Annotated in this window: 48 protein-coding genes and 7 tRNA genes (2 of these 55 only partly in view); 43 read left to right on the top strand and 12 right to left on the bottom strand. The window is 49.3% G+C overall.

All coding sequences use genetic code 11. The features are described from left to right. From SOJ49_RS10770 to SOJ49_RS10755, 4 genes are all read left to right on the top strand, one after another. Positions 1–438: the 3' portion of a TRAP transporter small permease gene (locus SOJ49_RS10770; RefSeq protein WP_369854508.1), read on the top strand. The gene continues 96 nt to the left of window position 1, outside the view; the window shows 438 of its 534 coding nt (coding positions 97–534); its start codon lies beyond the left edge, outside the window; its stop codon occupies positions 436–438. Continuing rightward, positions 438–1,826, top strand: a complete 1,389-nt coding sequence (locus tag SOJ49_RS10765; RefSeq protein WP_369854507.1) for a TRAP transporter large permease — start codon at positions 438–440, stop codon at positions 1,824–1,826. The genes SOJ49_RS10770 and SOJ49_RS10765 overlap by 1 nt, the downstream gene beginning before the upstream one ends. Positions 1,827–2,190: 364 nt before the next feature. After that, positions 2,191–2,685, top strand: a complete 495-nt coding sequence (locus SOJ49_RS10760) for a TIGR00645 family protein (protein WP_369858059.1) — start codon at positions 2,191–2,193, stop codon at positions 2,683–2,685. Positions 2,686–2,770: 85 nt separating this feature from the next. Then, positions 2,771–3,397, top strand: coding sequence for a MarC family protein (locus SOJ49_RS10755; protein WP_369854506.1), 627 nt, complete (start codon positions 2,771–2,773; stop codon positions 3,395–3,397). 21 nt (positions 3,398–3,418) lie between these two features. On the opposite strand, the gene SOJ49_RS10750 is transcribed toward SOJ49_RS10755, so the two are convergent. Beyond that, positions 3,419–3,628: a hypothetical protein gene (locus tag SOJ49_RS10750; protein WP_369854505.1), complete on the bottom strand. Its 210-nt coding sequence runs from the start codon at positions 3,626–3,628 to the stop codon at positions 3,419–3,421. 18 nt (positions 3,629–3,646) lie between these two features. Next, on the bottom strand, positions 3,647–4,846 hold the full coding sequence (locus SOJ49_RS10745; protein WP_369854504.1) for a GNAT family N-acetyltransferase: 1,200 nt from the start codon (positions 4,844–4,846) through the stop codon (positions 3,647–3,649). A gap of 612 nt (positions 4,847–5,458) precedes the next feature. Between SOJ49_RS10745 and SOJ49_RS10740 the strand changes: the two genes are divergently transcribed. Together SOJ49_RS10740 and SOJ49_RS10735 are read left to right on the top strand one after the other, a co-directional pair. Next, positions 5,459–5,917 carry an HIT domain-containing protein gene (locus SOJ49_RS10740; RefSeq protein ID WP_369854503.1) on the top strand — a complete coding sequence of 153 codons (459 nt, stop codon included), beginning with the start codon at positions 5,459–5,461 and terminating at the stop codon, positions 5,915–5,917. Between the two features lie 12 nt (positions 5,918–5,929). Further along, the gene (locus SOJ49_RS10735) at positions 5,930–6,724 is read left to right on the top strand and encodes a hydroxyacylglutathione hydrolase C-terminal domain-containing protein (protein ID WP_369854502.1); all 795 of its coding nucleotides are present in this window, start codon (positions 5,930–5,932) and stop codon (positions 6,722–6,724) included. Between the two features lie 16 nt (positions 6,725–6,740). Here SOJ49_RS10735 and SOJ49_RS10730 read toward each other — a convergent pair whose 3' ends face one another. Continuing rightward, a complete protein-coding gene (locus tag SOJ49_RS10730) occupies positions 6,741–7,433 on the bottom strand; it encodes a uracil-DNA glycosylase family protein (RefSeq protein ID WP_369854501.1) in 693 nt (230 codons plus the stop codon). A 187-nt stretch (positions 7,434–7,620) separates the two neighbouring features. Between SOJ49_RS10730 and aspS the strand changes: the two genes are divergently transcribed. From aspS to SOJ49_RS10705, 5 genes are all read left to right on the top strand, one after another. After that, complete coding sequence (gene aspS / locus SOJ49_RS10725; protein WP_369854500.1) at positions 7,621–9,402, top strand: aspartate--tRNA ligase; 1,782 nt, start codon at positions 7,621–7,623, stop codon at positions 9,400–9,402. 176 nt (positions 9,403–9,578) lie between these two features. Then, positions 9,579–10,961 carry a DUF1566 domain-containing protein gene (locus SOJ49_RS10720; RefSeq protein ID WP_369854499.1) on the top strand — a complete coding sequence of 461 codons (1,383 nt, stop codon included), beginning with the start codon at positions 9,579–9,581 and terminating at the stop codon, positions 10,959–10,961. Beyond that, positions 10,954–11,478: a DUF1566 domain-containing protein gene (locus tag SOJ49_RS10715; protein WP_369854498.1), complete on the top strand. Its 525-nt coding sequence runs from the start codon at positions 10,954–10,956 to the stop codon at positions 11,476–11,478. The genes SOJ49_RS10720 and SOJ49_RS10715 overlap by 8 nt, the downstream gene beginning before the upstream one ends. Positions 11,479–11,515: 37 nt before the next feature. Continuing rightward, complete coding sequence (locus tag SOJ49_RS10710; RefSeq protein WP_369854497.1) at positions 11,516–13,297, top strand: DUF1566 domain-containing protein; 1,782 nt, start codon at positions 11,516–11,518, stop codon at positions 13,295–13,297. Positions 13,298–13,299: 2 nt separating this feature from the next. Next, positions 13,300–13,845, top strand: a complete 546-nt coding sequence (locus SOJ49_RS10705; protein WP_369854496.1) for a DUF1566 domain-containing protein — start codon at positions 13,300–13,302, stop codon at positions 13,843–13,845. A gap of 127 nt (positions 13,846–13,972) precedes the next feature. On the opposite strand, the gene acnB is transcribed toward SOJ49_RS10705, so the two are convergent. After that, positions 13,973–16,576 (bottom strand): bifunctional aconitate hydratase 2/2-methylisocitrate dehydratase, encoded by a 2,604-nt coding sequence (acnB, locus tag SOJ49_RS10700; RefSeq protein WP_369854495.1) that lies wholly within the window; start codon positions 16,574–16,576, stop codon positions 13,973–13,975. A 414-nt stretch (positions 16,577–16,990) separates the two neighbouring features. Between acnB and pdxB the strand changes: the two genes are divergently transcribed. Next, positions 16,991–18,175, top strand: a complete 1,185-nt coding sequence (gene pdxB / locus SOJ49_RS10695; RefSeq protein WP_369854494.1) for a 4-phosphoerythronate dehydrogenase PdxB — start codon at positions 16,991–16,993, stop codon at positions 18,173–18,175. A gap of 35 nt (positions 18,176–18,210) precedes the next feature. Here the strand turns inward: pdxB and SOJ49_RS10690 are convergent, their stop codons facing one another. After that, complete coding sequence (locus SOJ49_RS10690; protein WP_369854493.1) at positions 18,211–18,636, bottom strand: hypothetical protein; 426 nt, start codon at positions 18,634–18,636, stop codon at positions 18,211–18,213. Positions 18,637–18,673: 37 nt separating this feature from the next. After that, a complete protein-coding gene (locus SOJ49_RS10685; RefSeq protein ID WP_369854492.1) occupies positions 18,674–19,891 on the bottom strand; it encodes a pyridoxal phosphate-dependent aminotransferase in 1,218 nt (405 codons plus the stop codon). Positions 19,892–20,134: 243 nt separating this feature from the next. Between SOJ49_RS10685 and msrB the strand changes: the two genes are divergently transcribed. The 14 genes from msrB (at position 20,135) to rfbD (ending at position 38,317) form a co-directional block, all read left to right on the top strand. Next, on the top strand, positions 20,135–20,575 hold the full coding sequence (gene msrB / locus SOJ49_RS10680) for a peptide-methionine (R)-S-oxide reductase MsrB (protein WP_369854491.1): 441 nt from the start codon (positions 20,135–20,137) through the stop codon (positions 20,573–20,575). A gap of 64 nt (positions 20,576–20,639) precedes the next feature. Beyond that, the gene (locus SOJ49_RS10675; protein ID WP_369854490.1) at positions 20,640–20,879 is read left to right on the top strand and encodes a hypothetical protein; all 240 of its coding nucleotides are present in this window, start codon (positions 20,640–20,642) and stop codon (positions 20,877–20,879) included. A 7-nt stretch (positions 20,880–20,886) separates the two neighbouring features. After that, positions 20,887–21,681, top strand: a complete 795-nt coding sequence (locus SOJ49_RS10670; RefSeq protein ID WP_369854489.1) for an ABC transporter permease — start codon at positions 20,887–20,889, stop codon at positions 21,679–21,681. Continuing rightward, a complete protein-coding gene (locus SOJ49_RS10665) occupies positions 21,678–22,337 on the top strand; it encodes an ABC transporter ATP-binding protein (protein ID WP_369854488.1) in 660 nt (219 codons plus the stop codon). The genes SOJ49_RS10670 and SOJ49_RS10665 overlap by 4 nt, the downstream gene beginning before the upstream one ends. 9 nt (positions 22,338–22,346) lie before the next feature. Next, a complete protein-coding gene (locus SOJ49_RS10660) occupies positions 22,347–23,585 on the top strand; it encodes a lipopolysaccharide biosynthesis protein (protein ID WP_369854487.1) in 1,239 nt (412 codons plus the stop codon). Between the two features lie 3 nt (positions 23,586–23,588). Beyond that, positions 23,589–25,199 (top strand): polysaccharide biosynthesis/export family protein, encoded by a 1,611-nt coding sequence (locus SOJ49_RS10655; protein WP_369854486.1) that lies wholly within the window; start codon positions 23,589–23,591, stop codon positions 25,197–25,199. A gap of 11 nt (positions 25,200–25,210) precedes the next feature. Further along, the gene (locus tag SOJ49_RS10650; protein WP_369854485.1) at positions 25,211–27,418 is read left to right on the top strand and encodes a glycosyltransferase; all 2,208 of its coding nucleotides are present in this window, start codon (positions 25,211–25,213) and stop codon (positions 27,416–27,418) included. 3 nt (positions 27,419–27,421) lie between these two features. Further along, positions 27,422–28,573: a glycosyltransferase family 2 protein gene (locus tag SOJ49_RS10645; RefSeq protein ID WP_369854484.1), complete on the top strand. Its 1,152-nt coding sequence runs from the start codon at positions 27,422–27,424 to the stop codon at positions 28,571–28,573. Positions 28,574–28,619: 46 nt separating this feature from the next. Continuing rightward, positions 28,620–33,641 (top strand): glycosyltransferase, encoded by a 5,022-nt coding sequence (locus tag SOJ49_RS10640; RefSeq protein WP_369854483.1) that lies wholly within the window; start codon positions 28,620–28,622, stop codon positions 33,639–33,641. Continuing rightward, complete coding sequence (locus SOJ49_RS10635) at positions 33,638–34,726, top strand: glycoside hydrolase family 99-like domain-containing protein (RefSeq protein ID WP_369854482.1); 1,089 nt, start codon at positions 33,638–33,640, stop codon at positions 34,724–34,726. Before SOJ49_RS10640 ends, SOJ49_RS10635 begins: the two co-directional genes overlap by 4 nt. Positions 34,727–34,940: 214 nt before the next feature. After that, the gene (gene rfbB, locus SOJ49_RS10630; RefSeq protein ID WP_369854481.1) at positions 34,941–35,990 is read left to right on the top strand and encodes a dTDP-glucose 4,6-dehydratase; all 1,050 of its coding nucleotides are present in this window, start codon (positions 34,941–34,943) and stop codon (positions 35,988–35,990) included. A 9-nt stretch (positions 35,991–35,999) separates the two neighbouring features. After that, a complete protein-coding gene (rfbA, locus tag SOJ49_RS10625) occupies positions 36,000–36,878 on the top strand; it encodes a glucose-1-phosphate thymidylyltransferase RfbA (protein WP_369854480.1) in 879 nt (292 codons plus the stop codon). Then, on the top strand, positions 36,879–37,442 hold the full coding sequence (gene rfbC / locus SOJ49_RS10620; RefSeq protein WP_369854479.1) for a dTDP-4-dehydrorhamnose 3,5-epimerase: 564 nt from the start codon (positions 36,879–36,881) through the stop codon (positions 37,440–37,442). Then, positions 37,439–38,317 carry a dTDP-4-dehydrorhamnose reductase gene (rfbD, locus tag SOJ49_RS10615; RefSeq protein WP_369854478.1) on the top strand — a complete coding sequence of 293 codons (879 nt, stop codon included), beginning with the start codon at positions 37,439–37,441 and terminating at the stop codon, positions 38,315–38,317. The genes rfbC and rfbD overlap by 4 nt, the downstream gene beginning before the upstream one ends. 44 nt (positions 38,318–38,361) lie before the next feature. Here the strand turns inward: rfbD and SOJ49_RS10610 are convergent, their stop codons facing one another. Then, the gene (locus SOJ49_RS10610) at positions 38,362–39,564 is read right to left on the bottom strand and encodes a glycosyltransferase (protein WP_369854477.1); all 1,203 of its coding nucleotides are present in this window, start codon (positions 39,562–39,564) and stop codon (positions 38,362–38,364) included. 209 nt (positions 39,565–39,773) lie between these two features. On the opposite strand from SOJ49_RS10610, the gene SOJ49_RS10605 reads away from it, so the two are divergent. The 6 genes from SOJ49_RS10605 to SOJ49_RS10580 all read left to right on the top strand — a co-directional run bounded on the left by SOJ49_RS10605 (position 39,774) and on the right by SOJ49_RS10580 (position 40,449). Further along, positions 39,774–39,849: transfer RNA gene (locus SOJ49_RS10605), tRNA-Glu, on the top strand. 32 nt (positions 39,850–39,881) lie between these two features. Continuing rightward, positions 39,882–39,957: transfer RNA gene (locus SOJ49_RS10600), tRNA-Gly, on the top strand. Between the two features lie 62 nt (positions 39,958–40,019). Next, positions 40,020–40,095 (top strand) — tRNA-Glu (locus tag SOJ49_RS10595). Positions 40,096–40,127: 32 nt separating this feature from the next. Next, a tRNA-Gly gene (locus SOJ49_RS10590) sits at positions 40,128–40,203 on the top strand. 62 nt (positions 40,204–40,265) lie between these two features. Next, positions 40,266–40,341, top strand: a tRNA-Glu gene (locus tag SOJ49_RS10585). A 32-nt stretch (positions 40,342–40,373) separates the two neighbouring features. Next, positions 40,374–40,449, top strand: a tRNA-Gly gene (locus SOJ49_RS10580). A gap of 120 nt (positions 40,450–40,569) precedes the next feature. Here SOJ49_RS10580 and SOJ49_RS10575 read toward each other — a convergent pair. Further along, positions 40,570–40,878 (bottom strand): PA2817 family protein, encoded by a 309-nt coding sequence (locus SOJ49_RS10575; RefSeq protein WP_369854476.1) that lies wholly within the window; start codon positions 40,876–40,878, stop codon positions 40,570–40,572. Between the two features lie 26 nt (positions 40,879–40,904). On the opposite strand from SOJ49_RS10575, the gene SOJ49_RS10570 reads away from it, so the two are divergent. The 3 genes from SOJ49_RS10570 to queF are packed head-to-tail and all read left to right on the top strand — an operon-like array spanning position 40,905 to position 43,431. Then, entirely contained in the window at positions 40,905–41,825 is a 921-nt protein-coding gene (locus tag SOJ49_RS10570; RefSeq protein WP_369854475.1) for an ATP-binding cassette domain-containing protein, read from the top strand. After that, complete coding sequence (locus SOJ49_RS10565) at positions 41,822–42,598, top strand: ABC transporter permease (RefSeq protein ID WP_369854474.1); 777 nt, start codon at positions 41,822–41,824, stop codon at positions 42,596–42,598. Before SOJ49_RS10570 ends, SOJ49_RS10565 begins: the two co-directional genes overlap by 4 nt. A gap of 11 nt (positions 42,599–42,609) precedes the next feature. Continuing rightward, a complete protein-coding gene (gene queF, locus SOJ49_RS10560) occupies positions 42,610–43,431 on the top strand; it encodes an NADPH-dependent 7-cyano-7-deazaguanine reductase QueF (RefSeq protein WP_369854473.1) in 822 nt (273 codons plus the stop codon). A gap of 24 nt (positions 43,432–43,455) precedes the next feature. Here queF and SOJ49_RS10555 read toward each other — a convergent pair whose 3' ends face one another. Next, the gene (locus tag SOJ49_RS10555) at positions 43,456–44,928 is read right to left on the bottom strand and encodes an adenylate/guanylate cyclase domain-containing protein (RefSeq protein ID WP_369854472.1); all 1,473 of its coding nucleotides are present in this window, start codon (positions 44,926–44,928) and stop codon (positions 43,456–43,458) included. 569 nt (positions 44,929–45,497) lie between these two features. Between SOJ49_RS10555 and SOJ49_RS10550 the strand changes: the two genes are divergently transcribed. From SOJ49_RS10550 to SOJ49_RS10540, 3 genes are all read left to right on the top strand, one after another. Further along, positions 45,498–45,585 (top strand) — tRNA-Ser (locus SOJ49_RS10550). A 423-nt stretch (positions 45,586–46,008) separates the two neighbouring features. Beyond that, positions 46,009–47,337 (top strand): DUF2868 domain-containing protein, encoded by a 1,329-nt coding sequence (locus SOJ49_RS10545; protein ID WP_369854471.1) that lies wholly within the window; start codon positions 46,009–46,011, stop codon positions 47,335–47,337. Between the two features lies 1 nt (position 47,338). Further along, positions 47,339–48,739 (top strand): DUF3482 domain-containing protein, encoded by a 1,401-nt coding sequence (locus SOJ49_RS10540; protein ID WP_369854470.1) that lies wholly within the window; start codon positions 47,339–47,341, stop codon positions 48,737–48,739. A gap of 43 nt (positions 48,740–48,782) precedes the next feature. On the opposite strand, the gene yegD is transcribed toward SOJ49_RS10540, so the two are convergent. Beyond that, positions 48,783–50,159, bottom strand: a complete 1,377-nt coding sequence (yegD, locus tag SOJ49_RS10535; RefSeq protein WP_369854469.1) for a molecular chaperone — start codon at positions 50,157–50,159, stop codon at positions 48,783–48,785. Between the two features lie 255 nt (positions 50,160–50,414). On the opposite strand from yegD, the gene SOJ49_RS10530 reads away from it, so the two are divergent. The 3 genes from SOJ49_RS10530 (at position 50,415) to SOJ49_RS10520 (ending at position 54,035) form a co-directional block, all read left to right on the top strand. After that, complete coding sequence (locus SOJ49_RS10530; RefSeq protein ID WP_369854468.1) at positions 50,415–50,903, top strand: SRPBCC family protein; 489 nt, start codon at positions 50,415–50,417, stop codon at positions 50,901–50,903. Between the two features lie 182 nt (positions 50,904–51,085). Further along, entirely contained in the window at positions 51,086–52,354 is a 1,269-nt protein-coding gene (locus SOJ49_RS10525; RefSeq protein ID WP_369854467.1) for an MFS transporter, read from the top strand. A 226-nt stretch (positions 52,355–52,580) separates the two neighbouring features. Beyond that, positions 52,581–54,035, top strand: coding sequence for a TrkH family potassium uptake protein (locus SOJ49_RS10520; protein WP_369854466.1), 1,455 nt, complete (start codon positions 52,581–52,583; stop codon positions 54,033–54,035). Positions 54,036–54,077: 42 nt separating this feature from the next. Here SOJ49_RS10520 and rlmF read toward each other — a convergent pair whose 3' ends face one another. Then, positions 54,078–55,112: a 23S rRNA (adenine(1618)-N(6))-methyltransferase RlmF gene (gene rlmF / locus SOJ49_RS10515; protein ID WP_369854465.1), complete on the bottom strand. Its 1,035-nt coding sequence runs from the start codon at positions 55,110–55,112 to the stop codon at positions 54,078–54,080. Positions 55,113–55,548: 436 nt separating this feature from the next. Between rlmF and SOJ49_RS10510 the strand changes: the two genes are divergently transcribed. After that, positions 55,549–56,019 (top strand): bacteriohemerythrin, encoded by a 471-nt coding sequence (locus SOJ49_RS10510; protein WP_369854464.1) that lies wholly within the window; start codon positions 55,549–55,551, stop codon positions 56,017–56,019. Positions 56,020–56,186: 167 nt separating this feature from the next. On the opposite strand, the gene SOJ49_RS10505 is transcribed toward SOJ49_RS10510, so the two are convergent. Further along, complete coding sequence (locus SOJ49_RS10505) at positions 56,187–56,816, bottom strand: glutathione S-transferase family protein (protein WP_369854463.1); 630 nt, start codon at positions 56,814–56,816, stop codon at positions 56,187–56,189. Between the two features lie 315 nt (positions 56,817–57,131). Between SOJ49_RS10505 and SOJ49_RS10500 the strand changes: the two genes are divergently transcribed. After that, positions 57,132–57,671, top strand: the start of a protein-coding gene (locus SOJ49_RS10500; protein WP_369854462.1) for a (Fe-S)-binding protein. Its footprint extends 945 nt past the window's final position; only the first 540 of its 1,485 coding nucleotides appear in the window; its start codon is at positions 57,132–57,134; its stop codon lies off the right edge, out of view.

Below are 57,671 nucleotides of genomic sequence, written 5' to 3'. Positions count from 1 at the left end.
GGTTTTAATACCGGTATTCACTGGGCACAAGAAGCGACGTTGCTAATGTCGGCCTGGATGGTGCTGCTGGGTGCTGCCTGGGCAGTACGGGAACGTTCCCATATTTGTGTTGATGCGCTGTTGGAACAATTGTCTGCCAATACCCGTAAATGGGTAGTGCTGTTCGCCATTGCGGTGGCGCTGGTTTACTGCGGTCTGTTTATCAAGAGCTCCTGGGTGTACGTCGCCAAATTACACATGATTGATATTGAGCTGGAAGATATTCCTATTCCCAAGTGGACGGTGGTATCCGGCTTGTTGGTCGGTTTCGGCTCACTGACCCTGCGGCTGATTGAACTGGCGGTGGCGGTCTGGAAAGGCGAGGCCAACGGTTTTCATGAACATCGGGAATCGCTGCTGCACGATGATGGCTGCGATGAAGCCGGGGAGAAAGTGTAATGGTGGCGTTAACGCTGTTCCTGTTGCTATTTGTCTGTATGGCGCTGGGGTTACCGATTGCGGTGGCGCTGGGTTTCTCATCCATGACTGCGATTCTGTTTTTCACCAATGACTCCATGGCGTCGATTGCGCTGAAGCTGTTTGAGTCGGTGTCAGAACATTACACCCTGCTGGCGATTCCGTTTTTTATCTTGTCGTCATCGTTTTTGTCGTCGGGCGGTGTTGCTCGCCGTTTGATTGATTTTGCGACGGCATCGATTGGCCATGTGCGTGGCGGATTGGCGATGGCCTCGGTTTTGGCTTGTATGCTGTTTGCGGCGGTGTCTGGTTCGTCTCCGGCAACAGTGGCAGCGGTGGGCTCGATTGTGCTGGTCGGTATGGTGCGGGCCGGTTATCCGTTGTCGTTTGCTGCCGGTGCCATTTCCACGGCGGGGACGCTGGGTATTCTGATTCCGCCGTCCATCGTCATGCTGGTGTATTCAGCGGCGACCGAGGTGTCGGCGTCTCGTATGTTTATGGCCGGGTTTGTGCCAGGCATTCTGATTGGTCTGATTCTGATGGTGACTATTTATATTGTTGCCCGGCGCAAGAATTTACCCGCCGAGCCATTCGCCGGATTCCGTACCATTCTGAAATCGGCCTGGAGCGCGTCCGGTGGCCTGATGCTGATTATTCTGGTGTTGGGGTCGATTTATGCGGGTGTGGCGTCACCGACCGAAGCGGCGGCAGTCGCGGCGGTATACGGTTTTCTGGTGGCAATCTGGGGCTATCGTGATATCGGTCCGTTAAAAGATCAGCCCTGGCACCGCGAAGGTGAAAACACCCTGACCATGCTGGCGCGTAATATTGTGCTGTTGCCAGTGGGCATCGTACGGTCGGTATATCACCCGGAAATTGGTGGCATTGTCCGCGATGCGGCACGGGTTTCGATTACCTTGTTGTTTATTATTGCCAACGCGATGTTGTTTGCTCATGTGTTGACGTCTGAGCAGATTCCACATCATTTGGCTGCCACGATTACGGAATGGGGTCTGCCAGCCTGGGGTTTCCTGATTGTGATGAACATCTTGTTGCTGATGGCGGGTAACTTTATGGAGCCGTCTGCCATTCTGTTGATCATGGCACCGATTCTTTTGCCGATTGCGCTGCAACTGGGGATCGATCCCGTTCACCTCGGCATCATCATGGTGGTGAATATGGAGCTGGGGATGCTGACGCCGCCGGTGGGGTTGAATCTGTTTGTTACGGCGGGGATTACGGGTAAGTCGATTGGTTGGGCAATCAAGGCCTGTGCGCCCTGGCTGCTGCTGATGCTGGTTTGTCTGATCGCGATTACCTTTATTCCGGAAATCAGCCTGTGGTTGCCCAACTACCTGGATGGCCGATAACCCTTTATTGGCTGTGATTTTCGCTTTTGCAACAACGACCTTTGCCCGGCTTCGCCGGGCTTTTTTAATGGTGCGACAGGGTCGAAAGTGAGTCAGTGTGACGAAGGCGGCTTGTTGGCCGATAGGTATCGCTGAGGCAGTGGCTGGAAGAATGGCTGGAAGAAATGGTTTGAAGGCGTGATATGGCTGTCTGCGATGACAGACCTGAAAATCTCTCAGGTTGTATGGCAGCCAAGCCGGGTTATGGTAATGTGCGCCCGATTGGAATCTTGCGCCGGGATGCGGTTACATTGTCCGGTGATGAGCTATGGGCCTGAAGATCCGGTATGAATATCTGGAATAAGACAATGGAGTTAACAAGGTGATTGAGCAGATGTTTGAACGGTTGGTGTATGCGTCGCGCTGGATTTTGGCGCCTATTTATCTGGGCCTGAGTCTGGCTCTGGTGGCGCTGGGTATCAAGTTCTTTGGCGAGCTAGTGCACCTGCTGCCGCATATTCTTGACGTCAGTGAAACCGATATGGTGCTGGTTGTTTTGTCGCTGATCGATATGGCGCTGGTGGGTGGGCTGATTGTGATGGTGATGTTTTCCGGCTATGAAAATTTTGTCTCGCGGATGGATTTGGGAGAAAACACCGAAAAGCTCGATTGGCTGGGCAAAATGGATACTGGCTCACTCAAAAACAAGGTGGCGGCATCGATCGTGGCTATTTCGTCAATCCATCTGCTCAAAGTGTTTATGAATGCCGACAATGTCAGTAATGATAAATTGCTCTGGTACGTGGTGATCCACCTGACCTTTGTGTCGTCGGCGGTTGCGATGGGATTGTTGGACAAGGTTACTCGCAAGGCTCATTAACAAACGCCGGAAGCGCCGGTTTTTGCTGTTGCCCTGTTGCGGCTTTCTATGGTCTTGACGCCCCCTATACGTTTTCTGGAATTTTATGAACGAGTGGATCAAGCAGTTCGTATTTTTATGGGCGGTAATCGACCCTATTGGCACCATTCCGGTGTTTCTTGCCGTCACGGCATCACTGAAAGATCCGGTGATGATTCGGCGTATCGCCTATAAAGCAACTGCAATTGCAGCGCTGGTGTTATTGTTTTTTGTGCTGGTCGGTGAGTTGCTGCTGGACGCGATGGGAATTCCGCTGGAGGCGTTCCAGATTTCTGGTGGTTTGGTGTTGTTCCTGTTTGCATTGACGATGATCTTTGGTGAAAGCAAACCGGAAGAAGAAATCGGTATGGTGGCTAGAGGTATGCAAACGGCGGTTTTTCCGTTGGCAATTCCTTCCATTGCGTCGCCGGGGGCGATGATGGCAGCGGTATTGCTAACCGATAATCACCGTTTTTCCATCATTCATCAGGCGGCGACCAGTCTGGTGATTCTGTCTGTGTTAGTGGTGACGCTGGTGTTTATGTTACTTGCCAGCCGGATTCAGAAAGTGATTGGCGAAGGCGGTGCCAGTGTGATCAGTCGGGTAATGGGGCTGATTCTCGCTGCGGTAGCGGTTAACTCTGTACTAACGGGCATTCAGATCTATTTTGGTCTTGGTAATGTCGTGCCCTGATAGAGAGGTTGCTGATACAGATCAGCCCTGATGAATATAGGGTTCAATGGCTGCCGGATCGGCGAGATGATCGAGATCCGGTGTGCGTTCAGCGCGCAGGGCAACCCAGGCGGCTACGTCTTCACGCCATTCCTCCATGGGCCTCAAGCGGGGCGCTGCCAGCAGTTTGGCCTCGGTTCCCTTGTTGGTAAAAACCAGAATGTGCTCAACTTTGTAGGCTTGCAGGCTCATGGCGGGTAGTGCTCGTTGTCAGGGCTGTGGCAGGGGCGCGGAAGTGTGCGGTGTTGCGGGCAGATCGTCAAAGGCATTTTCCCGGAACGGCAGTAACGTTGCCGCTTGCTGCTGGTAGTTCAATATCTGGGGTATTTCCTGTTCGATAAAGTCGGCGACGGCGGCCTGGAAATCCGGGTGTTGCAACTGGTGGATGCTGGAGGTGATGACCGGTTCAAAACCTCGACTGATCTTGTGTTCGCCCTGGGTGCCTGGATCAAAATGATCCAACCCATGCTCGAGGCAAAACTCGATTCCCTGATAGTAGCAGGCCTCAAAGTGGAGGCCGTCTACTTCTTCCTTGCAACCCCAATAACGGCCGTACAGGGTATGGTCATCAAAAAAGTACAGGGCGCTGGCCAGGTGTTGTTCGTTGTGGCTGGCCTCGACCAGCATCATTTGCTGGTTCATCGTCGCCGCCAGCTGCAAGAAGAAGGTGTTGTTCAGATAGCCTTGTTGTCCGCGTTTCAGGTAGGTCAGTTGGTAGCACTGATAAAACCGTTTTATAACGTCGGCTGTCAGCTGTTCTCCTGTCAGGCGGCGAATATGGATGTTCATATCCCGCACGCGCTGCCGTTCTTTGCGCACGCTTTTGCGTTTGCGGCTGGTGAAAAATTCCAGAAAGTGCTCAAAACTGGTGTAGTTGCGATTAAACCAGTGAAATTGGCAGGCATGCCTCAGCAGGTATCCCTGTTGTTCGGTTAATGTTTTCAGCTCGGCAAGATCGTTGCTGTTGGGGAAGTTCAGGTGCCAGCCGGAAGCTTGTTGATCGCGACAGTGTTGCTGCAGGGCTTCGATGGCGTCTTGCCAGGGTGCCGGGTTTGTAGCGTGGTAGAGCAGGCGTGGGCCGGTAGCTGGTGTAAACGGCGCGGCGCACAAGAGTTTGGGATAATAACGGAAACCATGACGTTGGTAGGCGTCGGCCCAGCCCCAGTCAAAGACGTACTCACCATAGCTGTGATGTTTGCGGAACAACGGCAGAATCCAGTCCGGGCGGTTGCTGGCGTCCCGGTGTAGCAGGTATTCAGGATGCCAGCCAGAGTCGCCGCCCATGCAGCCGCTGTCTTCGAGCGCTTGCAGAAACGGGTAGCTCAGAAACGGGTAGCGCTCTGGCAGCAGGGTTTGCCAGTCCTGTTCTGCGATGTCGGCTATCTGCGTTATAACCTGAAATGTCGCCATAAATCAGTGACCTGAATGTGGAGTTTGCCTACTATGAGGGTAAATCGTATGAAGATAAACGTTTGCCCTGTAAGCATGCAAACCGGCAGCACGGGCATATTGTTCGCTAGCAGCCTGTCGGACTTAGGCATTCGTCGCGAGGGAAAGACTGGTTTGAGCGATTTTTGCGCAAATTTGAGGCGAATAGTGGTTCTATTTATTAACCAGAATTTGCTCAAAAAAGAGCCAGATTCAGCTTTTCCGCAGTAGGGCAGCCCTAAGCCCGACAGACTCTTAGGAGGCGTTATCACTGATTAAACCGAGCCTGCTGAGAGCCCGTTGGTTTCAGAACAAGGCATGAGAAACGCGGTTTGGCGAGTTAAACAAGTGACGAATAACGCCGTGCTGGAAGTCACTGGCCTCAGCCCGAAGGGTCAGGGTCAACATCCCGCCATGCGGTGTTATTGGACTTGAAAAGGACTCTCTCTGCGTCCAATGCCTTGCCTGACGGGATTTATCCTCCTGACAGGCCGTGCCAAATAATTGAGAACGCCCGCTGGTGCTGACACATGTCCAGATGGGTGCTGATCGAATAAGAGTAAGATGCATCCGTCTGTGACCAAGGAGAGTATTATGTTTTCCCTCGATAGCCGACTTCAAGCCGACACGGTATTTGTCGGGCGCTTGCCATTGTGTCAGGTGCTGCTGATGAACGACAGCCGTTACCCCTGGGTGATTCTGGTGCCCCTGCGCAAAGATGCCAGAGAGTATTTTCATTTGTCAGTCGCAGATCAGACCCAGATGATGCTGGAATCTGCCTGGGTCGCGGAAAAGCTGGCCGATCATTACTCCGCCAAATCGATGAATGTGGCTGCGTTGGGTAATGTGGTGCCGCAATTACATGTTCATCATGTGGTTCGCAAGGAAGGGGATCCGGCCTGGCCTGGCCCGGTTTGGGGTCATAGCCCGGCGGTTCCTTATGATGTCGATGCGCTGGAGCAACGGGTACACGAATTGAAGGGTTTGTTATCCAGCCATTTTATCGAAGACATGGATGGCGACGATGATATTGAAAACAACATCTACTGGTAAGGGAGCGCTTTTATGATTGTGCTGCGACGTTACATGAATAACAATCTGCGTAATTTCAATTATCTGATTGGGTGCGAAGAGAGTCGTCAGGCGATTGCGGTGGATCCGCTCGGTGCCGATGAGATGCTCGCTCTGGCAGAAGAACAGGGCTATGAGATCAAACTGATCCTCAACACCCATGAACACCATGATCACATCGATGGTAATCCCCGTGTACAGGAAGTGACGGGTGCTGATATCTGGGCGCATAAAAACGCTGCTGAGCGTATTCCGAATGTTGCCCGTGGTTTGGTAGCCGGTGATGTGGTTGAGCTGGGGACTATTCGATTGACGGTGTTGTATACACCGGGTCACACCATGGCGCACTTATGCCTGTTAAGTGAAGACGGTGGCCCGGATGGCCAGCCGGTGCTGTTTTCTGGCGACACCCTGTTTAACGCCTGTGCTGGTAACTGCCGTAACGGTGGTGATCCGGATACCCTGTACGATACTTTTGTAGCGCAATTTCAGCCGCTGCCAGACGATACCCTGATGCACCCTGGCCATGATTATATGAAAAACAACCTCAGCTTTGCGCTCACTCGCGAGCCTGGCAACGACATGATCCAGTACTGGCTGGATCAGGTGTCGGCGTTTGACGCGGATGAGATGCCGGTGATGACGCTGGGGCAAGAGCGTACCTACAACCCGTTCTTGCGCTTGCACCAGCCACTGATTCGAGAGCGCCTGAAAGACGCGTTTCCGGCGTTGGGTGACGGTGATCGTGATGTCTTCAAGGCGCTGCGGACGTTGCGTGATCAGTGGTAGTTTTGAAGCTGGTCGTTTATGTGGCCGTAGTCCGATGCAGTGGCTGGCTGCCATTAGCGGCGTTTATTGCATGCCGTAATGCTGGCATTACTTCTGCTTCAAACCAGGGGTTTTTCTTCAGCCAAAGCTGATTACGGGGTGACGGGTGAGGTAGTACAAAAAACGGTTTTGGTACGTCTCGCCAGTGTCTGACCCGATCAGTCAGGGTCGGGTGCTGTTGCAGAAACTCCTTCGGCAAATAGTAGTTCTGGGCGTATTGACCGATCAGCAATATATGCTGCAGTTGTGGCAGCTGTCCCAGCAGCGCTGGATGCCACAAGGGTGCACACTCTGGCCTTGGCGGCAAATCACCACTTTTCCCCTTGCCGGGGTAGCACAACCCCATCGGAATAATGGCAATCTCGGCTTCGTTGTAGAACTGCTCTGGTGTCAGCTGTAACCACTCACGCAGGCGCTTGCCACTGGCATCATCCCAGGGAATTCCGCTGGCCTGTACTTTGGTGCCCGGTGCCTGACCAATAATCAGCAACCGGGCACTGTGGCTGGCGCGAACAACGGGCCTGGGTGGAAAGGGCAGGTGTGCCGCACAACAAGTACATTGCCTGATGCGCTGCAAGAGCAGATCCAGCGAGTGTGTTTGCGACACGGTGTCGGTGGTTATGGTGGTTGCCGTGTGGAGCGGTTGCTTTGAGTCTGTGGTGTTGGTCATGTCGGTTTCTGTGTCGGCTCCTTACATGGATGATCTCCTTACCATAGCCGTAGTATTTTGCGGTGAGCAAGAGGGTGGGAGTGTCGGCTGGTTTGAATTCCGCTATAATGCCTGCCTTTTAAAATTTGTACGTCGTTGATTCGATACGTCAGCGCCGTGACACTCACATGTTATGCAGGACCATACGATGCGCACTCACTATTGTGGTGATATCAACGAAAGCTTGATCGACCAAACCGTTACTTTCTGTGGCTGGGTTCATCGTCGCCGTGACCACGGTGGCGTTATCTTCCTGGATGTACGTGACCGTGAAGGTCTGGTTCAGGTGGTCTTCGACCCGGATACCGTTGACGCTTTTAATACCGCTGACAGTGTGCGTTCTGAGTACGTGTTGCAAATTACCGGCCGTGTTCGTGGACGCCCGGATGGCACCACTAATGCCAATATGAAAACCGGTATGATTGAAGTATTGGGTAAGGATGTGGTCGTGCTGAACAAGGCTCAGACACCGCCATTCCCGCTCGATGGTTACACCGATGTGGGTGAAGATATTCGCCTGAAATACCGTTACATGGACATGCGTCGGCCGGAAATGCAAGACAAGCTGCGGTTCCGTTCCAAGGTCACTTCCGGTGTGCGCCGTTATCTGGATGATGCCGGTTTCCTGGATATTGAAACGCCGATTCTGACCCGTGCGACCCCGGAAGGTGCGCGTGATTATCTGGTGCCCAGCCGAACGCACGAAGGTGCTTTTTTCGCCTTGCCACAGTCACCACAGCTGTTCAAGCAGTTGCTGATGGTGTCGGGTTTCGACCGTTATTACCAGATCGCCAAGTGCTTCCGTGATGAAGACCTGCGTGCTGATCGTCAGCCGGAATTTACCCAGATCGATATCGAAGCGTCGTTCATCGACGAAGACACCATCATGGGTCTGACTCAGGACATGATCAAAGGCATCTTCCAGAAAGAACTGGGCGTTGACCTGGGTGACTTTCCGCGCATGCCGTATGCTGAAGCGATGAACAAGTACGGCTCCGACAAGCCGGATATGCGTATTCCAATGGCAATCGTTGATGTGGCGGAATTCCTGCAAAACATCGAATTCAAGGTGTTTGCGGCTCCTGCCAAGGATCCACACGGTCGTGTTGCGGCCTTGAAAGTACCTGGTGGTGCCGAGCTGTCTCGCAAGCAGATCGACGAATACACCAAGTTTGTCAGTATCTACGGTGCCAAAGGTCTGGCGTGGATCAAGGTCAACGATATCGAGGAAGGCGTTGAAGGCCTGCAGTCGCCGATCATTAAATTCATCGGCGCTGACAACACCATGAAGATCATGGCGAAACTGGAAGCCAAAAACGGCGATATCATCTTCTTTGGTGCTGATAAAACCAAGGTGGTTAATGAGGCACTGGGTGCACTGCGTTGCAAGCTGGGTGAAGATCTGAATATGTATACCAGCGAGTGGGCGGCATTGTGGGTGGTCGACTTCCCGATGTTTGAAGCCAATGACGACGGCTCGATTTCAGCCTTGCACCATCCGTTTACCGCCCCAAGTTGTTCTGCTGAAGAACTGGAAGCCAAGCCTCTGGAAGCCCTGTCCCGTGCCTATGATATGGTGCTGAACGGCTGTGAGCTGGGCGGTGGTTCCATTCGTATTCATGATCAGTCGATGCAGCATGCGGTATTCCGTGCCCTGGGTATCAGTGAAGAAGAACAGCAAGAAAAGTTTGGCTTCCTGCTCGATGCGCTGAAGTTTGGTGCTCCACCGCACGGTGGTCTGGCATTTGGTCTGGATCGTCTGATTATGTTGATGACTGGTGCAAACTCCATTCGTGAAGTGATTGCCTTCCCGAAAACCCAGTCAGCGGCCTGTGTCATGACCAAGGCACCAGGCGAGGTGAGCAACGCCCAGCTGCGTGATTTGCATATCAAGCTGCGCGAAAAGCCAAAGGCTGAATCCGCGAGTTAAGTGATTGCTGTGCCATGATAAACGGGAGCCGGTAAGCTCCCGTTTTTTTTTGGGATAGATTGAATATCCTTATATTGCGGCCACGGGTATATTTATGTCAGGCATTGCCTGTCTGGTCGAATTCTATGAAATAGTCGTTATAATTCGAACCTTCCTCGCCACTTCAGGTGTGTATTTTGCTGCTGCGTGCTCTCGCTCTGTTTGGTTGCTTCTCTTTGCTTACTGGTTGCGGCGCTTCCAATGGCGATACGAATACGGCTCCCTCGCTCTCGGTGGTTTCCACGATCGCCGTTGCCGGTGGTGCAGAGGTCACCTTGAGGAGCTCTGCCAGTGATGTGGATGGCTCGATTGAGGGGTATCTCTGGGAGCAAGTGTCTGGCGAGGTCGTAGAGGTTGAGGGAGCAGCGACTGATACGCTGACCTTTGAAGCACCTGTTGGACTGGACGGGTATGAGCTGGTGTTTCGTATCACGGCAACGGATAACCAGGGCGGCAGTTCCAGCGCGAAGGTGACGGTGATTGTGGCGGCAGGAATAGCAGCCCCGACCAGTTTCAAGGTCAGATCCCCGGTTAATGCCAGTGGGGTTGTACTCGATTGGGATGCCATCAGTTTACCGGATAGTGCTGATGGAGAGATTACTTACTCTGTGTATTACGCCCGCCAAACGTTTAATGCCATCAGTTCGCTGATTTATTACGAATCACTGGATGGTGCTGGCGTTGAAAGTGGAATCACCACTACCAGCTATCAGATGAATTTTACTAACGGTCAGAAATATTTCTTTTTGCTCGTGGCAACCTACACCAGCGACACCCTGGTTGCGGAAAGTCAGCCCACCGCAGAAGTAGCAAGGGTGATCGGCAAGGCTTTTACTTATACCAGTCCGTTAAATGACACGACGGTCAGCCAGTGTGTGGATCTTGACGGCAACTGGGCTGATTGTCCGGTGACGGGGCTGATCGGGCAGGATGCAGAGTCGGGACGTACCGCAGCGGCAGCGGCGGGCAGTCTCAATAAAACGGGCGTCGGCCTGGGGGGCTTTGACTGGACCTTGCTGGATGCTGACGGTACGGTGTTGTCGCCCGGTAGCGAACAGGCAGATTGTATTCGTGACAATGTCAGCGGATTGGTGGTGGAGCTGAAAAACTCAGCGACTTCCCTGCGTAATCCGGTGCATCAGTTCAGCTGGTATATGGCCGATGAAACGACTAACGGTGGATATTCTGGGCTGGAAGCGGGGCCGGAATGTGTCGCTGGTGTCTGCAATACCGCTGCTTATGCGATGGCTCTTAATCGGCGAACCCTCTGTGGCGAGAGCAGCTGGCGCTTGCCAGTGGTGTCGGAATTACGCTCGATTTCAGATATTGCCGGGGCTTGTCTGCTGGATGGGGGTGGTTGCAAGTTCGCCCTTGATTATTACTACTGGACCTCAGCCACCCGCGCCGATGCTCCGGATCAGGCCTGGATGGTTAATTTGTATGGTAAAACGGATACCTCATATGACAAGCAAGCAACTGCTCGGGTGATCATGGTCAGTGATGGGGATTCTGATGAATAAAGATTGGCTGAAATCACTGGTGACAGCGTGGCTCGGGTACTGGCTATTCAGTAGCTCGGCGGTTGCTGCGCAACAATGTCTGGACACCGTGCCAGATACCACCAATGAGCGTTTTGAAACACAGTTGGATGGCTCTCTCTATGAGCCACAGCTAGGGCTGCTCTGGTTTTCTTGTCTGTATGGCCAGCAGTGGAAAGATGGGGAATGTGCTGGCACGGCCAAGCGCCTGTCGCTGGCGGCGGCCTATGGCTATGCCGATGAGGTTGTGCTAGCGGGTTACTCGGGCTGGCGCTTGCCCAATATCAATGAGCTGCAGAGCCTGGTGGAGTGGCAATGTGTCAACCCGGCTGTTAATACTGATTATTTTCCTGAAATAACCAGCGGATATTTTTGGAGTGCATCCGCCAGAAATAATCACAATGGTCAGCCAACGATCCTGATGGTGGATTTTTATAATGGTCGGGTACGAGACGCGTTGTATCTCAAGGGATATCTGTTGTTAGTGAGGGATATGTGATGACTTGTACTTCGCTTTTAATTCATGGAAAGCTGAAATGAAGAACGTTAAAACCGAAGTTGGCATGCTGAGACGGGTTCTGGTGTTTATGCTATTAACGGCGTTGGCTGGTTGTGGGGCACAAAGCGGCCCTGATGCGACTGGCTCCTCAGCAACGGATGGCTCTGGCTCTGGCTCTGGCACTGATACTGACAGTGGGGATACCGATACGGTTGATCCTGACAATGTTGCTCCGGTCGCAAGTGCCGGACTTGACCAGTCCGTGTACGAAGGGGCAACGGTTCTGTTACCAGGATCGGGTATCGACGAAGACGGTACGGTGGTGCTGTATGAATGGGCCCAGTTGAGCGGCACTGAAGCAGCGATTGTTAACCCGAATTCAGCCAATACGTCGGTGATTATCCCCGGTCTGACCGTGGCAGAAAACATGGTGTTCAGCCTGACGGTGACGGACAACGCTGGCGCCAGTGATACCGATACGGTGACCCTGTATGTGTATGTTGAGTACGACGAGAGCGGAAATCTGAAACCTGTTGTTGATGCTGGCAGTGATCAGGAGGTTCATATCGGGCAAACGGTTTACCTGAATGGGTCAGCCTCCGATCTGGATGGCAATGTTGTGTCTTTTCAATGGGTTCGGCAACAAGGCCCAGCGATTGATCTGTCTGACGCGACTGAGGCAAAGGCTACCTTTACCGCGCCGGATGTGGCAGAAGACACGGATATTGTTCTGGTACTGTTGGCAACGGATGAACAAGGCGCAACCGGTTCTGATGAAATGGTTATTACCCTGTTTGCCGATCTCGCAGTCCCTGACAATCTAGCGGTGAGTGTTGACAGTTCCGAAGTGACGCTAACTTGGGATGAGGTGGCGTCAGCGGCATCCTATAACGTTTATTATGCGCGCGAGACGATCCCGGTATCGGATGTGGCCAATTACAACAGTTATCTGGGGGGCATGCTGGAAACTGACGTGATCACAAACCGTTTTGTTCTGAGTTCCACCGATGATGCCATCCGAACCTACTACTTCAGGGTGTCTGCGGTGCGTGGTGAGTACGAAAGTGATCCGAGTGACGAGGCGGTTGCGACCAGTACGATTGCTGTAACCATTGGTGCGACAGGCAAAAGTAATGATACGGGTCTGACTGCCTGTTATTCGGCTACTGCCGAAACGGTTTGCCCAAATACGAACTTTGGTGGTCAAGATGCGGATTATGGCAGGGATGCTGATGCCAGCCTGGTTAAAGAAGGGTCGGGTAAGGCTGGATTTGATTTTATCAAACTCGACTCGGAGGGCATCGCGCTGGCGGCAGCTGCCGAGGAATGGTCGTGTGTTCTGGATGTGAATACTGGGCTGTTATGGGAAGTAAAAGACGCTTCGGGCTCTGGCACAGAAAGGGATAGTAATTCGTATTTTACCTGGTACAGCACCGATACTTCGATAAACGGCGGCACTGATGGTGTGGGTACAGAAAGTGGTGGAGGGGTGTGTAACCTGGACGATGAGTGCAATACCGCTGCTTATGTAGACTATATGAATTCTATCGCTTTGTGTGGTTATAGCGCCTGGCGTTTACCCTCGGTTGATGAGTTGTCTTCGATCATCGATCATTCAGTCACAGCGCCTTCGATTGATGAGGATTATTTTCCCAATACGCTGTATGCCCGTGTTTATTGGACATCTGATGTGTATGGCGGGGAGGATTGGGCGGCCTGGGCGGTTGATTTTAATGAAGGGGTGGTGAGCGGTACGGATACCAGTGGCTCGCAGCTGGCTAAAAGCAAATCCTTTTTTGTTCGTCTTGTAGGGGGGTGAATATGGTCATAAAACCGATTCTGTGGTCGCTGGTGCTTGGTGTTGGTGTTATATCCGGGATCTGTCATGCCGCGAGCCAGGCTTGTGTGCCAGGAGCTGTCTTGTATACGCCATCGAGTGATTTTGTACAGCATGGCGACACGGTGACGCATACACCCACTGGGTTGATGTGGCGGCGATGTCCAATCGATTATGACTGGAATGCAACGGCTAAATCATGCGACCTTGATGAATCAACGGATCGTAAAAGCTATTACACTTGGTCTCTGGCATTGGCAGCGGCTGAAAACCTGATTCTGGCTGGATACAATGACTGGCGCTTACCTAATATCACAGAACTGAGAACGATTGTGGAGCGGCGTTGTACTGCATTTGCGATTAATGTTGATATATTCCCGACCAGTTATAATAACTCTACCTACTGGAGCTCGACGACCAGCAGTTTTCAGGTTGATACCACCCGAATTATAACGTTTGATAAAGGGTCGGAAGAGACGAAATCCAAATCGGAGAGTCTGCAGTTTATGGTTGTGCGGGATGCAGACTAAGAGACGTTGTTTGTTATCAGGTATTTGAGGTGCTAATAAAAAACCCGACGTTTAAACGTCGGGTTTTTTATTGCTGTCGATTTTTATCTCGCTAGCAGCACCGGCAAGGCCAGTACTGCTGACGGGGTTACTTGTCGGAAGCGATAACGGCGGTAGCCGCTTTCTTGGTGTACTCGTCCATCTTGTCGAAGTTCAGGTACTTGTAGATTTCACCAGACATACTATCCAGCTTGTTGGCGTATTCCATGTATTCTGCGGTGGTTGGCAGTTTACCCAGAATAGCCCCAACGGATGCCAGTTCGGCAGAGGTCAGGTAGACGTTGGCACCATCGCCAAGACGGTTCGGGAAGTTACGGGTAGATGTCGACAATACGGTAACACCGGATGCTACACGCGCCTGGTTACCCATACACAAAGAACAACCTGGCATTTCAGTACGGACACCAGAAGTACCGAAGATATTGAAGTAACCTTCTTCCATCAGCTGGGCTTCGTCCATTTTGGTTGGTGGAGACATCCAGAAACGGGTGCTCAGACCACCTTTGTGGTTAGCCAACAGTTTACCGGCTGCGCGGAAGTGACCAATGTTGGTCATGCAGGAACCAACGAAGACTTCGTCTACTTTTACGCCAGCAACGTCAGACAGTGTCTTGGCATCGTCCGGGTCGTTCGGGCAGCAGACGATAGGCTCTTTGATATCAGCCAGATCGATTTCGATGATATGGGCATATTCAGCATCTTTGTCGGCACGCATCAGCTTGGGATCGGCCAGCCATGCTTCCATTGCCTGAGCACGACGCTCCAGAGTACGTGGATCACCGTAGCCTTCAGAGATCATCCAGCGCAGCATGACGATGTTAGAACGCAGATATTCAGCGATGGATTCTTCTGACAGAGTGACCGTACAACCGGCGGCAGAACGTTCAGCAGAAGCATCTGATAATTCAAATGCTTGCTCAGCCGTCAGGTGTTCGAGACCTTCGATTTCCAGAATACGACCGGAGAATTCGTTGATCTTGCCTTTTTTCTCAACCGTCAGGATGCCTTGCTTGATACCGTACAACGGAATGGCGTGAACCAGGTCGCGCAGGGTAATACCAGGCTGCATATTACCTTTGAAGCGCACCAGTACAGACTCAGGCATATCCAGTGGCATAACACCCGTCGCAGCGGCGAAGGCAACCAGGCCAGAACCGGCAGGGAAGGAGATGCCCATTGGGAAACGGGTGTGAGAATCACCACCAGTACCCACGGTGTCAGGCAGCAACATACGGTTCAGCCAAGAGTGGATGATACCGTCGCCCGGACGCAGAGCCACACCACCACGGGTCTGGATAAAATCAGGCATGGTATGCTGCATTTCCACGTCAATTGGCTTGGGGTAAGCCGCTGTGTGACAGAAAGACTGCATCACCAGATCTGCCTGGAAGCCCAGACAGGCCAGATCTTTCAGCTCATCACGGGTCATCGGGCCTGTGGTGTCTTGAGAACCGACCGTGGTCATCTTGGGTTCGCAGTAAGTGCCTGGGCGAACGCCCTGGCCTTCATCCAGACCGCAAGCCTTGCCGACCATTTTCTGTGCCAGTGTGAAGCCTTTGGTGCCAGCTTCCGGATCTACCGGCAGGCGGAACAGGTCGGTGGCGCCGAGGCTAAGAGCAGCACGGGCTTTAGTGGTCAGACCACGGCCAATGATCAGCGGAATACGGCCGCCAGCCTGAACTTCGTCCAGGATAACTTCAGATTTGAAACCGAATTCGGAAATGACGTCGCCGGCTTCGTTCAGAATCTTGCCGTCATATGGACGAATTTCAATCACGTCACCCATGTTCATGTTGTCAACAGGTGCTTCGAATACCAGTGCACCGGCATCTTCCATGGTGTTGAAGAAGATAGGGGCAACCTTGGAACCGATACAGATACCACCACCACGTTTGTTCGGTACGCCGGGGAGGTCGTCACCGAAGAACCACAGAACAGAGTTGGTAGCAGACTTGCGGGAAGAACCGGTACCCACCACGTCACCAACGAAAGCAACCGGCAGGCCTTTGGCTTTGATCGCGTCGATCTGAGACATCGGGCCAGTGACACCGTGCTCTTCAGGCTCTAAGCCGTCGCGGGTCATCTTGTACGCAGCACGGGCATGCAGTGGGATATCAGGACGCGACCAGGCATCCGGGGCCGGTGACAGGTCGTCGGTGTTGGTTTCGCCAGTCACCTTGAATACGGTCATTTTGATGGATTCAGCAACCTTGTTGCGGTTGGTAAACCATTCAGCATTGGCCCAGGACTCCATCACTTCTTTGGCGATAGCATTGCCAGCGTTCATTTTGTCCTGAACGTCGTTGAAGGCGTCAAACATCAGCAGGGTGTGCTTTAGTTCTTTCGCGGCCAGAGGTGCCAGTTCAGCGTTATCCAGCTGTTCAACCAATGTCGCGATGTTGTAGCCACCCTGCATCATACCCAGCAGTTGAATTGCTTTTTCTTTGGATATCAGTGGAGAAGTCGCTTCATCTTTCAGAATGGCAGTCAGGAACGCTGCTTTTACGTAGGCCGCTTCATCGACACCCGGAGGGATACGGTTTTCCAGCAGGTCAACCAGAGTGGTTTCTTCGCCAGCGGGTGGAGTTTTCAGCAACTCGACCAGAGCAGCTGTCTGTTCAGCATTCAGAGGCTTGGGTGGAATTCCCAGCTCTGCTCGCTCGGCAACGTGAGCACGATAAGCTTCTAACACGGTGTTTTCCTCATCTCTATGAATCTTCAGATTCACCCGGGTTCCCCTTTTGAGGGTGCCGGCAACCTTCAGATTGTGTTGTTCCATTGGGAATGCAGGGGCGCAAGTATACTTGATTACTGCCTTTCGGTTAAGGAAGCCAATGGTCGTAATTGCCTTTGATCTAAGGGTTTTTACCAATGTCGGCCATTCATCCAGAAAATGAACCGGGTGGAATTCGACATGGCCATCCCTTTTGCCGGTATTTTGTGCAGAGGCGCTTCTATGCCTACTTTTGTCGATAATGCAGTGTTTAGTCTGTGTCCTGATACCAGGCAATTATCCTGAAAGGCAATCACCCGGAGTATCCGTGTTTGGCTGATCGTCGGCTTTTTTTGACAGAATCTTGCTGGTCATTGTAAAGATGGGTGTGGCTTGACAAAATGTCGCCCTGTATTCCAACTGGACAACACCCTCGTGCGAATAGCCGCTGACGAAAACATTCCTCTGGTAGATTCTTTCTTTTCTGAGTTTGGTGAAATTCGGCGCTTTAATGGCCGTAGCCTGACTGCTGATCAGCTGGCGGACACCGATATATTACTGGTGCGTTCTGTAACAGCCGTTGATGAGGCCTTGCTCAAGGGAACCCCGGTCAAGTTTGTTGGAACCGCAACGATTGGCACAGACCATATTGATCTCGACTATCTGCAGCGTGCAAATGTTGGCTTTGCCAGTGCCCCTGGTTGTAATGCGCAAGCCGTTGTGGATTACGTATTAAGTTCGCTCAGTGTACTGATTGATGTGCGAGGCGTGTCTTTTGCTGATCTTTCCGTGGGTATTGTCGGGGTTGGCAACGTCGGGCTGTGTTTGCGTCGGCGGCTTGAAGAAATGGGTGTTGACGTAGTGGCGACGGATCCGTTCAAGGATCCAGCTGTTGTGGGGCCACTGACGTCACTTGAGGAAGTGCTGAAGGCGGATGTGGTGAGTTTGCATACTCCGCTGGTGAATGATGGGGAATTTCCCACCCGGCATTTGATGGGTGCCGAGCAGCTGCTGCAAATGAAACAGAATGCCTGTTTGATCAACAGCAGTCGGGGAGCGGTGGTGAATAATGCTGAATTGTTGGCTCACCTGAGGTCGCACAACGATTTTGAGGCAATTCTGGATGTGTGGGAGAAAGAACCTCATCTGGATCTTGCCTTGATGCATCGCTGTATGCTGGCGACACCGCATATCGCTGGTTATTCTCTGGACGGTAAGATGCGTGGTACGGAAATGATTTATCAGGCCGTGTGTGAGTATTTTGGTCTGCCGATGCGGCGCAAGTTGGGTCAGTTTTTGCCAGAACCTGGTATTCGGCGGGTGAATTTTTCTGATCAGGTACCGTTAAATCAGGCGTTGCGTACGGCGATTCGAGCCGCTTATGAAGTGCGTGTTGATGACGGTAAAATGCGTTCAGCCATGTCACGAGCGGAGGACGTTAAACAGACCTTTGATCAGTTACGTCGGGATTATCCACTGCGTCGGGATATTCCTACGATGAAGGTGGGTGTTCCCGCCAAGTGCGTCGACTTGCAGCAATTATTGGCCTCTGCCGGGTTTGCTGTCAGAACCAAATAGGGTTGGGTAATTTCACCGTGATGACAGAGAAGGTGTCAGGGTGAAGTGATCAAATTGGTTTGAACGATCTGGCTGATCCAGGTGGTATCACTTTGCAACCGGGCAAATTCCAACACCTGAATAACAGGTGTTGGTGTCTCTGGCAGGTCGTGCCCTCGATCCGGATTGTTACTCTTTGCCGGTGCCAGCAGCCGCATCAGTGCCTTGCTGGTCAACACAAAATCATCGACTGACTCTTGGCGATCCTGGCCACTAAAACGTATATACCCTTCCTCTTTGAGCCATCCTAACGTACCCAGTGCAGCCAGGTGGCGATTGCTGTGCAGGCCAAATTCATCCATCTGATCCGGTCCCGAGATGTCCTCAATAAACAGGGTTTGAGGACGAGGAAAATGCCTGAAGCCTATCAGCAGGATGGTAGCGCAGTCCTTGAAAAAATCGTCGATATGAACATCAAGCATAGTGGGGCCGTTTCCATTGGGTCTGATGGTGAAAATTTCAGGCTTGCACGTAGCCACGGAAAAACTGATCAATCCGGCTCATCGCCAAAGTCAGGTCTTCAGGGCGGGGTAAAAATACAACGCGGAAATGATCGGGCGATTTCCAGTTAAACGCAGTGCCGTGCACGATCAGAATCTTTTGTTGTTCCAGCAGATCCAGCACCATGCGTTCGTCATCCAAAATGTTGAATTTGTCCTTGTCCATTTTCGGGAAGCAATACAGCGCGCCTTTGGGTTTGACACAACTGACACCCGGGATGCTGTTGAGTGCTTCCCAGGCGATATCCCGCTGCTGGCGAATGCGCCCGCCTTCTGCGACCAGGTCGTCGATACTCTGATAGCCTCCCAGTGCGGTCTGAATTGCGTACATGGCGGGTACGTTGGCGCAGAGTCTCATGGAGGCCAGCATTTCCAGCCCTTCTATGTAATCTCGGGCTTTGTGTCTGGCGCCACTGATGATCATCCAGCCGGAGCGAAAACCCGCCAAACGGTAGTTTTTGGACAGGCCGTTAAACGTAATGATCAGCAGGTCGTCAGCCAGTGAAGCTGTGGATGTGTGTGTTATGCCATCAAAAATAATCTTGTCGTAGATTTCATCCGAGAACACGATCAGGTTGAATTCTCGGGCAATTTCCAGCATGCCCAGCAGCAACTCGGTAGGGTAAACCGCACCGGTAGGGTTGTTGGGATTGATCAAGACCATGGCGCGGGTACGGTTGGTAATTTTGGCGCGCATATCGTCCAGGTCGGGATACCATTCTGATTGCTCATCACAAACGTAGTGAACCGCTCGTCCGCCTGCGAGCACGACAGCGCCGGTCCATAGCGGGTAGTCGGGTGCCGGAACCAGTACTTCATCACCGTTATTCAGCAACCCTTGCATGGAAGCAACAATCAGCTCGCTGACGCCATTGCCGATGATAATGTCCTCAATGCCGACATTGGCGATGTGTTTCTGCTGGGCGTACTGCATGATGGCTTTTCGCGCAGAAAACAGGCCTTTGGAGTCTGAATAGCCCTCGGAATCGGGCAGATTGTGGATCACGTCCTGAATGATTTCTTCAGGGGCATCCAGGCCGAAGGGTTTTGGATTGCCAATGTTCAGTTTCAGTATCCGGTGACCTTCCTCCTCCATGCGCTTGGCGGCCTGAAGAACCGGGCCGCGAAGATCGTAAAAAACATTAGCCAGCTTGTCGGATTTGCGAATTTCCTGCATCGAAGAGGGAGCCTTGTACTGGTCGGATGCCGCAGCAACATGGGATGCACGGTACTGCCGAACGAAAAATAGGAAACGGGGTCGATGTCATTTGACGCATGATCGACAGGGGCGAGATGATACCCTTGGGAATTTAAAGCTTAAAGTCCCCAATGGCGTCTAGTCGTGGGTACAAGCAAAAATATCGCCCAAGAAAATCTGGCATGATGTGCGTGAGTGTATGTAGCAAGGGGAAATAAGCGAATGAGTGACAAGAAGAGTGAAGAGACTATAGCCACTGGGGAGCGTGTTGCTCGACGAGTGAAACGCTCTCCTGAAGAGTGGCAAGCATTGCTGGATCCTCATACCTACTTCGTTACCCGAGAGGCTGGAACTGAAAGGCCATTTACCGGTAAGTACTACCAGACAGTGGAGCTTGGTGTTTATAGCTGTGCTTGTTGTGGTGAGCCGCTGTTTGTATCGGATACCAAATTTGACGCCGGCTGTGGCTGGCCCAGCTTCTATCAGGAGATGGCTGGCGCGGTTGAAAAACGTATTGATACGTCGCACGGCATGGTTCGGACGGAAGTCATTTGTGCAGCCTGCGATGCCCATTTGGGGCATGTGTTCGAAGATGGGCCTGCTCCAACGGGCTTGAGATTTTGTATCAATTCGGCTTCGCTGGTGTTTGAAGAGCGAGGTTGATGCAGAATTGAACAAAAATCGCCATTCTTCGCAGGCGCAGAGCTCGCCATTGCGGTGTTGGTTAATGAGAAAAAGACTTTTCATTATCGCGATAATCATCGCCTTGCATCCTAGTTCTGTTTTGCCAGTGCAGCTGTGTGAAGTCATTCAGAGCATTCCTAACATCTGGTTAGCGGGTGTTTGGTGGTTGCCGCTGCAATCTTGTGTATACTCGCACAGCTTTGGTGAGGGGCTTTCTGGAGAAGCCTCCTCATTTGGTTTCGTGCATATTTTTCAAACTCCAGCCGAAATTTTTCAGGGATAGTAGTATTGTGGATCGCCAGATCAAACAGCGAACGCCGCTGGGGATAATGAAGGATACGGTTTTTGCGTTATTTATTCGTGAGCTTCGTACCCGATTTGGGGGAAGTCGCCTCGGTTACTTTTGGGCGATTGCCGAGCCAGCAGGCCAGGCCGCTTTGCTAACGGCTGTATTTTCTCTAATGGGGCGTACCAGTCTGTCAGGGATAGATATCCCGGTCTTCATGGTTGTGGGCCTGGTTCCCTTTAAATTATTTACCAAGCTTATTTCTCAATTAAGTCACTCGGTTCTATCCAATAAGGGTCTCATGGCATATCGGCAAGTTGAACCTATTGATCCGGTCATTACACGTTTGCTCATCGAGCTGGCGACGACAGCAATTGTTTTTGTTATGCTGATGATTTCAATGTACTGGTTCTTGGGCTATCAAGCTGCACCCGTGTCTCTTTTGGGTGTTTTGGTGGCACTGGGTTTGTTAATGGCCTTTTCAATCGGAATTGCACTGATCCTGTGTGTTCTTTTTGAGTACTTTCCAGACCTCTCTAAACTTGTAAACGTTATCATGACTCCGATGATGATTGTCTCTGGTGTGTTTTATAGCGCTTCTATGGTGCCGACGCAGTATTGGGGGTTACTCGACTGGAATCCTGTCTTTCATTGTTTGGAGTTGATACGGGAATCCTATTACTACGGTTATAACCCTGGGTTCGCTTCTTTGAGCTTTGTTGCACAAGTTACGGTTTTTACCGATTTCATTGGGTTGCTTCTGTTTGTTTCTTATAGAACCAAGTTGGTTTCACCATGATAAGGCTTGAAAAAGTTTCGAAGTGGTATCCAACAAAAGTCGGGCGACATTATATTTTTAAAGATATTGATTTTGACATACCATTGGATAATAACATTGGCGTTCTTGGCAGAAATGGCGCTGGTAAATCCACATTTATCCGAATGCTGGGGGGAGCCGAGCATCCCAATGCTGGAAAAATCACCTCTGATTTGAAAATTTCGTGGCCACTTGGTCTTCAGGGGGGAATTCAGGGAAGCATGACTGGCAGAGAAAATGCCCGCTTTGTTGCTCGTATCCACGGGATTAAAAACACTCGCCAGATGGAAAATAAAGTCGAAGAGTTCGCCGAGATTGGGTCGTATTTCGATGAACCAATGAAAAGTTATTCATCTGGTATGCGATCTCGGGTCATGCTAGGTATGACTATGGCTCTGGAATTTGATTTTGATGTGCTGCTGATCGACGAAATAACCGCAGTTGGGGATGCAAAATTTAAAGATAAGGCAGCGACTCTGCTTAAAAAGCGTTTTGCTTCAACTCGTATTATTATGGTTAATCACTCTATTGGTCAGCTCAAGAATTTTTGTAGTGCCGGGTTGGTTATACATAGCGGTGGGCTGAAATATTTTGAAAACATTGATGATGCGGTCAGGTTTTATGATAGAAATGGGTAAGTTGCTCTCATGACGTACAATAGCACAGAGAAGCAAAATCAGCATGAACGTGCCAAGCTGATTCGAGAATGCTTCGTACAACCGGAATTTGCTCTTTTTGAGAGTTCTTATCTCGATGTTAAAGAGACTGACGTTGAAGCAATCAAAGAAACGACGAGCTACCGGGTTAGTGGATTCCTTAAGAAGAATATGGTAATTGTTGCATTCTTGATATTGTACTTTTTGATTGCGCTGTATTATTTGATTATTTCTTCTCCACGCTTTGTGTCAGAAACGCAGTTTGTTGTTAAAGAATCAGGTTCCCAATCTAATATAAACAGTCTGTCACTTCTTACCGGGTTTGGTACGGGTACCAATGATGCGTTGCTAGTGAAAGCATATATAGGTTCGAGAAAATTGGCTCTGGAGCTTGATTCAGAAATAGGCTTAAAGACGCATTATCAGAGTGATGATATAGATATTTTCAGCAAGCTATCGGTCGATGCTACGACTGAGAAATATTATGAATACTATAAAAAACACGTTCTTATTTACCATGATGAGGTGTCAGGGATACTGAAAGTTGAAGTTCAGGCTTTTGATCCGAAATACGCGAAATTAGTCGCCGATAAAATAATTAATCTTAGTGAAGTTTTTATTAATAATATTGGCGATAAAATGTTTAAAGAACAGGTTGAGTATGCTAAGGAAGAAGTTATTCGTGCCCATGGATTATTATCTGAGTGGCAGACAAAGCTGATTGTTTTTCAGGAAACTAACAAGCTGTTGAGTCCTCAGGAAGAGGGGGGGGGGATCGTAACCGGTATAAACGAACTCCAAGTCTCGATTATCAAGGAGGAAGCCAAGCTAAAGGAGATTCAGTCCGTGATGCACGATAATACAACGGAAGTTTTGGCGCAGAAAAACCTTCTATTGGCTTTGAAAAGCCAGTTAGAAGAAGAGAAAAAGAAGGTGACGGACTCAGATAGTAATGGTTTAAATCGCCTCACTGCCGAGTATCAGGAACTATCGATGGCGGTAGAGATGACATCTGATTTGTATCGCTCTGCGCTAGTCAGTCTGGACTCTGTTAGAAGTCAGGCTGTTCAGAAATTGAAGCATCTGCTCATTGTAGAAAACCCAGGCGTGACGGATGAACCGAGGTACCCCAACAAGCCCCATAAGCTGGTGACATGGTTGCTCGTTTTAATCTTGGCATTTGGTTTGGTGTCCCTGGCGGCGACTGTTATCAGGGAGCATAAGGAATAAGTGATGCATTTTTTATTGGTTTCAATATTGTTGTTTTGGGGACTGGTTGTTAATGCTCTTGAGTTGTCTCAGGGAGTGGATGAGTTTAAATCCAATATGGAGTTGGATGTTGCTCCTTCAACACCGCTTTACGCTGACTGGCTATTTGATGGGGGGTTTGGTGAAGTATCCTTTAACGGGCTTAATCCGATTTATAAAGTTAGTCAGGGTGATACATTGCTGGTACAAATATGGGGTGGTGTGGATTTCCAGGGAGAGGTTGTTGTTGATCCAAGAGGCAATATATTTATTCCCAGGGTTGGCCCTATCAATGTGCAGGGAGTGGAGAACAAGTCACTTAATGGAGTTGTTCTTAAATCGATAAAACGTGTTTTTAAATCTAATGTCGATGCTTATGTTGCCTTGTTGGGTAGTCAAACGGTAAAAATCTTTGTGTCTGGGATGGTAGAGAAACCTGGTATTTATGAAGGTCAAAGTGCTGATAGTATTCTTCGGTATATCGATGCCGCAGGTGGTATTAAAAAGAATCTTGGTGGTTATAGAAATGTACAAGTTATTCGCCAGGGAAGTGGGGTTGCCAAGATAGACCTGTACCGTTTTTTGAAAAGTGGTGAAATGCCAGATGTCCAGCTTCAAAATGGAGATTTGATTTTGGTGGGTTCACGCTCCGGTTATGTACAAATCGAAGGAGATGCTGGATTTAATGGTCGATTTGAATTGAGAGGCGACAGCGATATATTGACAACGATTGTCGATTATGTTGCGTTAAATGAGTCATCGACTCATGTTACTTTACTTGAGCCAGATGGAACGGATATCAACGCCTACCAGTATTCTCTTAACAGCATAAAGGGTGTGGTGGTTAAAAGTGGTTCAAGAGTGAAGTTCTCATCCCAATTACGCCCTAGGAGTATCAGTGTTGAGGTAGTTGGCGAGCATAATTCTTCCACTGAAATGGTGCTCCCGTGGGGTAGTACTTTGGATGATCTTATTAATCAAATCGAATTTTCGGCCCTATCTGATCGTGATTCTCTGCAACTCTATCGGGCATCTGTTGCCAAGCGTCAGAAAGAAATGCTAATGGCGTCGCTATCCGCTCTTGAGCAAAGTGTGCTGACAGCTAGGTCCGCAACAAGAGAAACCGCAGAGCTTAGAAAAGCAGAAGCCGAAACGGTTTTGCAATGGGTTGAGCGAGCAAAAAAAATACAGCCAAAAGGTCAGGTTGTGCTGCTTGATGGGTATGATCCCGCCAAAATTGTACTTGATCAAGGCGATAAAGTCGTTGTGCCTATTAAAAGAAACCTTGTCATGATTCATGGAGAGGTTCTGTTTCCTACTGCCGTTTCCTATCAGTCGAAAATGAATATCAAAAATTATGTAGATCAGGCTGGTGGTGCGACAAGTGAGCTATCGGGACTAAATGTTCTGATTATGAAAAGTAATGGTACTTTTGTGCGGGCATCGTCCGACTTGGGTGATAAAAAGCTTGTTCAGCCTGGCGATGAAATATTCGTGCTTGCCAAGCCAAAGCTTAAGGCTCTTCAGCTGACCAAGGATATCAGTCAGGTGATATATCAAATCGCAGTGTCTGCTGCTGTCGCACTTGCCTTATAAAGAGATTGGTTATGTTTAAAGGAATGAAAAAGAAATTCTTTGAAAGGGATTTGAGATTTTCCATGCAGATGGGGGCTGACTTGCAAGAACGAGATGTTGGTCACTTCACATCTACGGGGTCAGACCCTCAATTCTATCTATCGGGTCTCTTGAGCGGCTGGTACATGGTTGAGTTGTGTATTAACTCCGATATTCCTGCACAAGAATCGAAATTTTATTACGACTCGGGAGATGGTTATTCTGAAGTAAACAGTTACTCCTTGGTTTACACAACTGGAAATCTTGTCAAACGAGTTGTGTATTTCCCCAGGGGCTCACATGTAAGGTTTGACCCTATGGGATGTGAATGCAATTTTGATATCAAACGTCTCAGTATGGTAAGACTAAGTTCTTTTCATGCTCAGAAATTGATTGAAAAAAAGCTGGCAGCCCGAAAAATTTCCGGGGGAATGCCGGAATACAACGAAATATTCAAATCTAGGTTTTCTAGCTATTCGGAGTGGCAGTTGCTGGTGGAACCCAAGCTCGTTAAAGAACGCTTGGAGCAGTGCAATGTGTTGGAGTCAGGCACTTATATGCCAAAATTATCTGTGGTAGTTCCAGTGTATAAGCCGAACCTGGAGTTGTTCCGTAGATGTGTTCAGTCGGTACTGTCACAGAACTATCAGAATTTGGAGCTGTGTCTGGCGGATGACTACTCTGGTTCAGATGAACTGAAGCAGCTGATCGTTAATTTTCAAAGTCGAGACGACCGGATCAAGGCTGTATTCCGGGAGCAAAACGGTCATATTTCCGTTGCAACCAATGATGCACTGTCATTGGCTACTGGTGATTATGTTGTATTCATGGATCATGACGATGAATTACCTCCGTATGCCTTGGAGGTTGTCGCAGACGAAATTCTCAGGAATCCTGATGCGGATGTATTTTATTCGGATGAAGACAAGATAAATGCCTTTGGGCATCGAGTAGATCCGCATTTTAAACCTAATTTTGATCCTGAGCGAATATTGGCCCAGAATTATATGTCACATATGTCTGTGATCCGAGCGAAATTGGTGCGTCACATTGGGGGTCTTAGAAAGGGGGTAGAGGGAAGCCAAGATCATGATCTGGTTTTACGTTGCCTTGACGCTATTGGCTGGAACAAGCAAAGCATTATTCACATTCCTTTTGTTTTATATCATTGGCGTATGGTTGAGGGCTCTACAGCACTGTCATCTGATCAGAAAAGCTATACCTCTGTGGCTGGCCGGAAAGCGGTATCGGATGTTTTGTCCGGCAACCCGCTGGTAGAGATGGTCGAGTATGGTGATATTCCGAATACGTATCGGGTGCTTTGGAAAAAGAGACCTGATGTTAGGGCGTCGATAATAATGCCAACAAAAAACTGTGGGGATGTGGTTCGTTGTGCAATTGACTCTATATACAAGAAGACAACTCATAAAAATTTTGAAATTATTCTGATTGATAATAATTCTGACGATCCAGAAGATATCGCATATTTCGAAGAGATTGATTCAAAAGGTTTGGTGACGTTGCTGAAATATCCACATACGTTCAATTATTCTGCAATCAATAATTATGCAGTTCGCTTTGCTAAAGGTGACGTTGTTGTTCTCCTAAATAATGATGTGGAAGTAATTGATGGTGGCTGGCTTGAAGAACTCATTGCTCATGTGATGCGCCCAGGGGTGGGTTGCGTGGGCGGAAAATTACTGTATACCAATGGACTTATTCAACATGCAGGCATTCTTTTGGGTTCAGGAGGTGTTGCCGGACATCAATTTAAGCTTCTACCTCAGGATTCTCCTGGAGAAGCTGCACAATTAGCAGTCGTTCGGCAAGCCAGCGCGGTGACAGCTGCGTGTCTTGCGGTTAAAAAGACCGTATTTGATGAGGTGGGAGGTCTTGATGAGAAGCACCTTACTGTGGCGTTTAATGACGTCGACTTTTGTCTAAAAGTACATTTTTCAGGTTATCGAAATATCTGGACTCCCCATGTGCTTTTGTATCATCACGAGTCTTTGAGTAGAGGGTATGAAGATACACCGGAAAAACTGCAGCGCTTTGCTGGCGAAATTGAATATATGCAGAAAAAATGGAGTACTCGCCTTAAAACAGATGAATTTTATAATAATAATCTTTCATTGAAGGGTGAGCAGTTTCTCTATAGTTGCCGGTTCGATTATAAAGATGTATGTTTGTTGGGGGCTTGACAAATGAAAATTGCAATAGTTTCAATCATGAAGAATGAAGCAGAATATATTCTAGAATGGATTGCATATCATCGTTATGTTCTTGGTGTGGATGATTTTTTTATTGCGGATAATGTCAGCGATGATGGTAGTAGTGAATTACTTGAGGCGTTGGACCAAGCGGGTATTATAAATCGCATCCATCATCCTCGTGTTTCTCGAGACATAGGCGTTCAGAAACCAGCTTATGACAAAATTATAAGGGATTACTCAAAGGATTATGACTACTTTCTGTTTCTAGATGCAGACGAATTCTTGGTCAATGAAACTGGTCAGGGTATAAAAGACTGGCTAAAACGAGCACAAAATAATGACGACTTTGCCGGCGTTGCATTGAACTGGAGAATATTTGGATCATCCGGGCGGAAATTGCCGGGGCAAGGGCTTGTTGTCGAAAGATTTAGCCGCTGCTCCAAGGCTGATGAACCTAGAAATGCTCATATAAAATCACTTGTGAAGTGTGATTGTATCGATGATATGCAGATACATCAATGCGCTATTACGTCGGGATCTTTCTATAACGAAAACCTTGCGCGTGCGGTCTTTTCATCAGGGATGTTAGAGCGATCCTCTAAAATTGTTGAGCAACCTTCACCCTTTACGGTGGATATTAATAATCAGAAATTTTACGTCGCTCATTTTGTTGTGAAATCGTACAAAGAGCATTTTGAGAAGAAAAGTCGAAAGGGATCTGGTGCAGGCTCGGCAGATAGGGAGAAAGGTGTGGCGTACTTTAGAGATCATGATTTGAATCAACGCGCATCGTTTGATCTTTTTAAACACTCGTTGACGATTCGAACTGGTTTGGCTTTTCTGGTTAAAGAGCTAGCTGAAAAAACTCACTATTACTCATATATTCAGTTTGCTCTTGATAAGTCGGCTGACAATTTTACAGGCTGGGTTATTTCTGATTCAATGGCTGATGTGGTATTAATATTGCGCTACGCAGGTGAAGAGAAAGAGTATCAGTTGAATGTCGAACGCCCAGATCTTGTCAGGAAAGAAATGACAGATGTTTTATTGTCTGGATTTAAACACCCAATACCGAATGATGCTGATGTAGATGGTTTGACAGTTAAGGTGAAGGGTACTGATTGCTATATTTTTAGTAATTAATTTGGATTTGGTGTTTAAATTTATTATATGGAAGATGGAGTTTTAAGTGGCTGACAGTAACTTTTCCGGTTTTTTTGATTATATAGGAAATGGGTCTCTCAGGGGGTGGTGTGTTGACCTTTGTAATACGAATGACCCGGTAGAATTGGAAGTCTGGCTGGGTGATGAGAAAGTCGGTTCTATGGTCTGCTCCCTATATCGCCCTGATGTCTGTAGTGCATTAGGCATTGATGTTGCTGCTGTTTCAGGTTTTGTATTCGATATAAAGACTATGGTCGGTAAAAAATTCTGTTCCTCGTTGCTTGTCTATAAGCAAAAACAAGATGAGTTTCTGGGGCTTAATATTCGTGTTGCTGCGAACCAGCAGATACTACCGGTTGTTTGCGCTCTGGAGGGGGTGGTGACAAGTTACGCGGCTCTTGAGGCGGCTCTTGATACTCGCCTTGATTGTGATTGGCTAGGCTTGGGTGAACCTTTGCCTGCTTATCTTGGGGCTGTTGATCAGTATGCAGACGGTTGCTTGCGTGGATGGGTTCTGGCCCTAGACGGCACACCGCCTATACTGGACTTGTATCTGGAGAACAAGTTGCTTTGCAGTGTTATCCCTCATGCAGCCCGGAGGGATATTTCAAACAAATTTAATACGTTAATGAAAACGGCTTTTGAGTTTTCATTCTCTCAGTTGGCTTGTGATCACCTCCCTGAGGTAATTGATTACCTTGCCAGCATACCTGATGCGTCGTTTGTGTTTGAAAATCTGATGAGTGTTCGAGTACGCGATTCACTCTTTACTCTACCTTGTCTTATTTCTGAAGGTCAGGTCGTAAAAGAGGTATGTGTTAGTACACTGAAATATCAATCAGGCTATCTTTATATTGGAGAAAATTCCGGTCGGGTTTCAGTAAAAATGGATGTGACTCTGAGTGGTAAGCCTGGTGAGGTACTATCTCTTCGGGATTTTTGGTTGGGCGTTCGTGATCTGGTCGCTTTCGATTTGATGGATCTGCTTGATCGCTCGAATCTGTGGGATAATGACCAGCCGCTGTCGGTCTTATATCGTTCTTTTGATGGATTGTGTTCGGTAACAGCGTCAGGCTCGATTATAGAAGTGATGGAGGTCTTGGGGTTTGAGTGGATTGAGAGTATTGCCGTTGCTCGACAAAAAGTTTATCGAAAAATTATATCTCTTTGTGATGCTGAAGCAGCCATTTCCGATATTCCTGAGTATTATCGTAGTTGTTATTTCCCAGGATTAGCCAAAACAGACAAGTTGCGAGAGCAGTCGGATGATGTTATTTTTGATCTATTTTTTGATTCTGACTACTATTTAACTCAACTGTCTGAAATGCTTCCAAAGACGGTATCCCCCTTAGATCATTATAAAACGGTAGGTGCTTTTAAGGGACTGAATCCCCATTCTCTGTTTGACACGAATTTTGTTCGTCGCCAGCTTCGGGGTGACGCTCGGGATGGGGCGGAGTTGTTTCTGGAATTCATTCGTAATAGTGGATGTCGTGGGCATTTAACGGTTGATCCGCACCCGCTGTTTTCAACTGTGTGGTATCGAGATCATTACTCGTTGGATAGTACGGTATCTCCTTGGGTCGATTATGTGATGGGTGGTTGGATGTTAGGGCGTGAGCCTAGCGTATTGTTCTGTGGGCGAATGATCAGTGAAGCGTTATCTATTCCTCTGTGTATGGATACAGAATTGACTCCATTGCACCACTATATGATACGTCAAGATGATTTGCAGTTTGCTCCTCATCCTGTGCTTTCTAGCGCCGTTAAAAGGGCAATTTATATTGCGCAGCATAATTCAGGTGATTTGACTCTATATTCAGATGTTGTTGATATTGAGTACTATTTATCCCAGTTTGATAATGATATGAAAACTCCGAGAAATGTACTTGTTGATTACCTAACGACCGGTGAATTTCAGGGTTTTTCTCCTAATGTGGTTTTTGATTGTATCTGGTATCGAAAGACATACGGCTATTTTTCTGTTTATGTGGGGGCGCTTGCGCATTTCCTTCTTGTAGGTGAAAAGAAAGGCCTTAACCCATCACCAGTTTTTGATTCGGCTTATTATCGAAGCAGAAACCTGGACGTAGTGCTTAATGCCAAAAGCCCAATACGACATTTTGTGGCGCGTCATAGAGTTGAGGGGCACAGACGGCCGTCTAGAAAATTTGATTCGCTTTGGTTTCAGCGAAATGCCCCTGCAGGGCTTGGTGCTTTGAGGGATGTAGCTTGTAATAATCTGATTGAGGCTGTTTCACCTCACCCTTTGATTGATGTCGATGAACGAGTGTTGCCGAGATCAGTACGAGAGCTGCTCTATGCGAGTGATTCCTCTACGCAGAAACTTGCTCCGGGGGTTTCCGTCTTAGGTCTTGATGCTAAAGCTACGCTTGGTGAAGTGCATCAATATATCAATGCCTTTGAAGAGAGCATCGAAACCTGGACTGAGGAGGATAGCCACAATCTGATGCTTCGAGAAGACATTCGGAGAATGTACGAAAGCTTTGACATTTCTAAATTTGAAGCTATTTTTGATAAGGCTCAACAGGTTGTCCAGCTGGCAGGAAAGGCCCCGTTGGTCTCCATTATCATGCCGTGTCGCAATAGGGAAACGGTTATCGGACGGGCGATAGAATCCATCCTACAGCAGTCCTACAATAATTTTGAAATAGTCATTGTGGATGATGGTTCAACGGATGGCACGGCGTCTGTATGTGAGGCATTTAACTCAGATAAGATAAAAGTTGTCAGAATTCCTCCTACTGGCGTTTCTTCTGCTCGAAATGTCGGGCTATCTCATGCCAGTGGTGAATACATTGCTTATCTAGACAGTGATAACACTTGGGAGCCAGGTTATCTGACTTGCATGGTTGGGAGTATGCTTTCGACTGGTGCAAAACTTTCCCACTCGGGTCTACGTGTGTTTACTCCATCTGGCACGATTCGCTATCGTGGGGATGTTTACAATAAAGACGCGATGGATCGAGAAAACTATATCGATATGAACATCTTGGTTCACCATCGAGATGTGCTTGTGGCCGGATTCAAATTTGATGAAAGTCTCAAGCGCTGTGTTGACTGGGATTTCATCCGGCGGTCAGCGTTGCAGTTTGGTGGTTCTTTTTATGTTCCAGTAGTGGGGTGTAACTACCTGGATGATGATGGCAAACTTGAGCGAATTACAACGAATGCTTTTGTCGGTGACTACTATCGCCTAGCTTCTCGTCAGATGATTAAAAACATTACGGGTACGACGCCCGATCAATCGATACCGTATTCCATCATCTGGTCGTTGAACGATGATGACGCTCGGGAGCGGTTTGCCAATCTCTGGAGTGCTCTTTATCATCTAGAAAATGGTGCGCACGAGCTAATTGTTATTGCAAATGGACTGTCTATTGAGGCCACTGGATTAATGGTGGCGCTTAGTAAGCGTCTTAATCGTCTGCGGGTTATCCACTTGCCAAGAACCTTCCTAGATTACCCTGCATATAACCTTGGGGCATCCATTGCAGTTGGACAGCAGTTCCTGTTTTGGCATGGACATGTTGAATACAAGAGTTCTACGGTTGATCACTTGGTTGGGTTGGGTCGTCAATCATCTGCGAACATCACGCTCCCTGTTGTGGTTGATGAGCTGAAGCGTGTTTCAGGCTCGTTGTTCACTGTTGCGCCAGAGGGTGGAAGCCTTGTGGACTTTATGAAAGGGCAAAAACTGCCACAAGAGAGCGGTGTGGTTGTCCATGGTGTTGGTGCGTCCGACGGTCCTCTGCTGATTCAGAAAAACTTCTTTGAATCACTTGGCGGGTTTGATTTTGAATATTCTCTGAATATGGCGATGGCAAAGCTCTGTCTTGATGCCATGCTAAATGACAAGCAGTCACTTCAGCTCAGCTTTGATCATAGTTTGTACGCATCTCGTTCTGTTTTTTTGCATGGATCCACGAGAGCGCGTCAAAAGGAAAAAACAGCGCTGACTACATCGCTACGATTGCCGGTGAATTGGAAAATTGAAGCGGCGAGGGATTCTTCGTGTAGGGCCGGTCAATCTCAGGCTACTGTGTCTGCTGATGAGAGTGGGGTGGCTAAGTCCGGGGTTGGTATTCGTATATTACCGCAGTTGAGTTACGGAGAGCGAGGCTTGAATATCCGGATCAACTGCCCTGCGCCTGACGACGAGACCAAATTGAACTGGGGGGATTACCACTTTGGAAAATCTCTTTCCAATTCTCTGATTGCGTTGGGTCATAGAGTAGAGCTGTGTCTGCGCAATTACTGGTCAGACAGTACGCCCGGTATCGACCTAGTGATTCATATTCGCGGAATCGTAGATTGCTGTCTGTCTAATAATGCGGCTAATATTATTTGGATTATTAGCCATCCAGAGAAAGTAACTCTGACTGAAGTCAAAGATGCGGATATCGTCTTTTCATCCTCTGCTGGTGTATCAAAGTTGATGTATGAGCGTTTTGATATTGATAGTCCTGTGCTACTTCAGGCTACCGATAGACAAAAGTTCTTTTGGTCAGACAAGGCCGAGTCGCAAAGAACAGAGCGTTTTCTATTCGTGGGTAACTCTCGAAATCAATATCGCCGTGTTGTGATGGAGGCAGTCAAGTATAGAGATGACTTGGATGTTTATGGTGATGGCTGGAATGCTTATATTCCATTAAGCTATATTAAAGCCAATTATCTCGATAACGACTATCTTAGTGGTTATTATCAGTCTGCGCTTGCAGTACTCAACGATCATTGGAGTACCATGGCAAGATTTGGAATTATATCTAATCGTATATTTGATGTTGTTGCATCTGGTGGTGTTGTCGTCAGTGACCGGGTGGAAGGGATTTCTGATATTTTTGGCAATCACGTTAAAATTTGTGACAACGAGTTAGAACTGAAAGAGATAATGGCCACCGCCAATGATTGGGTTCCTTCTCCAGAGGTAAGAAAGGCCATGAGTATAGATATTCTGAAACAGCATTCTTTTGATGCTAGGGCTGAAAAAATTATTAAAGAATTTTTCAAGAGGAATGTTCTGTGAATTTGAGAACTTTTGCATTTTATCTCCCGCAGTTTCATCCAACAGCTTTGAATGATGAGTTATGGGGGGCGGGATTTACGGAGTGGTTTAACGTGGTAAAAGCCAAACCTCTGTTTAATGGACATTTTCAGCCTAAAATGCCTGGCGAACTGGGCTTTTATGATTTACGTGCTCCAGACGTGATGAAAGATCAGGCTCGTATTGCAAAGTCGCACGGCGTTAATGCTTTTTGTTTTTACTATTATAGATTCGGTTCGCAACGGGCACTTCATCGCCCCTTGGATATATTTCTTGAAAATCCCGATATCGCTATTGATTTCTTGTACTGCTGGGCTAATGAGTCCTGGACTAAAGCTTGGGATGGTCGTAGTGATTCTGTTCTGGTAGAGCAGGTTTACGACGATAATGCTCTGAATGGTCTGGTTGATGACTTGGTTAAGGCAATGAGTGACCATCGATATGTGCGTATTGGTAGTAAACCTGCATTTATAATTTATCAGATCAGTCAGCTGCCTGCGGCTAAAGAATTCGTTAATGCTCTACGTAAACGGGTTGAGAACCGGATTGGGGAAAACATTACCATAGGTACTGTTTATAACGCTGACTATAAGTCAGAGTTCGATTCGTTCATCGATTTCACAGTACAATTTCCACCTCATCGCATCCCTCGGCCGCATGGTTCAAGGACGTTGATGGATGCACATGATGTCGCTCCATACGAGGCTGAGAGAGGGGATTATTTCGAAAGTTACGAACACGTTAAGGCAGCGGCTTTACGACCTGATCAATGGTTATCTAATATGTACCTTGGCGCCACTCCGGATTGGGATAATTCAGCTCGTCGGCCTAATGAGGCCCACATCCTTGTCGGAAGCACTCCTGAGTTGTTTGAGGATTGGGTATCACAAATGGGAAAAGTAGCAATCGCTAGATGTGAGAGTGGTTTGGTTCCTGAGGCAATTATTTTCGTGAATGCTTGGAATGAATGGGCTGAAGGAGCAATGCTTGAGCCAAGTCAGATACATGGGCGCCAATATCTTGAGGCTTTGAATCGTGGCCTTGGTTCGGCGAAGATTAGTATCTGATAGGGTGCGGGTGGTCAGGAAAATAGCATAGCTAAATAGGCCATTGAACATCGGAAGCCGTTCTGAAAAAGTTATTGCCCTCCGCAGTCGGTAAATATCGGAGGTGCTCATGAAGAAGGCATCAGTGTGGTGTGGATATGGGAGTGAAAACAGATGTTGATTCTTTGGTGCTTACGATTGGTGTATGCTGAGTGATTTGTTGGGGGGAAGTTAAATGAAATTTTTGATTACTGGTGGTGCTGGATTTATTGGAAGCGCTGTCGTTAGATATTTGATGAGTGAAACATCGCACACTGTTGTTAATGTTGATAATTTAACATATGCAGGGAATCTTTGTTCTATAGAAAGTGTCTCTTCTTCGGATTTTTATGTTTTCGAGAAAGTTGATATTTGTAATATAAAAGAATTGAGAAGGGTGTTTGACCAGCATAAGCCAGATGTGGTTATGCATTTGGCGGCGGAGAGCCATGTTGATCGCTCTATTCATGGGCCATCTGATTTTATCCAAACAAACATCGTAGGGACTTTCAATTTACTAGAGGCTTCCCGTGAATACTGGGTGCAGAGAGGAAAGCCAGAAAACTTTCGTTTTCATCATATTTCTACAGATGAAGTGTATGGTGATTTAAATGGTACCGATGACCTGTTTACTGAGATGACGTCCTATAACCCTAGCTCCCCTTACTCTGCTAGTAAAGCATCTTCTGATCATCTTGTCCGGGCTTGGTGGCGTACTTATGGCTTGCCGGTGTTAATCACTAATTGTTCCAATAATTATGGCCCATATCATTTTCCGGAGAAGCTTATTCCTCATGTGATTTTGAATGCCCTATCTGGAAAGAACCTTCCTGTTTATGGAAAAGGTGATCAAATTCGAGATTGGTTGTATGTTGATGATCATGCTCGGGCTCTTGTTAAGGTTGTAACTGAAGGAACTGTTGGAGAAACATACAATATCGGTGGGAATAATGAAAAGAAAAACCTCTCCGTGGTAGAAACTATTTGCGATATTTTGGAGGAACTTGCTCCCGATAAGCCAAAAGGCGTGAATAAATATCATGATTTGATTTCATTTGTTGTGGATCGCCCTGGGCATGATTTACGATATGCAATAGATTCTTCCAAAATTCAGGCTGAACTTGGGTGGAAGCCGGAAGAGAGTTTTGACTCAGGGATTAGAAAAACAGTTGAGTGGTATCTTTCTAATAGATCATGGTGGGAAGGTGTGTTATCAGGTAATTATCGATTGGAACGTATCGGATAGGGGTGGCGTATGAAGTATAAAGGAATAATATTGGCAGGTGGGTCTGGTTCGCGACTTCATCCAATTACTCTTGGTGTCTCTAAGCAATTATTGCCTATTTATGATAAGCCCATGATTTATTACCCATTGTCCGTTCTTATGTTGGCGGGTATTAGGGAGGTTTTGATTATATCTACACCAGAGGATTTGCCTGCTTTTGAGCGCTTGCTTGGTGATGGTTCGCGGTTTGGAGTGGCATTGTCGTATGCCGTGCAGCCTTCGCCTGATGGATTGGCTCAAGCTTTTCTTATTGGTGAGGGCTTTCTTTCTGATAGTCCTGCAGCACTGGTGCTAGGCGATAATATTTTCTATGGGCAACACTTTTCTGAAAACCTAAAAAATGCTGCTTCCCGAACAACTGGTGCTACTGTATTTGGGTATCATGTTAGTGATCCTGAACGGTTTGGTGTAGTTGAATTCGATATCTCGGGAAAAGCGCTCAGTATTGAGGAAAAGCCTGCAAAACCAAAATCAAATTATGCAGTAACAGGATTGTATTTTTACGATAACGATATCGTCGATATTGCCAAGAATGTCAAGTTCTCGCCGCGAGGTGAGTTGGAAATTACTGATATCAATAATAAATATCTTTCTGAAGGCAATTTGAACGTCGAAGTTCTTGGGCGAGGGTTTGCTTGGCTGGACACAGGGACTCATGACTCTCTTATTGAGGCCGGTATGTTTGTTCATACTATTGAACAGCGTCAGGGATTAAAAATTGCTTGCCTCGAAGAAATTGCGTACGCCAATGGTTGGATTACTGACTCGCAGCTGGCTATGTGTGCAAGAGCACTCGCTAAAACAGGATATGGGCAATATTTAGAAAAACTTTTAAATGGGTATACCTAAATGAATGTAATTCAGACATCTATTGATGGCGTAAAGATCATTGAGCCAAAGATATTCGGAGATGAACGTGGTTTCTTTCTGGAAACTTTTCAGACGGATCGGTACAGGGATATGGCTGACATATCTCTAGAGTTTGTCCAGGATAACCATTCTCGCTCAGCCCGGGGGGTACTCAGAGGGTTGCATTTTCAGAAAAAAAAGCCACAAGGAAAATTGGTGCGTGTGGTCAAGGGGGAGGTCTTTGATGTTGTTGTCGATATTCGCCCAGATTCTCTAACATTCGGGAAGTGGGAGGGCGTAATTCTCAGTGAAGAAAACAAACGCCAGTTCTGGGTGCCACCAGGAATGGCACATGGCTTTTTAGTCCTTTCAAATGTTGCTGATTTTGAATACAAGTGTACGGATTACTATGATCCTTCTGATGAAGGTAGCCTGATCTGGAATGATCCAGATGTGGGAATTGAATGGCCTCTAGATCGGCTAGAGGAACATCAATTAAAATTGTCAGAGAAGGATTTAAATGCGGGGTGTCTTCGTGAATTGAAAATAGGGACGACAGTATGAAATGGTTGATTACAGGGGCTAATGGACAGCTTGGGCGTTGTTTGCAAGATGCTTTGGCATTAGAAAATTTAGTTCTTGAACATGATATTGTCACTTTTTCTTCTTCTGAACTGGATATTACGAATGAGATAGCCGTAAGTGATCTGATAACTTGTACTGCTCCTGATATTGTTTTAAATGCAGCTGCTTATACTGAAGTTGATAAGGCAGAATCTGATACGATATCCGCTTTTAAGGTAAATGCTTTGGGAGTGAGTTATCTTGCTAATGCCTGTAAGAATATTAACGCCCGATTAATACATATTTCAACGGATTATGTTTTTGATGGCACATCAACAACTGCCTATCAGCCATATGATACGGCGGCACCAAACACGGTTTATGGCTCAACGAAGTTGGCAGGGGAGCAAAGTGTTGTAAATCTTGGAGGGTTAGGGTGTGTCATTCGGACGGCATGGGTGTTCAGTGAATATGGAAACAACTTTCTTAAAACAATGCTTCGGCTTGCTGAGACTCGAGATGAGTTCGGAGTGGTTGGGGATCAGGTTGGTTGTCCAACTTATGCTGGAGATCTCGCCAAGGCTATTGTAGCTATTGGGAAGGCAGACTCTTTTCCGTCAGGTGTTCATCATTTCTCTGGGGATGTTGCTGTTAGTTGGTGGTCGTTTGCAAGGGAAATTCATAGGCAGGCTGTAGCTCAGGGGATAATTACTAAGCCACCTTTGCTAAAACAATTGTCTACGGACGAATACCCTACAGCTGCGCCGCGCCCTGCATTTTCTGTCTTGGATTGTAGTAGTCTTTGGAGTTTGGGTATTGTTCAGTCTGACTGGAAAAAGGCCGTTGATATCGTATTGAGTCGACTGGTTACTTGAGTGCTTCTTTAGTTTACATGCGGTAGATTTGGTCTCATTCTTATTTAGTTTCTGAATGTGTTCAGTATCGAGTCTTTGAAAAACTGTTTTGGTGATCGAATAAGTTTCTTGAATTTTTGGTATTGCTTTTTATAGCGGTGATGTGTTTCTGGCCTGGTTTCCAATTTGTTTAGGCTGCTGATTGATGTGTTGTTAGTAATCTTTTTTATTGCGTTGATGGGACAAGTGAAGTAAGCATTTTCGGCAGCCTGTAACGCGCTTAGAGACGCTTTGTAGTATTTCTGTTCATCACTGAGAATATTTAGAGCCAACTCAAATTCGTCTTGATTGCTGAATAGCTCCAAGCCGTCACAGTAGTACCTTTCGAAATCTGGATTTGGGGAAGCTATGACAGGTACTCCGAGGGCTGCGCTTTCCCAGAATTTCAGGGCGCTCTTGCAGGTATTGAAAGGATTGTTCAGCAACGGGGCAATGGTTACCCAACTGCTATCAATATACTGATTGAGCTCCGTATAAGGTAGGCTGTTACTAAGCAGAACTTGTTCTAGGTTGTTTAGTACTGAAGAAATTTCAATATCCCCAATGATGTGCAATTTTGCATTTGTATTTTTTTTGAGCCACTTTGCTAAAGTTGATTCAATTATTTTAAGATTGCTGGCATGGTGAGCTGTTCCTGGAAAGTATCGAATGGTTTTGTTGTTAAATCTTTTTTTAATCGAATGATTTTGAACTGGTTTTTCAAAAGATGGTATTTGATTTGGCGTGAAAGTATAGCGGCACTGAGGGTGAATGTCTTTTGCTGCATTGATAAGCTCGGTGGTAGACATGTGACAGTGGCCAAATAATAACAGAGCAGCTTTAGAGCGCTGGGCGTTTTTTTTTGCTGATGTAAGACTTTCTTTGTTGCTGAGGACCGTTGGCGAAGAATAAGCAAGATCTGGTCGGAATAATAAATCATCAAAATCAGCTTCTGCAATAATATTTTGTTTATGAATTTTTTTTATTAATGCTCTTAATTTTATTGATATTCTAGGACGATGAAATATGATTCTAGAATAGTTAGTTAAGTCCAGTTTTTTGATTTCTGAAATATGAATAATATCGCTCTGAATGCCGGCAGCGGAATTTTTCATTGCTTGGTAGATACAACGATATCGAGCTGAAGCGTCATTGGCGTAGTATTGACCTCTTTTCGAAAAGCTGACATACAGAATAGTTTCTGGCTGAAGCGGGCTGGCAGTTTCCATCTGGTTCACTGTGTTAAAAATAAAATGTTACCATAATATAGGGATGGGTTGGAGCTTGGTAGAGTTAGTCCGATGTTTGGAAAATAATTGGAAAGCTTTTTACCGGGAGAGCATTTCGTGATAATGGCAGCAATCTTCTACCCAATTGTTTTCTGATAGGGGCTTGCATTAAAAAATAAGGTAAGTATGATACGCACCACTTCAGAGACGTCCCCATCGTCTAGAGGCCTAGGACACTGCCCTTTCACGGCGGCAACAGGGGTTCGAATCCCCTTGGGGATACCACTTTTCTCTGTTTTGTGATAGAGAAGTGTCAGGCGGGAATAGCTCAGTTGGTAGAGCACGACCTTGCCAAGGTCGGGGTCGCGAGTTCGAATCTCGTTTCCCGCTCCATTTTATGCTTGTACATTCTGTGTTGCATAAGGTGGTCTGAATTTGTAGTTTGTTGGTTCTGTGTCCCCATCGTCTAGAGGCCTAGGACACTGCCCTTTCACGGCGGCAACAGGGGTTCGAATCCCCTTGGGGATACCACTTTTCTCTGTATTGTGATAGAGAAGTGTCAGGCGGGAATAGCTCAGTTGGTAGAGCACGACCTTGCCAAGGTCGGGGTCGCGAGTTCGAATCTCGTTTCCCGCTCCATTTTATGCTTTTACATTCTGTGTTGCATAAGGTGGTCTGAATTTGTAGTTTGTTGGTTCTGTGTCCCCATCGTCTAGAGGCCTAGGACACTGCCCTTTCACGGCGGCAACAGGGGTTCGAATCCCCTTGGGGATACCATTCTTCTCGGCGTTATATTGAGGGAAGAGTTAGCGGGAATAGCTCAGTTGGTAGAGCACGACCTTGCCAAGGTCGGGGTCGCGAGTTCGAATCTCGTTTCCCGCTCCAAATTTTAAAAAGCTGATTCAGAGATGGGTCGGCTTTTTTATTGCGTTTTTCGTATGGATTTTGCTTATCACACTCAAGTATTGCTGAAACAACTACTCTTGAGTGTGATGGGAGTGTTAGCTAGTTTTCTTCATCCTGCTGTTGAAAGAGGCGGATTTCTTCATCGGTCAGGTAATGCAGGCAGTCGCCGCCGAATATCCATAGCAATTCCCGGTCGATAGCTGGCGCCAGTTGGGGGGTGTGCATCATCAGGTTGTTGAGCCATTGGCGGGTATCTTCGTAGGCTGTTTCAGACTGTTGCGTCAGCTGATCAATCAAGGCCGCAAGCTGGTGTATCATATCTGTATTAATCACTTCGCTTTCGCTAGCCGCTTCCAAGCGGCTTTTTAGTTTCTGTAGCAAGCGGATGTGGTTTGGTTGTTCGCTCATGTATTTTCTCAAACAGGTTGATTTGTATGGTTCCGGCACTGAAGGTTCAGGGCTTATCCAAGGTTTACGATAATGGTTTTCAGGCGCTCAAGGGGATTGATTTGAGTGTCGAGCAGGGGGATTTTTTTGCCCTGCTGGGCCCGAATGGCGCGGGTAAGTCTACCACGCTGGGTATTTTATCGGGTTTGGTGCAGAAATCTGCCGGTAAGGCAGAAGTGATGGGCTTTGATGTGAATGAGCAGTCGTTTGGTGCTCGTTTAAATCTCGGCGTAGTGCCACAGGAGTTTAATTTCAACCAGTTTGAGAAGGTTGAAGATATTGTGGTGACGCAAGCGGGATATTTTGGGTTGAATGCCAAAGAGGCTCGCGAGAGTGCGGAATACCTGCTCAGGGCTCTGGATCTGTGGGACAAGCGTGATGAACCGTCCCGGATGTTGTCTGGAGGAATGAAACGACGTTTGATGATCGCTCGAGCGCTGGTACATAAGCCAAAGGTGTTGATTCTGGATGAGCCAACCGCGGGCGTAGATATTGAGCTGCGGCGTTCGATGTGGGCGTTTATGAAGGAGCTGAATGAGTCGGGCACCACGATTATTCTGACCACTCATTATCTGGAGGAGGCGGAGCAATTGTGTCGCAATATTGCGATTATCAATCGTGGAGAGATTGTTCGCTGCACCAGTGTTCGTTCGCTGTTGGCCAATATGAAATCTGAGACCTTTGTGTTTGATCTGAAGTCGGATGCGCCTGCTGACTTGTTATTGAGTGGATTTGTTGTTCGGGTCGTCGCTGCAGATTCGATTGAGGTGGTGGTGGATGAAGGTCAAAGTATCAACGAAGTTTTTACCGGTTTGTCTGCCCAAGGGTGCCAGGTACGTAGTATGCGGCCCAAGGCTAATCGCCTGGAAGAGTTGTTTGTGAATCTGGTGCGAGGAGATAACCAATGAGTCATTTGGCCGTTCAGTGGGTAGCATTAAAGACGATTGTGACTAAAGAAGTCCGTCGATTTACCCGTATTTGGCAGCAGACGCTGGTGCCTCCGGCGATTACCATGACGTTATATTTTGTGATTTTTGGTAATTTGATCGGTTCTCGCATCGGAGAGATGGGCGGTGTGGACTATATGTCCTTTATCGTTCCTGGCCTGATTATGATGAGTGTGATTACCAATGCGTATGGCAATGTGGCATCGTCCTTTTTCAGCAACAAGTTCCAGCGCAGTGTGGAAGAGTTAATGGTGGCACCGGTGCACCCGGCGACCATTCTGTTGGGTTTTGTCGCTGGCGGTGTGGTACGCGGTGTGATGGTGGGCATTATTGTCACCTTGTTATCACTGTATTTTACTGATCTGAGTATTCATCATCCTGGCGTAGTGATTGGTATCGTGTTGCTCTCTGCGGTGTTGTTTTCATTGGGTGGTTTTATTAACGGTGTGCATGCACGCAAGTTTGATGATATTTCAATTGTCCCGACGTTTATTATTACTCCTCTAACGTATCTTGGTGGTGTTTTCTACTCTATCAGTTTACTGCCAGAGCATTGGCAATGGGTCTCCCAGTTGAATCCGATTTTGTATATGGTGAATACGTTTCGTTATGGGATTCTGGGTGTCTCTGATGTTGGGGTGGTATTCTCATTTTTGATGATGGGTTTGTTTATCGTTATTTTGAGTGCGTATAGCTTGTGGTTGCTCAAGCGTGGCACCGGCATGAGGCAATAAGAGTTATGGCGATGATTGATTCTGAGTTAAATCCTCTCGGTAAGCAGTCTGACTATAAAGACGCGTATGACGCGTCATTGTTGTTTGCTATCCCCCGTGAGGAGGGGCGCTCCCGACTGCTGGCTGATGCTGAGTTGGCTCCTATGTACGGCGAAGACATCTGGAACGCATATGAAGTGTCGTGGCTGAATCCCAGGGGGAAGCCGGTGGTCGCTATTGGAGAGTTCAAAATTCCGGCAGCCGCTGCAAATCTGATTGAATCCAAGTCGTTCAAGCTGTATCTGAATTCTTATAACCAGACCCGATTTGATAGCAAAGATGACGTTCAGGCTCTTATGGTGAGAGATCTTGCTGCCGTGTCCGGGAGCGAGGTGGCTGTCGAGCTGATGTTGCTGCCTGGAGGGAAGGATTTTGGCACTGCGCCGGAGGCCTGGTGTATTGATGAGCTGGAAGTAGATATCACTACTTATCAGCCTGACGGGGCTTTGCTGGCGACAACCGCAGGGGTGTTTGACGGCTGGTTATGCTCGCACTTGTTGAAGTCCAACTGCCCGGTTACTGGTCAGCCAGACTGGGGAAGTGTGTATGTCTATTATTGTGGGCCTGCCATTATTCCTGAGTCCTTGCTCGCCTACGTGGTGTCGATGAGGCAGCATCAGGGCTTTCATGAACAATGCGTCGAACAAATGTTTCAGGATATAACCCACTACTGTCGGCCTGATGTTTTGACAGTCTGTGCCAGGTATGTGCGCCGAGGTGGGTTGGATATCAACCCGGTACGCTCTTCGCTTGATGGAGTCTGTCTGGAGAACTTTCGTACGCTTCGTCAGTAGTGGTTTGAACAGCTGAATCCGTTGTTATTTGTCTTGTGATTTTACCTGCGCGGCGGCCGTTCTGGCTGCTCGTTGCTGTGCCGTTGGGGGTTGCCGTTCTGGCGCTCGGGTCTTGACCTGATTTCTCAGTTTACTGGCTGCTTGCTCCAGTGCATCGGCGACCTTGTTGCGTTCGCTGTCACGAACCTTTTCCGATTCCAGATAAAGTGAGAAGCCTTCGGTTTCATGGTTCATAAATCCTGCGTTTGCACCAAGGTCGCGGCGGTAATCAACCACCTGATAGAGGGGTACCGGGTCGCGAAAGCCTTTTACCATGGCGGTGCCGCGTTGTCGGCAAATGATCTTGTCTTTGACCAGTGAAAATGTCTCGTGGGAAATCAGAATTTCGCCGGCATCGGCAGCACTCTCAAGCCGACTGGCGAGGTTAACTTCCTTGCCGACGATGGTGTAGTCCATTCGGCTTTCGGTGCCGAAGTTGCCGACGGTGCAGTAACCGGTATTGATGCCCATGCGAATTTGTAATGGGGTGGTCATGCCTTGTTCGGTCCAGTGCTTTCTCAGTTTCAGCATATGGCGGCGCATTTCAATTGCCATGGCGACGCAGGCCAGGGCGTCTCGCTTGATGCCTTTGGTGCTCGGGTCGCCAAAAAAAATCATAATGCCATCGCCGATAAACTTGTCGATGGTACCGCCATATTTCATGGCCACCTCTGACATATCGGTAAGGTAGCCATTGAGCAGGTCGGTGAGCGGTTCCGCTTCCATTTGCTCGGAAAGCGAAGAAAACCCGACAATATCGGAAAAGAAAATGACTAGTTTTTTGCGCTGGGTTTCGAGCTTGGCTTCACGTTTGCCATTAAATATGGATTCCCTGACCTGAGGGGCAACATAGCGTGATACTTGGGTGGACAATTCTTGATAGCGATCGATCTGGCTTTTAAGACGCGATTGCATAGCGCCAATCTGATCTCCTTGGCGTATGGCGAATAAGGCCAGTGCGGCAAAAAAAACGGCGGTGGCAGCCCCACAAGTAATCACCAGGCTATTGGGAATGGCGGCGGCTTGCTCTGAACCTGAACTGAGCCAGAGGTAAGAAGCAAACATGCTGGTAGCCGAAATTAATACCCCGGACAGCCAGCTGGACTTGCTGCCGGTCAGAATCAGACTGGTGTTGAGCATCAATAGCGTGGGTAGGGTTAATTCAATGGGAACTTGAACCAGCCCCAGTAACAAGCCGGTGATGGCGGCATCTACCTGTGTCCAGAAGGTGAGCGCGGTGTTTCGACTCCATGGGAGGCGACGCTCAATCACTTCCACCAGATGCGGGTACACCAGGCAAAACGCCATGGCTGCCCAGAAATTATCAGGCCAGTAATGAGTAAAAATACCAGCGGCTATCGTTAATGCGCCAGTGCCGTAGCCCAGAATGCGTGCGATGTAGTCTGGATGAGGATGGGTCAGGGGGGCTGTGTCAATGCCTTCGATCACGTCGTTCATAGTCCTGCCAAGGGTACTTCGGCTTTACGCCGCCCTGAATAAAGTGAATTGCTATGGTCTGTATAGCGGTAAATGTGAGCTTCATCAAGGAGAGTCCGTGATGGGTGGCAATGCGATTGATATATGTTCTGAGGCTAGGGTTAAAATATGACAAAACAACGAGGGAGTCTTTATAGGTGTAGTGTAGGTGGTGTAGGTGTATGGCGAACTGAGTTGACAGAGGCCGCCTCCAGCGCTTTGGTGGATCGTATGTTGGCGAATAAACAAGAATGAAATGCCACTGGAAGTGGAGACCGGGTAATTTGCGTCAGAGCGAGGCTGCTGGCTGGAGCTGAACAGTCGCCTTTGATGTAACGTGTTTGGGATGTAACGTGTTTGGGATGCAACGTGTTTGGGATGCAACGTGTTTGGGATGCAACGTGTTTGGGATGCAACGTGTTTGGGATGCAACGTGTTTGGGATGCAACGTGTTTGGGATGTAACGATGAAAAGGCCGATGATTTTGGTTGACATGTTCTATATCGATAAGTATATTGCGCGGCCTCTGTTAGGGGTAAATTCCTAATCAAGGTGAGGTGTCCGAGTGGCTGAAGGAGCACGCCTGGAAAGTGTGTATACCGCAAGGTATCGAGGGTTCGAATCCCTCCCTCACCGCCATTAAAATTCCTTTAAAATCAATTAGTTACTGATTTTTAATCGCTAAAAGTCTCTTCTTGGGAACGTTTCTGGGAACACGATCGAAAAAAAGCAGCCGTCTGGCTGCTTTTTTTGCTTCTGCCGCCCGGTCTGAAATTTATGAGCGCTCTACCATCGTTCGGCAAACAGTGTTCAAGCCGTCAGACAGAGTGGTGTGAATGATTCGGATATCCAGATTCTCTGCCATATCAAATTCGGACAGTTTCTGAATACACGGATAGCGTCGTTCTTGGTTACTACACCGTGGATTGGGTATGGTGGCAATTCCTCTGTCTGATATTCAGCCGTATTGGTGCTTCTCCGTTATACTGGCGCATCTTGCTGTATCGGTTCGGTTGTTCACCATTGAAGCCGACAGTGTTTGTTGCGGAAATTCAGGTTTTTATGTCTTCAGCGTTATCAGTATCGACAGCCACCATCTTGCAGTTTTTCTTCAGACACGGTGCCACCACGGCGATGTGCCGCTGGTTGGACTTCCGTTTGTTTGTGGCGCAAAAACATCTCCGTCTGGAAGCCAGCACACAGGTTGAAAATTACGACGCTGACACCTTGTCTCCGGCGGAGTATTTAAACCGTTGGGAGCAGCGTGCCTTGCAACAGACCGATACGTCTGCGCTGACGACTCCGGCGCGGTGGGTGTTGCTGTTGCTGGGATCACTTGTCGCACTGGTCGGGTTGGCCAGTATGGCGGGGGTATTGAATTACTCGGGTCGACAGCCGATCAATATCTGGGTGCCGCTGGTGCTGTTCGCATTTTTGCCCTTGCTGCTGACCTTGAGCAGTGCGTATGTTGCGTTGTTTTCAGGCGCTCGTCAGTCTGTGGCTGGGCATCCGTTGCTGTTGCAGTTGGCTGACAAACTCAGGCTGAAACACTTTTTGCCATACCAGAATGTCTTGTTTCCCTGGCTGGTCTGGCAAGCCCAGTTGCTGGGGCTGGTGTTTTCCGTGGCGGCATTGCTGTCGTTTTTTGCACTGGCGACGTTTCAGGATTACCAGTTTGGCTGGTCTTCAACCTTGATAACCGATAATGCCACCATGGTGCAAATGATGGCGGTGATCAGTTGGCCCTGGCATTGGCTGGTGTCGTCGCCGGGTGTCGAACTGATCAGTCAGAGTCGTTTTACCGCCCAAGAGATGGCTGCGCAGGGTATCAATCAGCGTGGCTGGTGGTTGACGCTGGTAATGGCGGTGACGGTGTACGGTATTTTGCCCCGTGTGGCGCTGGCGTTGTTGTTGCGCTGGCGTTTTATCCGCCAGCTACGCTGGAGCATTCTTAACAGTGCCGATGTTGAGGAGTTTGTGCTGGCGCAGCAGTATCAACCGAGCCGCAATCCGCTGGTGTCTGATGACCCGCTGGTATTGCCAGATGTGATTGATATTCGCGCCACCAACGCCGATTTGATCAGCTGGCAGCAACCACAATCGGACTGGCCAGTGGTGAAAAACCTTGGCAGCGGCGACTGGCTGGAAGACGAGCAGTGGCTGTCATCGTCGGCCAGTGCCCGGCCCAGGCCGGTACTCCTTATCGTTGATCCGCTCCAGACACCCACCGGTGAAATGGCCGACTGCATCGAGCTGTTGCAACAACAAAACACGGTGGTGGTACTGGTACTGGTATCCACTCAGATAGATGCCGAGCGTTATGAGATCCAACTCAAGTCCTGGCAGTTTTTCGCCAGTCGTCATCACATCGCATTAAAGAAGGGGCATTAAGGTGGCAGCGCCGGTATTTGCGGTTGTCGGGCACCCGAATAAGGGCAAATCGAGCATCGTGGCGACGCTGACGCGTCAGGATGCGATTCGGATCTCGGAGATTTCCGGTACCACAACGGCGGCACAAGCGTTTGAATTACGTGTCGATGGTATTTGTCATTACCGGCTGATTGATACTCCGGGGTTTCAGCGTCCGCGTCAGGTGTTGTCCTGGTTGCAGCAACACGCGCCTAATGCCGCCCAGCGCAAGCAGACAGTGCAGAGTTTTGTGGCGCAACAGCGGTGTGAGCCAGGCAGCAAGTTTCAGGACGAAATCGAACTGTTGCAGCCGATTCTGGCCGGTGCCGGAATTATTTATGTCGTTGATGGCTCATTGCCTTACAGTCCTGAATTTGAAGCCGAGATGACCATTCTGCAATGGACCGGGCAGCCCCGCATGGCGCTGATTAACCCGATTGGTGGTGCGGCCTATGTTGAAGAGTGGCAGAACGCTCTGAGCCAGTATTTCAGTGTGGTGCGGGTGTTTGACCCGATGACGGCCGACCGGCAGAAGCAGTTCGCGGTTTTGTCGGCCTTTGCAGAATTGTATGAGCCCTGGCGTCCGGCGATTGAGGCGACGATGGCGGCGCTGACCACCTATTTTGATCGTATCGCGGCGCAGGGTGCCATGATCGTTGCTGAGCACATGGTGCAAATGATCAGCCATGTGAGTGAAGTCCGGGTGCCCGCCGAGTTTGTCAAAACGGCGCTGGAAGCCCAGTTAAAAAACCAGTATCAGCACCGTCTGCGTGATATCGAAGCCAGTATGCAGCGTCAGTTACAGGCGCTGTTTGCGCACTCCCATATGCGTATTCATGCCCAGGCGTTAAGTGCTGATTACCCGGATTTGTTTGATAGCAGCCATTGGTATCTGTATGGGCTGGATCGGCAGAAAATTGTCGCGCTATCTGCATCAGCGGGTGCTGCTGCAGGCGCTGTACTCGACGTTGGCGTGGGCGGCAGTTCCTTTATGACCGGGGCGCTGGCGGGTGGCTTGTTATCCGGGCTGGCCTCGTTGGCGGCGACCTGGAAGCCGGAAAAGCTCAATATCAAGGGAATCCCTGTTGCCGGTAAAACACTCACTGCCGGGCCAGCTCGGGAGCTGACCTTTATCTTTGTTTTGCTGGGGCGGGCGATAGACTTTCTGGAGATGATTCTGCGCCGTACCCATGCCGACCGCACGGTGGCGGAGTTGAAGGCAATCAGCTTGTCAGAGCGGTTAAACCAGCTGCCAAAAATGGAGCAGGTACAGTTAACTCGCAGTCTGCAAAAAGCCGCTAAAGGATTGAACGACAAGGAATTGTTGCAGCTCCGAGACTGGATTTTACAACTGGCTCAAGCGGTGTACAGCGCGGTTGATTAACGCCAGGCAAGCCCGGCGCAACCAGGCAATCAACGCCAGGCAATCAACGATAGATACGCTGCGCCCATTCGGTCAGGCCGGATACCACACTGCCAAAATGATCGCCATCCAACAGCGGAATATCACCCAGGGTGCGGGCTACCGCTTGCCGAATCATCGGTGAGCGGGCGCTACCGCCGGTAATAAATACCCGATCTGGTTGTACACCAGCCTGGGCGACCGCTTCCGCCATCAGCTCGGTTATACGCTGTAATGGTCGCTGAATGGCTGCTTCCAGTCCGGTTTTCACCATCTCGGTACCAAGCCCGGCTTCAACAAAGTCCAGTGCTACACGGGTGGATTCGGCATCGGACAGGGCGATCTTGGCATTTTCTGCGCAACGTACCAGTTGCTGGTTTTGCTTGTTGGCCTGCAATCTTAGCAGGCGGCTGATCAGCTCCGGTTGCAGACAATCGCGCTGCAGTTGTTGCAGCTGGAGGGTGGTTTCCAGGCTGCTGAAACGAGACAGAGCACTGACATCGTTGGTGCAGACCGCATCAAGAAAGGTTTTGGTGGGCATGGGTTTACCGCTTTTGAGGCTGGCGTGCATGCCAAACAATGGCATCAGCTGTTTGCCTGCCAGCGCAATATCGAGGTCGTTACCACCGATACGTTCGCCAGTATGGCCAAGAAAATCTGCGCTGCGGTCTTCGCGGTCGCGGTGATCTGGCCCCATTCGTACCATGGCGCAGTCGCTGGTGCCACCGCCGATATCGACCACCAATACGGTCTGGTTGTCGGCAAGAGTGCGTTCAAAGCTCAGACCGGCGGCAATCGGCTCATAAAGAAACTCGACCTCACTAAAGCCGCTGCGCTGGGCAGCACGGCTCAGGATCGCCAAAGCCTGGTGATTACTGTGCTCGGCATTCACACCCTGGAAATTGACTGGCCTGCCGATCACAGTGCGGGTCAGTGGTTGGCCGAGCGATAACTCCGCACGCTGCTTTACCGTTTGCATCATGGCGGTAACGATGTCTTCAAAAAAATGCACAAACTCGGGGCGTAACCCACTGGCACCGAGATAGGACTTCGGGGATTTGACGAAGTAGCCTTCTTCTGGGTCGGAAAAATACTGGTCAAAGGCTCGTTGGCCGACCAACATCACCGCTTCAATATCTTCCGCTGCTGATCCAAGATCCAGCTCGCGCCGGGCACGTTGGGCCAGCTGTAATGGCCCACGTCGAGTGGCGATAAACTCATCCCGCAGCGGGCCAGCAGTCATGGCCAGGCCGACCTGCTCGCAGATCAGTTCACGACCCAGTGCATACAGCGCCGACGGCATAAACGCATGGTCGCCGTCCACGGCCAGCAGTTGTACGACATCCTGTGGTTTAACGCCCATGGCGCAGTTGGAAGTACCGTAGTCGAAGCCGCAGATCATGGCGTTCCTCTTAAACAGGGCGTGAGAAAAAGTCGCGCACATTAGCACAGGGGCTTGGTGGGTCAAGAACACAGCGGCAGAATTCAGCGGCATCGACTGGCCTGGTTAGCCCGTTTTGTCTGCAACCTTCGATCAAGGCGGAGTGCGGGTAACACCCTGCTTAAGGAGGTCAAGGCTCGATACAAAGCAGTATGTTGGCCAGACCCGGTACTGCGCATGCTACGGCAGGCCAATAACAATAAACATGGGCCAAATATGATGAAGAAAACACTTTCCACTTTGCTGATCTGCGGTTCAGCACTGACCGCTTCTTGTGCCAATATGAACGGTATGCATGAACAGTCAATCGTCACAGAGTCTGTCAGGGTCAATGCACCTGCTGCCGATGTATGGCAGCTGGTGGGGGAATTTAATGACCTCAAGCGCTGGCATCCGGCGGTCAAAATCAGCAAACAGGTGTCCGATCAGCGTTACCTGACCTTGCAGGACGATACCGAAATGGTTGAACAGGAAACCGCTCGTGATGACAGTGGTATGAGCTATAGCTACCGCATTGTGTCCAGCCCGCTGCCAGTGGCTGCCTATAATGCCACGATCAGTGTGATGGCGGTGGGGGCCAGTCAGTCAGAGGTGACCTGGCGTTCCAGCTTTGATGCCAAGGGGGTCTCGAAAGCAGAGGCGGAAGCGACTATTCGCGGGGTCTATCGCGCCGGTCTGGATCATTTGCAACAAATGTATCGTTAGGACTTTTGCCATTAAAAATCGTTAACGCTATCCACCTGGGCAGGCTGTTATGCCTGCAGGTGGATCGACTCATAGGGCTGTTCATGCTCCGGGCAGTCGGATTATGGTTTTACTGCTAGAATGCTCGTCCACTACCTGGTGTTGGCCCTCTGGCCAATTCCCTGCCCAGTAAGCGAGTTTCCATGACTGCCAATGTTAGCCAACCCTCTGCCAATACTCTGTTTAATCCGGTACTGATTGCAGGCTGCCTGATTATTCTGGTGGGTTTTGCGATTCGATCGTCGTTTGGATTATTCCAGATTCCAGTGGCCGAGGCGTTTGGCTGGTTACGGGCTGATTTCTCTTTTGCCATTGCGTTGCAAAATCTGTTCTGGGGTATAGGCCAGCCGATGTTCAGTGCGCTGGCGGAAAAATACGGCGACCGCAAGGCGATTCTGGCAGGCGCTTTCTGTTATGCCACTGGGTTGGTGCTGTCTTCATATGCGACGACGCCAGGGCAGCATCAGCTGCTGGAAATGCTGGTCGGTTTTGGAATCGCCGGAACCGGTTTTGGCGTTATTCTTGCCGTTGTTGGCCGTGCAACGGCGGAAAAATACCGTTCACTGGCGTTGGGTATTGTCACTGCCGCCGGCTCGGCCGGTCAGGTGGTTGGCCCACCGTTAGCGCAATACTTGCTGGATCAGATGCCATGGCAATCGGTATTCGTGACCTTCGCCGGACTGGTGTGTGTATCCATGTTGGCGTTGTTATTGATGAAGGTGCCGCCACCCGCTGCGGTACAGCCAGGAGAAGATAACCTCGGCCAAGTGGTGCGGCGGGCCATCAAGGATCCGACCTTTATTTTTATCTTCCTCGGTTTTTTCTCGTGCGGCTATCAGCTCGCCTTTATCACGGCGCATTTTCCGGCGTTTATCAGCGAAATGTGCAGCGCAATCGAACCAAACGGCATACTGCATTCGATCGGGATTACCTCTACCTCAACGCTGGGAGCCATGGCGCTGTCTTTGATCGGGGTGTTCAATATTATCGGAACGATTCTGGCGGGCTGGCTGGGCAACCTGTATTCCCGCAAGTACTTGCTGGTGGGTATCTATGTGTTGCGAACCCTGATTTCTGCCTTGTTTATTATGAACCCGGTGACACCGGAGACGGTTTTCCTGTTTTCGATGTTGATGGGCGGATTGTGGTTGGCAACGGTGCCGATCACTTCAGGACTGGTGGCCCAGATTTACGGCTTGCGTTACATGGGTACGTTATATGGGTTGGTGTTTTTATCGCATCAGATTGGCGGCTTTCTGGGCGTCTGGCTGGGGGGCAGCCTCTACGATCTGTATGGCAACTATACGCTGGTGTGGTGGGTTGGCGTCGGCGTCGGAGCCTTTTCTGCCTTGATACACCTGAACGTGGATGAACGTCCATGGAATCGGCGGGTGATGCTACAGGCAGCATGACTGCTCTGGTAACGGCCTTTGAACGGATGATTTTTTGCGTTCTTTTTACGGCTCGAAATGCAACAATCCGTAGCAATTGCCATGACAATGATGGCGACTGCTGGTACGTGTTTTCCTGTCCATCCATTAAACAAGACATTGAATGATTCCATTGCCCCAGGCCCCAATTACCCCAGGCATCAGACCCCAAGGTTTATTCGAGCCACAACATACGTGAGGGAAGCCCGTGATTGATGCCCGCGTAACCACGCGTCTTATGGCCATGCCGGTACTCTGGATGGGAAGCGTGCAGATGGTGTTTGGTGGCCTCTCGGTGGCGTTGTTTCGTGATGACGTGGCCCGGGTTTTTCTGGAACCGGGCCTGGCGATGTTGCTTGGTGGTGGCGTGTTGTTCTGGAAAATGCGAAGAACCAATTTGGCGCTGGCATCCTATCAGGATGCGCTGTTCTACGCGGTGGCCACCTGGGTAGTGACCGGTTTGCTCGGAGCCTTGCCAATTCTGTATATCGAACACGTCAGCTTTGCCGATGCGGTGTTTGAATCCGTCAGTGCCCTGACCACCACCGGGGCTACTGTTTTGAGTGGGCTGGATAACATGCCGCTGACGTTTTTGCTGTATCGCCAGTTTTTACAATGGATGGGCGGGCTGGGCATTGTGATTTTTGTGGTCGCCGTGTTACCCATGCTGAACGTTGGCGGCATGCGCCTGCTCAAGGCCGAGACGCCGGGGCCAATGAAAAACGACAAGCTGTCTCCTCGTATTGCCGACACCGCCCGGCATCTCTGGGGGGTGTACATCACGGCGACGCTGGCTTGTGCCCTGTGTTACTGGCTGGGTGGTATGACCGTCTTTGACGCCTTCGCCCATAGTCTGGCGACCGTTTCTACCGGTGGCTTCTCCACTCATGATGCCAGTATGGGCTATTTCGACAGCCAACTACTGCTGGCCATTGCGGATGTATTTATGCTGGTGGGGGCGATCAGTTTTGCAGTGCATTTCCGGGCAGTTCACCGGGCTGATCTGAAGGTTTATTGGGTTGATGAAGAAACCCGGATCTTTCTGCTGATTGTGATTTGCCTGTCGCTGATATTGACTGCCTACCTGTTAGCGACCGAGGTGTTTACCGATGTGCTGGAGTGTCTGGGACGGTCGTTTTTTCACGTGATCTCGTTTATTACCAGCACCGGATTTGCTGCAGATGATTTTGTCAGCTGGCCCGCCGCTGCCGGTTTCCTGCTGGTATTCAGTGGTTATCTGGGCGGCTGTTCCGGCTCCACTGCCGGGGGCAACAAAATCATTCGTAATATCCTCACCATCAAGCTGGTCAATCAGGCGGTGGGGCATATTCTGCATCCGCGCTCTATTTATACGCTCAAGTATCAGCGGCGACCGGTGGCCGAGGACGTACAGGGGTCGGTGATGGGGTTTATGTCGTTTGCGGCGGCGTCCAGTGCCGTGCTGACCCTGATGATGATGGCAACCGGTCTGAATTTCTGGTCGGCATTTACTGCTGTTGCTGCCTGCATCAATGTACTCGGCCCAGGGTTTGATCAGGTTGGAGCCAACTTCAAACCGGTATCGGATACTGGCAAATGGATACTCTCCGGTGCCATGATTCTTGGACGGTTGGAGTATTTTACGGTGTTTGCACTGCTATCACCCAGGCTGTGGCGAGCGTGAGCCCGGCGTAGGAAATATATCTGGCCTGACTCCGGGCTCGCTTCACCCTTTACTCTGCCAGCGCATTTGCCGCCAGATTTTTTGTTGTTCGGCGTTGAGAAAACTCCAGGCGATAAAACGACTGCTTTTCTGCCCCTGCGTCATGGTGATGACCTGCTGCTGTACTGCACCGACGTCACGCAGCACTTTCTCCAGTGCTGGCAAGGCCGCCTGCCGTGATACCAGCGAAGTAAACCAGTACACCTGACTGGCGTAGTGTCGGCTTTCTTGCATCATGCGGCTGACAAAGCTCACTTCACCGCCTGCGCACCACAGCTCGTTACTCTGGCCGCCGAAGTTCAAGGGTGTCTCTGCGTTCAACGCTGTGCTGTCGGGCTGTTGGTCATCCCACTTGCCGAGATTTTTCCACTTGCGTTGATTGCCACGGGCCATCTGCTCGGGCGACTCATGGAAGGGTGGGTTGCACAGCGTCAGGTCGAGAAATTCCTTGCCCTGCAACACATGCTGAAAGTAACACTGGCTGTCAGGCTGCTGCCGCAGGCTGATAGCGGGTTGCAACGCAGGATTGGCAGCCAGAATGCGTTGTGCGGATGCCAGCGACAGCGGATCGATATCAGCCGCAATAAATTGCCAGCCATACTCACTGTTGCCGATCAGCGGATAAATGCAGTTAGCGCCACAGCCGATATCCATTACCCGAATGCGCTTGCCCGCAGGTTGCTTGCCACCATTGGCGGCTGCCAGTAAATCTGCCAGATTATGGATGTAGTCCGCTCGACCGGGTATGGGAGGACAGAGGTAGCCGTCAGGAATATCCCAACCATCAATCTGATACCAGTGTCGCAGCAATGCCCGGTTCAGCGCCTTGATGGCCTGCGGATTGGTAAAGTCGATGGAATGATTGCCCTTCGGGGTTGGCCGAATAAAATCACCCAGCTCCGGACTGACGGCCATGAGCGCCTCAAAATCATAACGCTGCTGATGACGGTTGCGAGGATGCAGCCCGGCTGCCGTGCTCTGGACACGGGGGGCTGACGGTTTGCTGTTGGCAGAACGGGAAAACGACTTTCGGGACATAACAACTCTTGCGTATCGGACGTGCAGCGAAAAACAGCGGGCAGTATAAAGACCATTGGCGAGAGGGGACAGCACAGCCGCCGATGTGTTGTGGTTCAGTGTGCACTAACGCCAGTTACCTGTCTCTCTCGGGGGGGTGTTCAAGTGTGCGGTTATTATCTGAATTCAGGTGTGAATTCAGATATCCAACAGACTATAAGCCGGATTGTCGGTCTAACGGTCAATCGTGGGCTTTTTGTCCTGATATATTGGCTCCAATCGATCAATTGATATGAAAGCAGATATGATCTGAATCATTATTCCGGTGTGTCGCGAAGCTACAATCACTGCCTTGTTTATCTGGGGCTACCAGCCTCGTTCTGTACGAACCGTTGCCAGGCTGTGTTATTCGGGATGGTATTGACGGGGCGTATTTCTGCGATTATTGGAGGTGGTCGTGAGCTATTTTATCTGGGATTCCACATATGACATTGGCGTTGATATTATCGATCGCCAGCATCGGCGTATCGCGGACTATATTAACGATTTACACCATGCGATTGAAAATAATGACGTGGAGGAAGTCTATAGCGTTATGGAGCGGCTGAAAGATTATACTTTTGACCATTTCAGTTTTGAGGAACAACTGATGGAGCGGGCCGGGTATCCACTGTTGGCAGCCCATTTACAGGTACACCGGCGATTTTCTGCGCAGGTCGAGGAGCTGAGTGTGCAGCTTTATGGCGGTACAGACCCGATGAGTGTTGCACGCAAGGTACGTACCGGACTGATGCGCTGGCTGTTGCAGCATATCAAGGACGAAGATCAAAATTATGCAGAGCTGGTGCGCAAGTCATTACGTAAGGAAAGTGGCTGGGTAAGCGCTACCCTGAAACGTATTTTCGGATCGGTCGATCATCCTGTCTGATCCGGATGCGCGCCAGGGTGCGTCTACAAATGTGCGCTCCGGCTTCCGGCAGTCATGGATGATACGGCTGGCGCGGAGCTGGTTGCTCCGGCCAGGCTTTGTCTGAGTAGAGAACGACAAATTAAGAACCAGGCAAGCCAGTCAAAAACAGGGCAGATAATGCCGCGTTACAGTTGCCGATACCCTTCTTCCATCAGCACCCGCTGCACAACCGGGCGACGAGCCATGGCCTCGTAGTGAGCCTGACAGGCGTCCGGCAGCGTCATTTCCAGGCGCTTGGCCCAGAATTCGTTATAAAACAGCGCGGCATCTACTATAGAAAACTGGTCATAAAACAGTGCTCCGGCAGATGCTTCCAGCCATTGGGCAGCTTGATGAAAACCCTTCTGCACCAGTGTTCGACCCTGGCGTTCAATGGTGTCGCGATCATCGGCGTGTAGCAGGTAGCGGTCGGGTGTGAAAATACGGGTAAAACCATGGCCATGCAGGGTGCCGACCAGATAATTGAGTCGATCCAGAGCCACGGCCTGAGCGGTTAGATCTTCCGGTAATAATTGTTTTTTCGGCCAGCGCTGGGCCAGCCACCAGGCAATGGCGGCAAAATCAGTCAGGGCGGTGCCATCGTCCAGCACCAGTGTGGGAATTGTGCCTTTCGGATTAATCGCCAGATACTCCGGTTTCTGGCCATCTCCGGCTGGCAGATTCAGCACGTGGGCGCTGAACACCAGCTCCAGCTCTTCCATCAGAATATGAATACCTGTCGAGCAGGAGCCTGGGGTCATATAGAGCGTCATCATGAGGGGTTATCTCTTCATCAAAGGCGTTGTTTTGTTTATCTCGGTACTGCAAATTGATAACCAATCACTTCACGCTGTCATCTCGTCAGGTGGCCGCAGGCAACCAGCGCTGTGGGCGTTATCAGGGTGCTTAGGTGCTGTCGCAAACCCGACAAGCCAGACTGTGGCCAAGGTTTTGTCGGGTTTCAGCCGAGTGGCTGGGTGGTATAACCCCCCCACGGCTGGTGACGATTCGCTTGATCAGCGGCGGCAACGGCAGGGAACGGGGATTGCAATCAACCCTGGCCCCATATCTCTAGCCGGTTGATATTGTTTATGACTGATTCTTCGATTTCCCAGGACCTCTCGTTGCAGCTGGACTGGTCTGACTACCGTGATGCCGGTATGGGAGATGCCTATGCTGACATTCCCAAATACGGTGGCCATTACGCCAAAGCCATTGCTGCCTGTATCAACAGCCGTCAATGCGAAGCTGACGGCAAGCAGGTGATGTGTCCCAGCTATCGCATCAGTGGCGATCCCAATCTGGCTACCGGTGGACGAGTGCGTTTGCTCAAGGCGGCGTTGTCGACTTCTCAGGCTCAGTCGCCACTGCTCGACCCCGAGCTGCAACAGGCCATGGATTTGTGCGTCAGCTGCAAGGGCTGTAAACGGGAGTGTGAAAGTAATGTCGATATGCCGCTGATCAAGGCTGAATATCTGGCGCAAAAATACGCTCTCCAGCCGCGCAGCTGGCGTTCCCGGCTGATGGCCGCCTTGCCGCAGTGGCAGCATCAGCATCCGTGGATGGATGCCTTCATACAGCTACGCAATCGCAGCAGGCTGTTGCGCCGAATTGTCGATCCGCTGATGGGG

It is taken from the genome of Candidatus Thalassolituus haligoni (assembly GCF_041222825.1).
Classification (GTDB): Bacteria; Pseudomonadota; Gammaproteobacteria; order Pseudomonadales; family Oceanobacteraceae; genus Oceanobacter; species Oceanobacter antarcticus.
This window is presented reverse-complemented; position numbering and strand designations above follow the sequence as displayed.

What these genes read in the sequence shown, in the direction of transcription:
- SOJ49_RS10765 (WP_369854507.1), top strand. Translation starts at nt 438, where the DNA reads ATGGTGGCGTTAACGCTGTTCCTGTTGCTATTTGTCTGTATGGCGCTG.
- SOJ49_RS10755 (WP_369854506.1), top strand. Translation starts at nt 2,771, where the DNA reads ATGAACGAGTGGATCAAGCAGTTCGTATTTTTATGGGCGGTAATCGAC.
- SOJ49_RS10750 (WP_369854505.1), bottom strand. Translation starts at nt 3,628, where the DNA reads ATGAGCCTGCAAGCCTACAAAGTTGAGCACATTCTGGTTTTTACCAAC.
- SOJ49_RS10745 (WP_369854504.1), bottom strand. Translation starts at nt 4,846, where the DNA reads ATGGCGACATTTCAGGTTATAACGCAGATAGCCGACATCGCAGAACAG.
- SOJ49_RS10740 (WP_369854503.1), top strand. Translation starts at nt 5,459, where the DNA reads ATGTTTTCCCTCGATAGCCGACTTCAAGCCGACACGGTATTTGTCGGG.
- SOJ49_RS10735 (WP_369854502.1), top strand. Translation starts at nt 5,930, where the DNA reads ATGATTGTGCTGCGACGTTACATGAATAACAATCTGCGTAATTTCAAT.
- SOJ49_RS10730 (WP_369854501.1), bottom strand. Translation starts at nt 7,433, where the DNA reads ATGACCAACACCACAGACTCAAAGCAACCGCTCCACACGGCAACCACC.
- aspS (WP_369854500.1), top strand. Translation starts at nt 7,621, where the DNA reads ATGCGCACTCACTATTGTGGTGATATCAACGAAAGCTTGATCGACCAA.
- SOJ49_RS10715 (WP_369854498.1), top strand. Translation starts at nt 10,954, where the DNA reads ATGAATAAAGATTGGCTGAAATCACTGGTGACAGCGTGGCTCGGGTAC.
- SOJ49_RS10710 (WP_369854497.1), top strand. Translation starts at nt 11,516, where the DNA reads ATGAAGAACGTTAAAACCGAAGTTGGCATGCTGAGACGGGTTCTGGTG.
- SOJ49_RS10705 (WP_369854496.1), top strand. Translation starts at nt 13,300, where the DNA reads ATGGTCATAAAACCGATTCTGTGGTCGCTGGTGCTTGGTGTTGGTGTT.
- SOJ49_RS10690 (WP_369854493.1), bottom strand. Translation starts at nt 18,636, where the DNA reads ATGCTTGATGTTCATATCGACGATTTTTTCAAGGACTGCGCTACCATC.
- SOJ49_RS10685 (WP_369854492.1), bottom strand. Translation starts at nt 19,891, where the DNA reads ATGCAGGAAATTCGCAAATCCGACAAGCTGGCTAATGTTTTTTACGAT.
- msrB (WP_369854491.1), top strand. Translation starts at nt 20,135, where the DNA reads ATGAGTGACAAGAAGAGTGAAGAGACTATAGCCACTGGGGAGCGTGTT.
- SOJ49_RS10675 (WP_369854490.1), top strand. Translation starts at nt 20,640, where the DNA reads ATGAGAAAAAGACTTTTCATTATCGCGATAATCATCGCCTTGCATCCT.
- SOJ49_RS10665 (WP_369854488.1), top strand. Translation starts at nt 21,678, where the DNA reads ATGATAAGGCTTGAAAAAGTTTCGAAGTGGTATCCAACAAAAGTCGGG.
- SOJ49_RS10660 (WP_369854487.1), top strand. Translation starts at nt 22,347, where the DNA reads ATGACGTACAATAGCACAGAGAAGCAAAATCAGCATGAACGTGCCAAG.
- SOJ49_RS10655 (WP_369854486.1), top strand. Translation starts at nt 23,589, where the DNA reads ATGCATTTTTTATTGGTTTCAATATTGTTGTTTTGGGGACTGGTTGTT.
- SOJ49_RS10650 (WP_369854485.1), top strand. Translation starts at nt 25,211, where the DNA reads ATGTTTAAAGGAATGAAAAAGAAATTCTTTGAAAGGGATTTGAGATTT.
- SOJ49_RS10645 (WP_369854484.1), top strand. Translation starts at nt 27,422, where the DNA reads ATGAAAATTGCAATAGTTTCAATCATGAAGAATGAAGCAGAATATATT.
- rfbB (WP_369854481.1), top strand. Translation starts at nt 34,941, where the DNA reads ATGAAATTTTTGATTACTGGTGGTGCTGGATTTATTGGAAGCGCTGTC.
- rfbA (WP_369854480.1), top strand. Translation starts at nt 36,000, where the DNA reads ATGAAGTATAAAGGAATAATATTGGCAGGTGGGTCTGGTTCGCGACTT.
- rfbC (WP_369854479.1), top strand. Translation starts at nt 36,879, where the DNA reads ATGAATGTAATTCAGACATCTATTGATGGCGTAAAGATCATTGAGCCA.
- rfbD (WP_369854478.1), top strand. Translation starts at nt 37,439, where the DNA reads ATGAAATGGTTGATTACAGGGGCTAATGGACAGCTTGGGCGTTGTTTG.
- SOJ49_RS10610 (WP_369854477.1), bottom strand. Translation starts at nt 39,564, where the DNA reads ATGGAAACTGCCAGCCCGCTTCAGCCAGAAACTATTCTGTATGTCAGC.
- SOJ49_RS10575 (WP_369854476.1), bottom strand. Translation starts at nt 40,878, where the DNA reads ATGAGCGAACAACCAAACCACATCCGCTTGCTACAGAAACTAAAAAGC.
- SOJ49_RS10570 (WP_369854475.1), top strand. Translation starts at nt 40,905, where the DNA reads ATGGTTCCGGCACTGAAGGTTCAGGGCTTATCCAAGGTTTACGATAAT.
- SOJ49_RS10565 (WP_369854474.1), top strand. Translation starts at nt 41,822, where the DNA reads ATGAGTCATTTGGCCGTTCAGTGGGTAGCATTAAAGACGATTGTGACT.
- queF (WP_369854473.1), top strand. Translation starts at nt 42,610, where the DNA reads ATGATTGATTCTGAGTTAAATCCTCTCGGTAAGCAGTCTGACTATAAA.
- SOJ49_RS10555 (WP_369854472.1), bottom strand. Translation starts at nt 44,928, where the DNA reads ATGAACGACGTGATCGAAGGCATTGACACAGCCCCCCTGACCCATCCT.
- SOJ49_RS10545 (WP_369854471.1), top strand. Translation starts at nt 46,009, where the DNA reads ATGTCTTCAGCGTTATCAGTATCGACAGCCACCATCTTGCAGTTTTTC.
- yegD (WP_369854469.1), bottom strand. Translation starts at nt 50,159, where the DNA reads ATGATCTGCGGCTTCGACTACGGTACTTCCAACTGCGCCATGGGCGTT.
- SOJ49_RS10530 (WP_369854468.1), top strand. Translation starts at nt 50,415, where the DNA reads ATGATGAAGAAAACACTTTCCACTTTGCTGATCTGCGGTTCAGCACTG.
- SOJ49_RS10525 (WP_369854467.1), top strand. Translation starts at nt 51,086, where the DNA reads ATGACTGCCAATGTTAGCCAACCCTCTGCCAATACTCTGTTTAATCCG.
- rlmF (WP_369854465.1), bottom strand. Translation starts at nt 55,112, where the DNA reads ATGTCCCGAAAGTCGTTTTCCCGTTCTGCCAACAGCAAACCGTCAGCC.
- SOJ49_RS10505 (WP_369854463.1), bottom strand. Translation starts at nt 56,816, where the DNA reads ATGATGACGCTCTATATGACCCCAGGCTCCTGCTCGACAGGTATTCAT.